General features: G+C 65.1%; 58 protein-coding genes (2 of these 58 only partly in view). 37 read left to right on the plus strand and 21 right to left on the minus strand.

Going from position 1 to position 55,488, the window contains the following annotated elements:
* The 5 genes from rpmI to pheT all read left to right on the plus strand — a co-directional run.
* Positions 1-46: the 3' end of a 50S ribosomal protein L35 gene (gene rpmI / locus sphantq_RS09580; RefSeq protein WP_056690492.1), read on the plus strand. 158 nt of this gene lie to the left of the window's left edge; 46 of the gene's 204 nt are visible here — the last part of the coding sequence; its start codon lies off the left edge, out of view; its stop codon occupies positions 44-46.
* 13 nt (positions 47-59) lie between these two features.
* Complete coding sequence (gene rplT / locus sphantq_RS09585) at positions 60-422, plus strand: 50S ribosomal protein L20 (protein ID WP_066606985.1); 363 nt, start codon at positions 60-62, stop codon at positions 420-422.
* Positions 423-605: 183 nt separating this feature from the next.
* The gene (locus sphantq_RS09590) at positions 606-1,223 is read left to right on the plus strand and encodes a LysE family translocator (RefSeq protein ID WP_129925539.1); all 618 of its coding nucleotides are present in this window, start codon (positions 606-608) and stop codon (positions 1,221-1,223) included.
* 86 nt (positions 1,224-1,309) lie between these two features.
* On the plus strand, positions 1,310-2,416 hold the full coding sequence (gene pheS / locus sphantq_RS09595; protein ID WP_272798367.1) for a phenylalanine--tRNA ligase subunit alpha: 1,107 nt from the start codon (positions 1,310-1,312) through the stop codon (positions 2,414-2,416).
* Positions 2,413-4,830, plus strand: coding sequence for a phenylalanine--tRNA ligase subunit beta (gene pheT / locus sphantq_RS09600; protein ID WP_272798368.1), 2,418 nt, complete (start codon positions 2,413-2,415; stop codon positions 4,828-4,830). The genes pheS and pheT overlap by 4 nt, the downstream gene beginning before the upstream one ends.
* A 112-nt stretch (positions 4,831-4,942) precedes the next feature.
* Here pheT and sphantq_RS09605 read toward each other — a convergent pair whose 3' ends face one another.
* From sphantq_RS09605 to sphantq_RS09640, 8 genes are all read right to left on the minus strand, one after another.
* The gene (locus sphantq_RS09605; protein ID WP_129925536.1) at positions 4,943-5,176 is read right to left on the minus strand and encodes a hypothetical protein; all 234 of its coding nucleotides are present in this window, start codon (positions 5,174-5,176) and stop codon (positions 4,943-4,945) included.
* A 30-nt stretch (positions 5,177-5,206) separates the two neighbouring features.
* Positions 5,207-5,458, minus strand: a complete 252-nt coding sequence (locus sphantq_RS09610; RefSeq protein WP_129925535.1) for a hypothetical protein — start codon at positions 5,456-5,458, stop codon at positions 5,207-5,209.
* A gap of 81 nt (positions 5,459-5,539) precedes the next feature.
* Positions 5,540-5,851: a hypothetical protein gene (locus sphantq_RS09615; protein WP_129925534.1), complete on the minus strand. Its 312-nt coding sequence runs from the start codon at positions 5,849-5,851 to the stop codon at positions 5,540-5,542.
* 27 nt (positions 5,852-5,878) lie between these two features.
* The gene (locus sphantq_RS09620; RefSeq protein WP_272798369.1) at positions 5,879-6,169 is read right to left on the minus strand and encodes a hypothetical protein; all 291 of its coding nucleotides are present in this window, start codon (positions 6,167-6,169) and stop codon (positions 5,879-5,881) included.
* Positions 6,170-6,207: 38 nt separating this feature from the next.
* Positions 6,208-6,588: an envelope stress response membrane protein PspC gene (gene pspC / locus sphantq_RS09625; protein ID WP_272798370.1), complete on the minus strand. Its 381-nt coding sequence runs from the start codon at positions 6,586-6,588 to the stop codon at positions 6,208-6,210.
* 1 nt (position 6,589) lies between these two features.
* Positions 6,590-6,856, minus strand: a complete 267-nt coding sequence (gene pspB / locus sphantq_RS09630; protein ID WP_066607002.1) for an envelope stress response membrane protein PspB — start codon at positions 6,854-6,856, stop codon at positions 6,590-6,592.
* Positions 6,857-6,860: 4 nt separating this feature from the next.
* Positions 6,861-7,529, minus strand: coding sequence for a phage shock protein PspA (pspA, locus tag sphantq_RS09635; protein ID WP_066607003.1), 669 nt, complete (start codon positions 7,527-7,529; stop codon positions 6,861-6,863).
* 85 nt (positions 7,530-7,614) lie between these two features.
* Entirely contained in the window at positions 7,615-7,989 is a 375-nt protein-coding gene (locus sphantq_RS09640) for a hypothetical protein (RefSeq protein ID WP_272798371.1), read from the minus strand.
* On the opposite strand from sphantq_RS09640, the gene pspF reads away from it, so the two are divergent.
* On the plus strand, positions 7,972-8,994 hold the full coding sequence (gene pspF, locus sphantq_RS09645) for a phage shock protein operon transcriptional activator (RefSeq protein ID WP_272798372.1): 1,023 nt from the start codon (positions 7,972-7,974) through the stop codon (positions 8,992-8,994). The two genes, sphantq_RS09640 and pspF, sit on opposite strands and share 18 nt — an antisense overlap.
* Before the next feature lie 22 nt (positions 8,995-9,016).
* Here pspF and sphantq_RS09650 read toward each other — a convergent pair whose 3' ends face one another.
* Entirely contained in the window at positions 9,017-9,895 is an 879-nt protein-coding gene (locus tag sphantq_RS09650; RefSeq protein WP_066607010.1) for a 3-hydroxybutyryl-CoA dehydrogenase, read from the minus strand.
* 178 nt (positions 9,896-10,073) lie between these two features.
* Between sphantq_RS09650 and sphantq_RS09655 the strand changes: the two genes are divergently transcribed.
* The 7 genes from sphantq_RS09655 (at position 10,074) to sphantq_RS09685 (ending at position 16,053) form a co-directional block, all read left to right on the plus strand.
* Positions 10,074-10,544 carry a YbgC/FadM family acyl-CoA thioesterase gene (locus sphantq_RS09655; protein ID WP_066607011.1) on the plus strand — a complete coding sequence of 157 codons (471 nt, stop codon included), beginning with the start codon at positions 10,074-10,076 and terminating at the stop codon, positions 10,542-10,544.
* Complete coding sequence (tolQ, locus tag sphantq_RS09660) at positions 10,541-11,245, plus strand: protein TolQ (RefSeq protein ID WP_272798373.1); 705 nt, start codon at positions 10,541-10,543, stop codon at positions 11,243-11,245. The genes sphantq_RS09655 and tolQ overlap by 4 nt, the downstream gene beginning before the upstream one ends.
* Positions 11,245-11,709 (plus strand): ExbD/TolR family protein, encoded by a 465-nt coding sequence (locus sphantq_RS09665; RefSeq protein WP_272798374.1) that lies wholly within the window; start codon positions 11,245-11,247, stop codon positions 11,707-11,709. Before tolQ ends, sphantq_RS09665 begins: the two co-directional genes overlap by 1 nt.
* Before the next feature lie 18 nt (positions 11,710-11,727).
* Complete coding sequence (locus sphantq_RS09670) at positions 11,728-12,756, plus strand: cell envelope biogenesis protein TolA (protein WP_272798375.1); 1,029 nt, start codon at positions 11,728-11,730, stop codon at positions 12,754-12,756.
* The gene (gene tolB / locus sphantq_RS09675; protein WP_066607019.1) at positions 12,753-14,087 is read left to right on the plus strand and encodes a Tol-Pal system beta propeller repeat protein TolB; all 1,335 of its coding nucleotides are present in this window, start codon (positions 12,753-12,755) and stop codon (positions 14,085-14,087) included. Before sphantq_RS09670 ends, tolB begins: the two co-directional genes overlap by 4 nt.
* A 284-nt stretch (positions 14,088-14,371) precedes the next feature.
* Positions 14,372-14,887 (plus strand): peptidoglycan-associated lipoprotein Pal, encoded by a 516-nt coding sequence (gene pal / locus sphantq_RS09680; protein ID WP_066607025.1) that lies wholly within the window; start codon positions 14,372-14,374, stop codon positions 14,885-14,887.
* A gap of 116 nt (positions 14,888-15,003) precedes the next feature.
* Complete coding sequence (locus sphantq_RS09685) at positions 15,004-16,053, plus strand: LacI family DNA-binding transcriptional regulator (protein WP_129925530.1); 1,050 nt, start codon at positions 15,004-15,006, stop codon at positions 16,051-16,053.
* Between the two features lie 16 nt (positions 16,054-16,069).
* Here the strand turns inward: sphantq_RS09685 and rhaT are convergent, their stop codons facing one another.
* The 5 genes from rhaT to rhmD all read right to left on the minus strand — a co-directional run bounded on the left by rhaT (position 16,070) and on the right by rhmD (position 20,971).
* Positions 16,070-17,134 carry an L-rhamnose/proton symporter RhaT gene (gene rhaT, locus sphantq_RS09690; RefSeq protein WP_066607038.1) on the minus strand — a complete coding sequence of 355 codons (1,065 nt, stop codon included), beginning with the start codon at positions 17,132-17,134 and terminating at the stop codon, positions 16,070-16,072.
* Positions 17,131-18,033, minus strand: coding sequence for an amidohydrolase family protein (locus tag sphantq_RS09695; protein ID WP_272798376.1), 903 nt, complete (start codon positions 18,031-18,033; stop codon positions 17,131-17,133). The genes rhaT and sphantq_RS09695 overlap by 4 nt, the downstream gene beginning before the upstream one ends.
* 124 nt (positions 18,034-18,157) lie before the next feature.
* The gene (locus sphantq_RS09700; protein ID WP_272798377.1) at positions 18,158-18,907 is read right to left on the minus strand and encodes an SDR family NAD(P)-dependent oxidoreductase; all 750 of its coding nucleotides are present in this window, start codon (positions 18,905-18,907) and stop codon (positions 18,158-18,160) included.
* Positions 18,904-19,761, minus strand: a complete 858-nt coding sequence (locus tag sphantq_RS09705; protein WP_272798378.1) for a fumarylacetoacetate hydrolase family protein — start codon at positions 19,759-19,761, stop codon at positions 18,904-18,906. The genes sphantq_RS09700 and sphantq_RS09705 overlap by 4 nt, the downstream gene beginning before the upstream one ends.
* 25 nt (positions 19,762-19,786) lie before the next feature.
* Positions 19,787-20,971 (minus strand): L-rhamnonate dehydratase, encoded by a 1,185-nt coding sequence (rhmD, locus tag sphantq_RS09710; protein ID WP_148648433.1) that lies wholly within the window; start codon positions 20,969-20,971, stop codon positions 19,787-19,789.
* Positions 20,972-21,162: 191 nt separating this feature from the next.
* Here rhmD and sphantq_RS09715 point away from each other — a divergent pair, with 191 nt between their 5' ends.
* From sphantq_RS09715 to sphantq_RS09740, 6 genes are all read left to right on the plus strand, one after another.
* Entirely contained in the window at positions 21,163-22,005 is an 843-nt protein-coding gene (locus sphantq_RS09715; RefSeq protein ID WP_066607054.1) for an IclR family transcriptional regulator, read from the plus strand.
* 21 nt (positions 22,006-22,026) lie between these two features.
* Positions 22,027-22,791: an SDR family NAD(P)-dependent oxidoreductase gene (locus tag sphantq_RS09720; protein ID WP_272798379.1), complete on the plus strand. Its 765-nt coding sequence runs from the start codon at positions 22,027-22,029 to the stop codon at positions 22,789-22,791.
* Entirely contained in the window at positions 22,791-23,546 is a 756-nt protein-coding gene (locus sphantq_RS09725) for a (Fe-S)-binding protein (RefSeq protein ID WP_272798380.1), read from the plus strand. Before sphantq_RS09720 ends, sphantq_RS09725 begins: the two co-directional genes overlap by 1 nt.
* Positions 23,543-24,937 (plus strand): lactate utilization protein B, encoded by a 1,395-nt coding sequence (locus sphantq_RS09730; RefSeq protein ID WP_272798381.1) that lies wholly within the window; start codon positions 23,543-23,545, stop codon positions 24,935-24,937. The genes sphantq_RS09725 and sphantq_RS09730 overlap by 4 nt, the downstream gene beginning before the upstream one ends.
* Positions 24,934-25,542, plus strand: coding sequence for a LutC/YkgG family protein (locus sphantq_RS09735; protein WP_272798382.1), 609 nt, complete (start codon positions 24,934-24,936; stop codon positions 25,540-25,542). The genes sphantq_RS09730 and sphantq_RS09735 overlap by 4 nt, the downstream gene beginning before the upstream one ends.
* Before the next feature lie 191 nt (positions 25,543-25,733).
* The gene (locus sphantq_RS09740; RefSeq protein WP_129925520.1) at positions 25,734-26,699 is read left to right on the plus strand and encodes an acyltransferase family protein; all 966 of its coding nucleotides are present in this window, start codon (positions 25,734-25,736) and stop codon (positions 26,697-26,699) included.
* 35 nt (positions 26,700-26,734) lie between these two features.
* Here sphantq_RS09740 and sphantq_RS09745 read toward each other — a convergent pair whose 3' ends face one another.
* Positions 26,735-27,301, minus strand: coding sequence for a hypothetical protein (locus tag sphantq_RS09745; protein ID WP_129925519.1), 567 nt, complete (start codon positions 27,299-27,301; stop codon positions 26,735-26,737).
* 71 nt (positions 27,302-27,372) lie between these two features.
* Positions 27,373-28,650 carry a phosphoribosylamine--glycine ligase gene (gene purD, locus sphantq_RS09750; RefSeq protein WP_272798383.1) on the minus strand — a complete coding sequence of 426 codons (1,278 nt, stop codon included), beginning with the start codon at positions 28,648-28,650 and terminating at the stop codon, positions 27,373-27,375.
* Between the two features lie 7 nt (positions 28,651-28,657).
* On the opposite strand from purD, the gene xseA reads away from it, so the two are divergent.
* The 3 genes from xseA to sphantq_RS09765 are packed head-to-tail and all read left to right on the plus strand — an operon-like array spanning position 28,658 to position 31,235.
* Positions 28,658-30,151 (plus strand): exodeoxyribonuclease VII large subunit, encoded by a 1,494-nt coding sequence (xseA, locus tag sphantq_RS09755; RefSeq protein WP_272800214.1) that lies wholly within the window; start codon positions 28,658-28,660, stop codon positions 30,149-30,151.
* A gap of 23 nt (positions 30,152-30,174) precedes the next feature.
* Positions 30,175-30,387 (plus strand): DUF2093 domain-containing protein, encoded by a 213-nt coding sequence (locus sphantq_RS09760; RefSeq protein ID WP_129925518.1) that lies wholly within the window; start codon positions 30,175-30,177, stop codon positions 30,385-30,387.
* Complete coding sequence (locus sphantq_RS09765) at positions 30,384-31,235, plus strand: M23 family metallopeptidase (protein ID WP_272798384.1); 852 nt, start codon at positions 30,384-30,386, stop codon at positions 31,233-31,235. The genes sphantq_RS09760 and sphantq_RS09765 overlap by 4 nt, the downstream gene beginning before the upstream one ends.
* Positions 31,236-31,238: 3 nt before the next feature.
* On the opposite strand, the gene sphantq_RS09770 is transcribed toward sphantq_RS09765, so the two are convergent.
* Positions 31,239-31,796, minus strand: coding sequence for a hypothetical protein (locus sphantq_RS09770; protein WP_272798385.1), 558 nt, complete (start codon positions 31,794-31,796; stop codon positions 31,239-31,241).
* 397 nt (positions 31,797-32,193) lie between these two features.
* On the opposite strand from sphantq_RS09770, the gene sphantq_RS09775 reads away from it, so the two are divergent.
* Positions 32,194-35,229 carry a TonB-dependent receptor domain-containing protein gene (locus sphantq_RS09775; RefSeq protein WP_272798386.1) on the plus strand — a complete coding sequence of 1,012 codons (3,036 nt, stop codon included), beginning with the start codon at positions 32,194-32,196 and terminating at the stop codon, positions 35,227-35,229.
* A gap of 98 nt (positions 35,230-35,327) precedes the next feature.
* Here sphantq_RS09775 and sphantq_RS09780 read toward each other — a convergent pair whose 3' ends face one another.
* Positions 35,328-36,362 carry a hypothetical protein gene (locus sphantq_RS09780; RefSeq protein WP_272798387.1) on the minus strand — a complete coding sequence of 345 codons (1,035 nt, stop codon included), beginning with the start codon at positions 36,360-36,362 and terminating at the stop codon, positions 35,328-35,330.
* Positions 36,363-36,474: 112 nt separating this feature from the next.
* Between sphantq_RS09780 and sphantq_RS09785 the strand changes: the two genes are divergently transcribed.
* Together sphantq_RS09785 and sphantq_RS09790 are read left to right on the plus strand one after the other, a co-directional pair.
* A complete protein-coding gene (locus tag sphantq_RS09785) occupies positions 36,475-37,755 on the plus strand; it encodes an aspartyl/asparaginyl beta-hydroxylase domain-containing protein (RefSeq protein ID WP_272798388.1) in 1,281 nt (426 codons plus the stop codon).
* An 87-nt stretch (positions 37,756-37,842) separates the two neighbouring features.
* Complete coding sequence (locus tag sphantq_RS09790) at positions 37,843-38,082, plus strand: hypothetical protein (RefSeq protein ID WP_422917708.1); 240 nt, start codon at positions 37,843-37,845, stop codon at positions 38,080-38,082.
* A 66-nt stretch (positions 38,083-38,148) separates the two neighbouring features.
* On the opposite strand, the gene clpB is transcribed toward sphantq_RS09790, so the two are convergent.
* Complete coding sequence (gene clpB, locus sphantq_RS09795; protein WP_272798389.1) at positions 38,149-40,728, minus strand: ATP-dependent chaperone ClpB; 2,580 nt, start codon at positions 40,726-40,728, stop codon at positions 38,149-38,151.
* 182 nt (positions 40,729-40,910) lie between these two features.
* On the opposite strand from clpB, the gene sphantq_RS09800 reads away from it, so the two are divergent.
* Entirely contained in the window at positions 40,911-42,014 is a 1,104-nt protein-coding gene (locus tag sphantq_RS09800) for a hypothetical protein (RefSeq protein WP_272798390.1), read from the plus strand.
* Between the two features lie 39 nt (positions 42,015-42,053).
* Here the strand turns inward: sphantq_RS09800 and sphantq_RS09805 are convergent, their stop codons facing one another.
* On the minus strand, positions 42,054-43,706 hold the full coding sequence (locus tag sphantq_RS09805; RefSeq protein WP_272798391.1) for a M28 family metallopeptidase: 1,653 nt from the start codon (positions 43,704-43,706) through the stop codon (positions 42,054-42,056).
* Between the two features lie 168 nt (positions 43,707-43,874).
* Here sphantq_RS09805 and sphantq_RS09810 point away from each other — a divergent pair, with 168 nt between their 5' ends.
* From sphantq_RS09810 to sphantq_RS09840, 7 genes are all read left to right on the plus strand, one after another.
* Positions 43,875-46,748: a M16 family metallopeptidase gene (locus sphantq_RS09810; RefSeq protein ID WP_272798392.1), complete on the plus strand. Its 2,874-nt coding sequence runs from the start codon at positions 43,875-43,877 to the stop codon at positions 46,746-46,748.
* A 23-nt stretch (positions 46,749-46,771) separates the two neighbouring features.
* Positions 46,772-47,074: a hypothetical protein gene (locus tag sphantq_RS09815; RefSeq protein ID WP_129925511.1), complete on the plus strand. Its 303-nt coding sequence runs from the start codon at positions 46,772-46,774 to the stop codon at positions 47,072-47,074.
* 179 nt (positions 47,075-47,253) lie between these two features.
* The gene (locus sphantq_RS09820) at positions 47,254-47,703 is read left to right on the plus strand and encodes a MarR family winged helix-turn-helix transcriptional regulator (RefSeq protein WP_066607553.1); all 450 of its coding nucleotides are present in this window, start codon (positions 47,254-47,256) and stop codon (positions 47,701-47,703) included.
* A 10-nt stretch (positions 47,704-47,713) separates the two neighbouring features.
* On the plus strand, positions 47,714-49,780 hold the full coding sequence (locus sphantq_RS09825) for an FUSC family protein (RefSeq protein ID WP_066607120.1): 2,067 nt from the start codon (positions 47,714-47,716) through the stop codon (positions 49,778-49,780).
* Positions 49,777-49,992, plus strand: a complete 216-nt coding sequence (locus tag sphantq_RS09830) for a DUF1656 domain-containing protein (RefSeq protein ID WP_066607122.1) — start codon at positions 49,777-49,779, stop codon at positions 49,990-49,992. The genes sphantq_RS09825 and sphantq_RS09830 overlap by 4 nt, the downstream gene beginning before the upstream one ends.
* A complete protein-coding gene (locus sphantq_RS09835) occupies positions 49,989-50,909 on the plus strand; it encodes an efflux RND transporter periplasmic adaptor subunit (RefSeq protein WP_066607124.1) in 921 nt (306 codons plus the stop codon). The genes sphantq_RS09830 and sphantq_RS09835 overlap by 4 nt, the downstream gene beginning before the upstream one ends.
* Positions 50,910-50,979: 70 nt before the next feature.
* Complete coding sequence (locus sphantq_RS09840; protein ID WP_244884450.1) at positions 50,980-52,353, plus strand: efflux transporter outer membrane subunit; 1,374 nt, start codon at positions 50,980-50,982, stop codon at positions 52,351-52,353.
* A gap of 182 nt (positions 52,354-52,535) precedes the next feature.
* Here sphantq_RS09840 and sphantq_RS09845 read toward each other — a convergent pair whose 3' ends face one another.
* Positions 52,536-53,051, minus strand: coding sequence for an outer membrane protein assembly factor BamE (locus sphantq_RS09845; RefSeq protein ID WP_272798393.1), 516 nt, complete (start codon positions 53,049-53,051; stop codon positions 52,536-52,538).
* Between the two features lie 162 nt (positions 53,052-53,213).
* Here sphantq_RS09845 and sphantq_RS09850 point away from each other — a divergent pair, with 162 nt between their 5' ends.
* The 4 genes from sphantq_RS09850 to dinB form a co-directional block, all read left to right on the plus strand.
* Positions 53,214-53,750, plus strand: a complete 537-nt coding sequence (locus sphantq_RS09850) for a ubiquinol-cytochrome C chaperone family protein (protein WP_066607555.1) — start codon at positions 53,214-53,216, stop codon at positions 53,748-53,750.
* Positions 53,747-54,277, plus strand: a complete 531-nt coding sequence (locus sphantq_RS09855; protein ID WP_066607131.1) for a YceD family protein — start codon at positions 53,747-53,749, stop codon at positions 54,275-54,277. The genes sphantq_RS09850 and sphantq_RS09855 overlap by 4 nt, the downstream gene beginning before the upstream one ends.
* Before the next feature lie 99 nt (positions 54,278-54,376).
* The gene (locus sphantq_RS09860) at positions 54,377-54,967 is read left to right on the plus strand and encodes a hypothetical protein (protein WP_272798394.1); all 591 of its coding nucleotides are present in this window, start codon (positions 54,377-54,379) and stop codon (positions 54,965-54,967) included.
* Positions 54,968-55,018: 51 nt separating this feature from the next.
* On the plus strand, positions 55,019-55,488 hold the 5' portion of the coding sequence (dinB, locus tag sphantq_RS09865) for a DNA polymerase IV (protein ID WP_272798395.1). It continues 622 nt past the right edge of the window; only the first 470 of its 1,092 coding nucleotides appear in the window; its start codon is at positions 55,019-55,021; its stop codon lies off the right edge, out of view.

Raw genomic sequence — 55,488 nt, forward strand, 5'->3', positions numbered from 1 at the left:
GGATGTTGCCCATGTGCGCCTCTGGGCGCCCTACGGCCTGAAGTAAGGAGTAGAGGCACATGGCACGCGTAAAACGTGGTGTAACCACCAAGGCGAAGCATAAGCGGTTGCTGGTTCAGGCGAAGGGCTATTATGGCCGTCGCAAGAACACGATCCGCGTCGCTCGCCAGGCCGTCGAAAAGGCCGGCCAGTACGCTTATCGCGATCGCAAGGTCAAGAAGCGCAGCTTCCGTGGTCTGTGGATCCAGCGCATCAACGCGGGTGTCCGCGCTGAAGGCCTGACCTATTCGCAGTTCATGCATGGCCTGAAGCTGGCTGGCGTCGAACTGGACCGCAAGGTCCTGGCCGACATTGCGATGCACGAAGGCGAGGCGTTTAGCGCCATCATCGCCCAGGCGAAGGCTGCGCTGCCCGCAGCCTGAACCAGTCGATCGCAAGATCGTCAAAGGGGCGCCGGGGCAGATGCTTCCGGCGCCCTTTTTTGTTTTGGCGGATGTGACCAAGACCCGTTCGTTTCGAGCGAAGTCGAGAAACGCCCGCGCAAACGCTTCTCGACTTCGCTCGAAATGAACGGAGAGGGGAAGCTCAGCCAAAAGGCGCATTCCATGTCGCTGCATCTGTGGTGGTTGTACGTTACGGCGGTTTTCCTGATATCGGCCACGCCCGGCCCCAATATGTTGCATGTGATGACGCAGAGCATCGCCCATGGCCCGCGCAAGGCGACCGCCACGATGGCGGGCCTGATGAGCGCAGTGCTGCTGTGCCTGATCGCGTCCGCGCTGGGCCTGGGGGCCCTGCTCAAGGCGTCGCCGCGGCTGTTCGACATATTGCGCTATGCCGGCGTCGCCTATCTGGTGTGGCTCGGCATCAAGGCGTGGCGCGCGCCGGTGGGCGACAGCGAGGCGAGCGCCACCAACGCCCGTTCCGTGCGCGCCCTCTATGGCACCGGGCTGCTGACGGGGCTGGCCAATCCCAAGCTCATCATCTTCGCCGCGGCGCTCTTTCCCCAATTTATCGAGCTGGACCGGCCCTTCTGGCTGCAGCTTGCGATCCTGATCGCCAGTTTCGTGGTTATCGAAAGCTTCTGGTACGCCGTCTACGCGCTGGGTGGCCTGCGCCTGGCGCGCTGGTTGGCGCCGGCGAACCGGCAGACGCTGTTCAACCGCGGCACCGGATTGATGTTCATCGGCTTTGGCGGGGCGTTGCTGGGGGCGCGGGCTTAAGCTTTCCAGGCCCGCCCCTTTCCTTGAGCGCCCGGCGTCGCTAAGGCCGCGGGCATGTTTCCGCCACCACAGGCTCTGGAAGAAAAATGACCGAAATTAGCGCATTGAAAGCCGGCCTGATCGCCGACATCGCCGCCGCCGACACGCTCGACGCGCTGGAGGCGCTGCGGGTCGGCGCGCTGGGCAAGAGCGGGGTGGTTACCGGCCTGCTCAAAACGCTTGGCCCGATGTCGCCGGAAGAGCGGATGGACAAGGGGCCGCCGATCCAGGATTTGCGCGAGAATGTGACGGCGGCGCTGGCGGACAGGAAGGCCGCGCTGGAGCAGGCCGCGCTCGATGCCAGGCTGGCGTCGGAGCGGGTCGACATGACCCTGCCGGCCGATGCCGGTCCTTTTGGGGGTGCGTTTGGATCGGTGCATCCCGTCAGTCAGGTGATGGACGAACTGGCAGAAATCTTCGCCGATCTCGGCTTCTCGGTCGCCACCGGGCCGGAAATAGAAGACGACTGGCATAATTTCACCGCGCTCAATATTCCCGAAACCCATCCGGCGCGCGCGATGCACGACACTTTCTACTTCCCGGACGAGGAAGGCCAGAAGCGGATGCTGCTGCGCACCCATACGTCGCCGGTGCAAATTCGCACGATGATGAACGGCACGCCCCCGCCGATCCGCATCATCGCGCCCGGCCGCGTCTATCGCAGTGACTCAGATGCGACCCATACGCCGATGTTCCACCAGATCGAAGGGCTGGTGATCGACAAGGGGATCACGCTGGGCCACCTGAAATGGACGCTGGAGACGTTCCTGAAGGCGTTTTTCGAGCGCGAGGATATCGTCCTGCGCCTGCGCCCCAGTTACTTCCCCTTCACCGAACCGTCGGTCGAGGTCGATGTCGGCTACACGCTGGCCAACGGCCAGCGGGTCATTGGCGGCGACGGCGATGCGGCCGATGGCGGCTGGCTGGAAGTGCTGGGCAGCGGCATGGTCAATCGCAAGGTGATCGCGGCGTGCGGGCTGGACCCCGACGAGTGGCAGGGCTTCGCCTTCGGCACCGGCGTCGATCGGCTCGCCATGCTCAAATATGGGATGAACGACTTGCGGGCCTTCTTCGATGGCGATCTGCGCTGGCTGAAACATTATGGCTTTTCGGCGCTGGACGTGCCCACGCTGAGCGGAGGAGTGGGCGCATGAAGTTCACCCTGAGCTGGCTCAAGACGCATCTGAAGACCGATGCGGACCTTGCCACCATCCTCAAGAGGCTGAACGCCATCGGGCTGGAGGTCGAGGGTGTCGAGAATCCGGCCGAGAAGCTGGCCGGGTTCAAGATCGCCCAGGTGCTGACCGCCGAGCGTCACCCGCAGGCCGACAAGTTGCAGGTGCTGAGCGTCGATCATGGCGACGGCAATCCGTTGCAGGTGGTGTGCGGTGCGCCCAATGCCCGTGCGGGGTTGGTGGGCGTGTTCGGGGTGGAGGGCGCGGTCGTGCCGTCCAACGGCATGGTGCTCAAGAAGACCGCGATCCGGGGCGTGGAATCCAACGGCATGATGTGTTCCACCCGCGAGCTGGAACTGGGCGACGATCATGACGGCATCATCGAATTGGATGCAGCTGCGCCGGTTGGGCAGGTCTATGCCGACTGGGCGGGGCTGAACGATCCGGTGATCGATGTCAGCGTGACCCCCAACCGGCAGGACTGCATGGGCGTGCGCGGCATCGCGCGCGACCTGGCGGCGGCGGGGCTGGGCACATTGAACGCCATCATCGTGCCGGAGATTGCGGGCGTGGGTCCGGGGCCGGATGTGCGGACGGACGATGTGGACGGCTGCCCGGCCTTCTTCGCGCGCACCGTGCGTGGCGTGACCAACGGCGCGTCGCCCGACTGGATGGCCAAGCGGCTGAAGGCCATCGGCCAGAAGCCGATCAGCGCGCTGGTCGACATCACCAACTATATCATGTTCGATCTTGGCCGGCCGCTGCATGTCTATGACATGGCGAGCCTGAAGGGCGGCCTGGTGGCACGCAAGGGGAAGCCCGGCGAGCAGGTGCTGGCGCTGAACGGCAAGAGCTACACCATCGACGAGACGATGACTGTCATCGCCGACGACGAGGCCGTGCACGACATTGGCGGCATCATGGGCGGCGAACATTCGGGCGCGCAGGATGGTACGACCGACGTGCTGATCGAATGCGCCTATTTCACGCCGGAACGGATCGCGGTGACCGGGCAGAAGCTGACCCTGACCAGCGATGCCCGTGGACGGTTCGAGCGCGGTGTCGATCCGGCGTTTCTGGACGATGGCCTGTTGATCGCGACCAGCCTGGTGGTCAGCCTGTGCGGCGGGACGCCCAGCGAGGCGACCCGCGCCGGGACGCCGCCCGCGACGCCGCGCACCGTAGTTTATGCACCCGACCAGTGCCTGGCGCTGGCCGGCGTGCATGTGCCCGCAGATGAACAAAAGCGTATCTTGGAAAGCCTGGGCTTTGGCGTCGACGGCGAGGCGAGCCGCGTCGAATATGAAGACGGAATGCCGGTGATGGTGCCAGGCAGCTGGACGATCATCGTGCCGACATGGCGCCGCGACGTCGATGGCTGGCCCGACATCGTCGAGGAAGTGGTGCGCATCGTCGGCCTGGACCAAGTGCCGTCCACGCCCTTGCCGCGCGGGCCGGGCGTCGCCCGCCCGACCGCCACGCCAGAGCAATTGGTCGAGCGTCGCGTGCGCCGCACCGCCGCTGCGCGCGGGATGGCCGAAGCGATCAACTGGTCGTTCATTGCCGAAAAAGAAGCCGCCGCCGTAGGCGGGGGCGATTGGACGTTGGCCAACCCGATCTCCGAGGAACTGAAGGTCATGCGGCCATCGCTGCTGCCCGGCCTGCTGTCCGCGACCAAGCGCAATGTCGATCGCAGCGCGACGTCGGTTCGCCTGTTCGAGCTGGGCCGCCGCTATTTCAAGCAGGGCGAGCGGGCGACCGTGGGCTTCGTGCTGGCGGGCGAGAAGGTGGCGCGGGGCTGGCAGACCGGCAAGGCGCAGGGCTTCGACGCCTTTGACGCCAAGGCGGAAGTGGTCGCGCTGCTGGCGGCCGCCGGCGCGCCGGTCGGCAATCTCCAGAATTTCGGGGACGCATCGGCCGCCTATCATCCCGGCCAGTCGGGCACGCTGCGGCTGGGGCCGAAAGCGGTGCTGGCTGAATATGGCGTGCTGCACCCGTCGCTGGCCAAGCAATTCGGCCTGTCGGGCACGGTGGTCGCGGGCGAGATCTTCCTCGATGCGATTCCGGGCAAGCGCAAAAGCGGCTTCATGCGCGCGCCCTACGCGCCGCCCGCGTTGCAGGCAGTGAAGCGCGACTTCGCCTTCCTGGTGCCGGATGCGGTCGAGGCCGATGCGCTGGTGCGCGGCGTAAAGGGCGCGGATAAGAAGAGCATCGTCGACGTCCGCCTGTTCGACGTCTTCGTCGGGCCGGGCGTGGAGGATGGTTTCAAGTCGCTGGCGATCGAAGTTACCCTGCAGCCGGGCGAGAAGAGTTTCAGCCAGGAAGAGCTGGAGGCGATCAGCGCTGCGGTGGTCAAGGCCGCGCAGAAGCTGGGCGGGTCGCTGCGGGGGTAAGGCCTTCGAACTGATGAAAGCGCAGCGTGCTCCCGCGAAGGCGGGAGTCCAGTTCAGAGGTTAGGACTGGGCCCCGCCTCGCGCGAGCACCTTCATCTCATTGAAGCGATGTTTACAGATCCACGCCCGCGGCGATGGCTTCCAGCTTGCGGATGCGCTCCTTGAGGTCGGCGACCTCGATCCGGGCCGACGCGCTTGGCGGCGCGGCTTCCTCGAAGCGGCGGCCCAGTTCGGCGCGCTTGAGCTCCAGCCAACCGTTCCAACCGCGCAACCCCGCAGCCGCGATGATGGCGAGGCCGACCAGGCTGGTCGTCGCCAGGATGATGTAGAGATAGGGGTCTTGCATATAAGCCTCCCTGGCCGGCACGGACCAAATTCAGTCGCGATCCCGGAGTTTTTCAAATTCCCGCTCCAATGCGCTGGAGCCGTCCGTCGCCAGCCGTTCCAGCACGGCGACGCGATCCTTGAGCGCCTTCACTTCCGCGCGCAGCCGTTCGGCTTCCGGGTCCAGGCCGCGCTGGATGAAGTCTTCGCCCTTGTCGCGGCGCACGACGCCATATTTGGCGCGCAGGACGCTGGCGATGGCGGTGATGGCGATGATGGCAACGACCATTTCAAACGGATTCATGTCGATCACTCCCTGATGGCGCTATGCTCTGCGGCTTTGTGTGGCATCATCTACCGGAGCCTTCGGCGCCGAATGATGCCGTTAGTTAGCCGGGCTGCGCAGTTGTTCGATCTCGCGGGCCAGCTGATGGCTGCCGTCGGTGACGATCCGCTCCACCACGGCGAGCCGGTCCTTCATCGAACCGATCTCGGCGCGAAGCTGGGCGTTTTCCTGGCTCAGCAGCTTGATGCGTTCGACCATTTCCTCATTCTTCTGCGGATAGACGGGCTTGCCCCAGCTGTTTTCCAGCGGATAGCCATTCTTCACACGCAGCCAGGTGGTGAAGATCCAACCGCCGACCGCCAGCGATCCGACGATGACCGCCACCGGGGCAAAGGCTTCGAATGGAAACATGATGATACTCCCCTTGGCTCGCCGGTGTCAGCGCAGCGCGTCGATTTCGCGCGCGGTGCGGGCGGCGGGATCGGTGGCGATCCTCTCCAGCACGGCGATGCGGTCTTCGAGGCGGCTGATGCGGCCCACCAGCTTTTCGTTTTCATTTGATAAAAGGTCGATTTTTCGACCGGCGTCGGGATCGCTTCGATGAACGGTGCCCGTCCACTCATTTTCCACCGGATAGCCGTGGCGGGCACGGACCCAGGTGGTGAACATCCAGCCAAGCGTCGACATGGCGATGATGGCGAGGACGAAATAGGGTCCACTAAATTGCATGATGGCGTCTCCCCGTTATGCTGCCCCGACGCGCGCTTTCAGCGCAGGCTGTCGATCTCATCGGCCAGTCGGGTGTTGCGGCTTGTATAATAGATTTCGATGTCGGCCAGGCGGCGATCGATGTCGCGGAACTTGGACCGGACGTCGCGGGTGGAGCGGGTCGGGTTGGTCCGCACCCCCTGCCAGAATTTCTCGTCGTCGCGGTCCGCATAGAGGCCCAGCGGCTTGTTTTCAGCGAAATATGCGATGACGAAATAGGCGATTAGCGTCCAGAGGAAGGCTCCCATCAGGGTGATGAGCACCGCGCCCACGCGGACCCACAGGACATCAATGCCACTATAATCGGCGATGCCGGAACAGACGCCCAGCCATTTGCCATTGGCCTTGTCGAGATAGAATTTAGTGCGGCGGGCGGTCATTTCAGTTCCTCCGGTCGAAATCGAAGCCGTCATCGGTGGACGGGCGTTGCGGGCGGAAATCGGGGTTGTCAGCGGCGACGATCCGTTCGACCGTCTGGAGCCTTTCTTCCAGACGGCGGGCGAGAAGATGGAGTTCGTCCAGCAGCTTCTCATCCTCGTCGGTGATCTTGGGCGCCTGCTTCCATTTGGTGACATAGTGGAAAATCAGCCAAGGCATCCCGATGAACAGCATGGCGCAGATCATGATGGGCAGAAATACGTCCTCCATCGGATCAGCTCCCCTTGTTCATCGAGGCCTTGAGCGCGGCGAGATCGGCATCGACCTTGTCGGCCGACTTCAATTCCGCAATCTCCTCCTCCAGCGTCTTGGGCGCGCCGCCCAGCGTCGCGGCGTCGGCGCGGCCTTCGGCCATGTCCACGCGGCGTTCGAGCATGTCGAAGCGGGCGAAGGCGTCGTTGACCTTCTCGCCAGCATAGGCTTCGCGCACGCGCAGGCGGTTTTCCGCGCTCTGCATCCGGGTGACCAGACTGTTCTGGCGAGCGCGGGCTTCGCGCAGCTTGCCCTGCAGCTTGGCGATATCCTCTTCCGACGCCTTGAGCGCGTCGTCGAGCGTCGCGATTTCATGACTCAGATGATCCGCCATGTCGGTCGCCTTCTGGCGTTCCACCAGCGCGGCCTTGGCCAGATCTTCGCGATCCTTGGACAGTGCGAGCTGCGCCTTTTCGGTCCAGCTGTCCTGCAGAGCGGTCAGCTTGGCGATGTGGCGGCGCATTTCCTTCTGGTCGGCGATGGTGCGGGCGGCGGACGCGCGCACTTCGACAAGGGTTTCCTCCATTTCGAGGATGATCATGCGGATCATCTTCGCGGGGTCTTCCGCCTTGTCAAGCAGGTCGGTCACATTGGCGGCGATGATGTCGCGGGTGCGGGAGAAAATACCCATTTGAACGTCACTCCTGGTCTTATCGTCTTGTTGGGGGCCGGGACGGGCGAGAGGGGGCACTCCCGCCCCGGCCGGGGCTTGCGCCTTATGCGAGGTAGCGCAAGGCCGCGGGGGTATCGTGCGTCGCAAGGATCGGGGCTTCGCTGGCGCGGGCCGGGCCGACCGCCGAAAGGATCATGGTCGATCCGAACAGCAGGGCGGCGATGGCGGCCGACATCAGCTGGCTGATTTCGCGAACGCTGTTGCTCTGGTTGGTCATCGTCATACTCCCTGAAACTTGGCCTTCATAGGTTCCGCGATTGGTTGCGGATTGCCCTGAGCGCTGCAGAGGTCGTGCCAGTTTCGAAAAATACCCGATTTTCTGCCATTTTTTGAGGTCTTCGCAGGGGTGCGCCAACATGCCGCTTGCCAAGGAGTGGGAAATTTCACCATAAGTTGGCATATGGAGAAAAATACGCAATTTATCGGCCAGTCCTCGGTCTTTCTCGACGCGGTGGAGCAGGCCGGCCGGGCGGCCGAGTTGAACCGGCCGGTGCTGGTGATCGGCGAACGCGGCACCGGCAAGGAGTTGATCGCCGAACGGCTGCATCACCTGTCGCCACGCTGGGGCGAGCCGCTGATCACGATGAATTGCGCCGCCCTGCCCGAAACGCTGATCGAGGCGGAATTGTTCGGCCATGAACAGGGCGCCTTCACCGGCGCGACCAAGGCGCGGCCGGGCCGGTTCGAGGATGCCGATGGCGGCACGTTGTTTCTGGACGAATTGGGCACATTGTCGATGGCGGCGCAGGAACGGTTGTTGCGCGTGGTGGAATATGGCGAGGTGACGCGGATTGGCGCGTCGAAGCCGTTGACCGTGGACGTCCGCATCGTCGCGGCGACCAATGAGGATCTGCCCGCCGCAGCCGATGCCGGACGGTTTCGCCCGGACCTGCTCGACCGGCTGAGTTTCGAGGTCATCACCCTGCCCCCGCTGCGCGCGCGCGCAGGCGATATCAGCGTTCTGGCCGATCATTTCGGCCGACGCATGGCGGCGGAGCGCGACTGGCCGCAATGGCCCGGTTTCACGGCGGCCTGCGCGGCGGAACTGGAGGGCCATGGCTGGCCGGGCAATGTGCGCGAGCTGCGCAATGTGGTGGAGCGCGCGGTCTATCGCTGGAACGAGCCGGGGCGGCCGATCAGCCAGATCACCTTCGATCCCTTCGCCTCGCCGTGGAAGCCCAAGTCGATGATGAAGCGGGCGGATGCGGCGCCGTGTGATGCCCCCGCCGCGCCATCAGCACCCACCATGACCTATGAAGAAATCAGCGACCTGCGCGCCGCCGTGGACGGGCACGAGGCGGCGATCATCCGCGCCGCGCTGGAGCGATTTCGGTACAACCAGCGCGCGACCGCCAAGGGGCTGGGCCTGACCTACGACCAGTTGCGCCATTGCATGAAGAAACATGGGTTGAGCGCGGGCTGAACAGCCCACGCTCGATGGGCAATCAGCGCGTCGGCACTGGCTCCGCGCCGCTATAATCGTAAAAGCCCTTGCCGGTCTTGCGGCCATACCAGCCCGCTTCGACATATTTGACCAGCAAAGGCGCCGGACGATATTTGGGGTCGCCGGTGGTGCTGAGGAAGACGTTGAGGATTTCCAGCGCGGTATCCAGGCCGACGAAGTCCAGCAAGGTCAGCGGCCCCATCGGATGATTGAGGCCGAGCTTGCAGCCCTGGTCGATGTCGGTGACGCTGCCCACGCCCTCGCCCAGCACGAACACCGCCTCGTTCAGCATCGGCAGCAGGATGCGGTTGACCACAAAGCCCGGCGCGTCGAAGGCGTGGACCGTAGTCTTGCCGATCTTTGCGGCGAAGCCTTCCACCGCAGCGACGGTTTCGGGCGTGGTGGCAAGGCCCCGAATGACCTCCACGAGCACCATCACCGGTACGGGGTTGAAGAAATGGACGCCCACAAAGCGGCCCGCATCGGGCGCGGCCTGCGCCAGCCGGGTGATCGGAATCGAGGATGTGTTGGTGGCCAGGATCGCGTCGGCGGCCAATATCTTGCCGACATTGGCGAAGATGGCGCGCTTCACCTCTTCGCGCTCGGTCGCGGCCTCGATCACCAGTTGGGCGTCGGCCAGCGGGGCGATGTCGCCGACGGGCGTGATCCGCGCGAGCGCGGCGTCGGCGTCGGCCTGGCGGATCTTTTCCTTGTCCACCGCCTTGGCCAGCAGCTTGGCGATGCCCGCCAGCCCCTTTTCCGCGCGGGGCAGGTCGATGTCCGACAATATGACGTCATAGCCCGCCTGCGCCGCGACCTGCGCGATGCCCGCGCCCATCTGTCCCGCGCCAATCACGCCGACCGTCCGAATATCCGTCATGCCCTGCTCTCCCTCATGAATCGTCGCTTATCCCTTAGCGGGGCGCAGGGCCGACGACCAGTATCGGGCACCCATCCATCGGACAGGCGATGGATCGCGCGCGGCTGTCGGACGGATTGCGGGTTCATCCGCCATTTCCGGCTTTGCGTGGGCGCTGCGCCATGGTTAAAAGCGCGCAATGTCCGTTTCAGACCTGATGCCCGCGCCGGCGACCGGACGCTTCCTTGCCGCCGTGCATCATTTCCCGCTGCGCGTCTATTTCGAGGATACCGACCTGTCGGGGCTGGTCTATCACGCCAATTATCTGCGCTATATGGAGCGCGCCCGGTCCGACATGCTGCGCATCGCCGGGATCGACCAGCGCGCCAATCATGAAGGGGGCGCGGGCGTCTATGCCGTCACCGATCTTGCCATTCGCTATCGCCGCCCGGCGCGGCTGGACGACGACCTGATGGTGGCGAGCCGCGTCACCGATGTGCGCGCGGCGAGCTGCGCCATTCATCAGAGAGTCATGCGGGGTCAAGAAGAGTTGACGGACGCCGCCATCACCGTCGCATGGCTGACGCCCCAGGGCCGGCCGCAGCGCCAACCCAAAGCCTGGACCGCCATTTTCACCCGCCTTTGCCAAGGGGAAGACATTCACCCATGACCCTCAACCTGCCTGCCGGCGCCATCACCGACGCCGCGACCATATCCCCGCTCGCCCTGTTCCTGCAGGCCGACATCGTCGTGAAGGGCGTGATGCTGGGCCTGTTGCTGGCCAGCATCTGGACCTGGGCAATCATCATCAGCTTCAGCGTCAGCCTGCGCAAGGCGAGCAAGGAAAGCCGGAAATTCGAGGCCGATTTCTGGAAGGCGGAGGATATCGACCGCTTTTATGAGGCCCGCGGCAAGGCGGAATTTCCCGCCGCCAAGGTGATGGCGGCTGGCGTCACCGAATGGCGCCGATCGACCGCGCAGAAAGTGATCGACCGCGACGGCACGCGCGACCGGCTGGGCACGTCGATGTCGAGCATCATCGCGTCCGAGGTCGATCGCCTGTCCGATCGGCTCAACATATTGGCGACGGTCGCGTCGGCCGCGCCCTTCATCGGCCTGTTCGGCACGGTGTGGGGCATCATGCGCGCCTTCACGTCGATCGCGGCCGAGCAGAATAGTTCGCTCGCCGTCGTCGCGCCGGGCATCGCCGAGGCGCTGTTCGCCACCGCCATCGGCCTGTTCGCAGCGATCCCGGCGCTGATCGCCTACAACCGGTTCAGCCATGGCATCAACCGGCTGGAAGCGGGCTTGACCCGCTTTGCCGACAGCTTCTATTCCACGCTGAGCCGTGAGTTGGAGGCCCAACGCTGATGGCTATGTCCGGTCCTCCCTCCGCCCGGCGCGGGCGCGGGCGCGCGCCGATGGCGGACATCAATGTGACTCCGCTGGTCGACGTCATGCTGGTGCTGCTCATCATCTTCATGGTGACCGCGCCGCTGCTGGTGACGGGCGTGCCGGTGAACCTGCCGGAAACACGGGCCAAGGGGCTGGACGCGGACGCCAAGCCGACCATCCTGTCGATCGACCGCGACGGCGGCCTGTTCATCGATGACATGCAGATCAGCGATGCCGACCTGCCCGATCGGTTTGCGGAAATAGCGTCCGCCCATGCGGGTCAGCCGGAGCCGCCGCAAATCTTCCTGCGCGCCGACACCGCGCTCGACTATGGCCGGGTGATGCGGGTCATGGGCGAGCTTAATCGCGCGGGCCTGAACAAAGTATCGCTGGTCAGCACCGGGTCGGACGCCGCTGATGTCAGCGACGGTTCAGAATAGGGGCCATAGGTCAGCCATATGGAGCGCGCGGAAAAGATCGGCCTTGGCGTCGCGACGGCGGGACATGTCCTGCTGTTCGGTTTGCTGTCGGCCGGATTCCTGGCCACCCCCAATCCGTTGAAGCTGAAGTCGCCGCCGATGGACGTGAGCCTGGTGGACGAAGTGGCGCTGCAATCGACCGCGCCGCAGGTGTCGACCCAGCCGCCGCCGCCCAGCGTCGCGCCGGAGAAAGGACCGACGGAGGACGCCAAGCCTGCCCCGGCGCCTGCTCCCGCACCGGAGCCGACGCCCGCGCCGACGCCGCCCAAGGCGGAGCCGAAGCCGGTTCCCAAGCCGACGCCGCCAAGGCCGGTCGTGAAGGAAGCCCCGGCCAAGCCCAAGCCGGCACCGCCGAAGAAGGATGTGGCCAAGACGCCGCCCAAGGCCAAGCCTGCGCCTGAAAAGCCAAAGGCCGCGGCGGCCGTGCCGTCCAGGAGCGACGCCAAGGCAAAGAGTGACGCCAAAGCCAAGGCGGATGCGAAAGCCAAGGCCGACGCCAAGGCGAAAAGCGACGCTAAAGCCAAGAGCGATGCGAAGGCCAAGGCCGATGCGGCTGCGCGCGCATCCGGCGCGGGCAAGGCGGACAGGCCCAAGGGGTCGCTGCTGGGCAAGGATTTCCTGAAAGGGATCGACGCCAAGGACGATGCGCCGCGCACACCCGCGCCGCCGCCCGCCGCCGCCATGGGGCCGCAGCAGAAGGCCGCGCTGGACGCCGAAATTCGTCGCCAGCTCAAGCCACATTGGCGGCCGCCATCGGGCGCGGATGCGGACCAACTCGTGACCTTGCTGGAAGTGCGGCTCGACAAGAGCGGCGCGCTGATCGGCGCGCCCGAAGTGATCGACCAGACCGGCGTCACCGCCAGCAACCGGCCACAGGCGAAGCTCCATGCGGAGCGCGCGATCCAGGCGGTGAAACTCGCCGCCCCCTTCCGGAATTTACCGCCTGAATATTATGACCAATGGAAATGGCTCCGGCCACTCCGCTTTGACGCGAGGCTGAACCGATGAAGACCACCTTCCTTCGCCGCATCTCTCTGGCGACCGTCGCGCTTGCCGCCATCCTGTCCGCGCCCGCGATGGCGCAATTGTCGGTTGATGTGACCGGCGAAGTCGACAGCAACGTCAAGGTCGCCGTCCCCTCCATGCCCGCGCAGCAGGATGTGGCGACGCCGGCCGGCACCGCCAGCGAACTGGGCCGCAAGGTGGCCGAAGTGATCGCGTCCGACCTGAAAGGCTCCGGCCTGTTCGATCCGTCCGGGCCTGGCGGGATGCCGGCGGTCGCCTTCCCTGAAGTCACCAACCCGGTCTATGAAAAATGGAACGCCTATCAGGCGCTGGTCCAGGGGTTCGTGCGCACGACCGGGGGCGAGGCCGACATCACCGTGGGCTGCTACCTCTACGACGTGGCGCTGAAGCAGGAACTGACGCGGCAGGGCTATGTCGTCGCGCCGCGCGACTGGCGGCGGGCCGCACATAAATGCGCCGACGCCATCTATGCCCGCCTGTCGGGCGAAAGCCCCTTCTTCGACAGCCGCATCGCCTATATCGCCGAGAGCGGTCCCAAGGGGGCGCGAGTCAAGCGGCTGGCGATCATGGATTCGGACGGGGCGAACCACCGTTTCATCACCAACGGCCAGTCGATGGCGCTGACGCCGCGCTTTTCGCCCGATTATAAATCGATCCTCTATGTCAGCTATCTGGGCAGCCGGGTGCGCCTCTATATCTACGACATCGGCGCGGGGCAGCAGAAGCTGGTGACCGAAAGCAGCAACGCGACCTTCGCGCCGCGCTGGTCGCCCGATGGCCGCAACATCCTTTTCTCGATGGCGGTAGCAGGCAATACCGACATTTATCGCGTGTCGGCCAATGGCGGCACGCCGGTGCGCCTGACCAATTCGCCCGGCATCGACGTGGGCGGCAGCTATTCGCCCGACGGCAGCCAGATCGTGTTCGAAAGCGACCGGTCGGGCGGCCAGCAAATCTATGTCATGAACGCCGACGGGTCCAACCAGCGGCGGATCAGCCATGGCGGCGGCCGCTATGCGACGCCCGAATGGTCGCCGCGCGGCGACCTGATCGCCTTTACCAAGCTGTCGGGCGACTTCAAGGTCGCGGTGATGACGCCCAGTGGCGACAATGAGCGCATCCTGACCAATGGCTGGCAGGACGAGCAGCCGACCTGGTCGCCCAATGGCCGCGTGCTGCAATTTTTCCGCACGACGCCGGGCAAGCAGGGCAGCAGCCAGGTGTGGCAGGTCGACCTGACCGGGGTGAACGAACGGCGGATTCCGACGCCGCTGAGCGGATCCGACCCGGCCTGGGGACCGTTGCTGCCCTAAGTTTAGGTTCAGGCGCTTTCGCCCATTGCGGAACCTAGTCGTCTTGACAGCGTAACGAACATCACGGACCCTGATGACTGTCTTAACGGATTGATTTTGACATTTGCATCCCCTGACGGTTGGGATGGGTCTGCAAATGTCAAAATCGTAAAATCCGTTAAAATCAAAAGATTGCTAGTGGTCCGAAAAGATTCTGACATTTGAGCACGCCTTATCGGATAGGGTAGCAAATGTCAGAATCGGACCACTAGCGGGCGGCATAGAGAATATCGAAGGAGACCCCCATGAAACTGTCCCGGACCTTGGTTGTGGCGACCGCCATCATCGCGCTGGCCGCCTGTTCGAAAAAGCCGCCGGCCCAATTGCCCCCCGCCCCTGGCGGCACCGGTGGCACGACCGCGCCCAGCGGCCCGATCGGCGCCAGCGGTCCGGTCAAGGGCAGCCAGGAGGATTTCGTCGCGTCGGTGTCTTCGGACCGCATCTTCTTTGGCCTGGACCAATATGATGTCGATATGGAGGACCAGGCGACCTTGCAGAGCCAGGCCGCCTGGTTGCAGCAGAATCCGTCGGTGCGCGTGACGATCGAGGGCCATGCCGACGAACGCGGCACCCGCGATTATAATATCGCGCTGGGCGAACGCCGCGCCAATGCGGCGAAAAACTATCTCGCCTCACTGGGCATCGCGCCCGGCCGCATCACCACTGTCAGCTATGGCAAGGAGCGGCCGGCGGCGCTGGGATCGGACGAGGCAAGCTGGGCACAGAATCGCCGCGCGGTGACCGTCACCATCCAATATTGATCCGCCTGGCCTTCGCATGACTGAAAAGCCCGCCGGTCGACAGGACCGGCGGGCTTTTACACGCCCTTAGATCCCCGCGATTTTCCTTGGCCGTAAAAACGGCTAGAGAAGAGGGAATGCAGAAAAGCGACCTCAAGAAAAAGCCCCCCACGATCAAGGAAGTCGCCGCCAGCGCGGGCGTTTCGGTTATGACCGCGTCGCGCGCGGTCAACGGCAAGGCGCTCGTCAGCGCCAAGGCGCGGCGGGCGGTAGAACTGGCGGTCAAGGAGCTGGGCTATATCCCCAATGCGTCGGCGCGCGCGCTGGCCGGGAGCGCCGACCGGCGCGTCGCGCTGTTGCACAGCAACTCCACCACATCGGCCTATCTGGGCGAACTGCTGCTCGGCGCGCTGGGCGAAGCGCCGCAACGGCACCTGCATCTGGTGGTCGAGCAATGCGCGCCCGGCGCCTTTGCCGAGGAAATCGTCGAGCAGGTCGCCCATGCCAATGTCGCCGGCGTGATCCTGCCGCCACCGCTGTGCGACTGGCCGGAACTGGTCGCCGGGCTGAGCGCGCGCGACATCGCCATCGTCGCGATCGCGCCGGACCAGGATGGGCCGGACATGCTGGTGGTGGGCACCGACGACCGCCATGCCGCCTATGACCTGACCCGCCACCTGATCGAACTGGGGCATCGGCGGATCGGCTTCATCGAAGGCAATGTGCGCCACCGGTCGAGCGCGCGGCGGTTGCAGGGCTTTCGCGATGCGCTGCTCCATCATGGGCTGGCGCATGACGACCAGCTGATCGTGCCGGGCGACTATAGCTATCGATCAGGTCTGGACGCGGCCGAGCGACTGATGAGCCTGGAGGCGCGGCCGACCGCGATCTTCGCCTGCAATGACGATATGGCCGCCGCCGCGATCACGGTCGCGCACCAGCGACGCATCAACGTGCCGGCCGAGATCAGCATCTGCGGCTTTGACGATACGCCGCTGGCGAGTGCGATCTGGCCTGCGCTGACCACCATCCGTCAGCCGATCCGCGACATGAGCCGCGAAGCGATCGGCCTGCTGGCGATGCGATTCCGCAGTCAGGACGAGGGCGCCGACGGGATCATCGGCAAGGTGAAGCTCGACTATCAGCTGATCCGCCGCCAGTCGGACGCGGTGCCCGCGCGGCATTGATGCCGGACCGGGGCCGTCACACGGCCAGGCGGTTGCCATAGCCTATGATGAGGGTGGCGAAGACCAGCAGGCCGACCCCGCTCCACACCATGCCGCGGACGGCGGGGGCGGCGTCCTTCCACTCGCGAAACGCGAAGCCCCAGCAGGTCCCGAAGATGATGATGGACGCCATGTGCAGCGTCCAGCTGGAGAAGCCGAAGCGGCCCATCTGGCTTTCGCCCATGGTGTAGAAGAAGAATTGGAAATACCAGGCGGTGCCCGCCAGCGCGCAGAGCAGGAAATTAGGCAGCAGCGCGGGGCGCTGGCCCGATGCGTCCGCCGCCCCGACCCATTGGCCCGCCGACTTGTTTTTCACGATCAGCCAGCCGCACCAGAGCGCATTGGTGACGAGGCCGCCGAGCATGACGAGGCACAGGGTCGGCAGCCCCACCCAGAGCGGGCCGGTTCCTGCCGCGCGGCTGAGTGCGTTCACCGGCTGTCCCGCCGCCAGGCCGAAGGCGAAGCAGGAGGACATGATGCCGGAAAAGATGGCGACGGCGATGCCCTTTCTGAAATCAAATTCGGCGACGGCGGCGGCCTTTTGTTCGGTGGACAACCCCGCATCCTTGCGTGAGCCGGCCATGGCCACGACGATGATGCCCAGCACCGTGACGGCCAGGCCCAGCAACACGATCCGGCCGTGCAGGGTGCCTGCAATCTCCGTCATGAAGCTGCCATCGACGATCGGCGGGATCAGCGTGCCAAAGACGGTGCACAGCCCCAGCACCACCGCCATGCCGAGCGAGAGGCCCAGATAGCGCATGGTGAGGCCATAGGTCAGGCCGCCAAAGCCCCAGAGGAAGCCGAAAAAGACGCACCAGCCGACGACCGAGGACGGCACTTGCCGCATCACGCCCATCAGGTCGTTGGTCTGCATCGATGCGAAGAACCAGGGTGCGATCACCCAGGAGAAGATACCGCCGGTGAGCCAGAATATCTCCCAGTTCCAGCGCCGCACGCCGCGATAGGGGACATAGAAGCTGGCCGAGGCCAGGCCGCCCAGCCAATGAAACAGCACGCCGAGCAGTGGATTTCCGGTCATAGGTCAAGTCCCAGGCGATAAAGGCGGTCGGCGTTGCCCGCAAAGAGCGCGCGGCGGTCGGCTTCGGGGAAATCGGCGACGATGGCGTGATAGGCGTCCATATATTGGTCGATCGGCGCGAACAGCTTGTCGGTCGGCGTGTCGCTGGCGAAGGCGCAGCGGTCGACGCCGAACAGGTCGATCGTTTCGCGCACCAGCGGTTCGACATTTTCGCGGGTCCAGTCGCGGCGGATGAAGCCCATGCCCGACAGCTTGACCGCGACATGGGGCAGCGCGGCCAGCGCCTTCATGCCCCTGCGCCAGTGCGCCAAGCCATCGGGATCGGTCAGGACGGGCATCCCCATATGATTGATGATGACGGGAATGTCGGGATGGCGCTCGATCAGCGGGACAAGGCCGGGCATTTGGCCCGGATAGCATTGCAGGTCGAAGGACAGGTCGTGCTTGGCGAGCAGAGCATAGCCCGCCTGCCATTGGGGATCGACGGTCAGGTCGACCGGACCATAGGTGCGCAGGGGATCGCGGTGCCAGTTGACGATATGGCGGATGCCCTTGACGCGGCGGTGGGCGGCCTGCGCGGCGAGCAGGGCATCGACATCGGGATCATGCAAAGCGGCAAAGGCGACGAGGCCGGTGGGCAGGCCTTCGACTTGCGCCAGACCGTCGAGCCATTGGGTTTCGCGCAGGGCGCTCTCCGCCGCCGCGCCGGCATCGACATGCACCGCGCCAACGACATTCCAGCGGGCAAGGTCGGCGCGATAGTGGGCGACGCCATAATCGTGGGCGATGGGTTCGACGCTGCCATTCGGCCCTTCGTCAGAGAAAGGCGCGCTCAGCCAATCGTAGCGGATATGCTGCAGGTCCCATAGATGGATATGGGCATCGACAAAGGGGATCATGGCTATCCTCTCCAGAAACATACAGTCCGTTCGCCCTGAGCCCGTCGACGGGTTGGCTGAGCGGAGTAAGAGATTTTGCGGCGCGCTGGTTCTTGGGACCAGTCGCGCCGCGCAACTTCGCATATTAGAAGGTGGTGCGGCCGCCCGATGTGTCGAAGGTGGACGCGGTGGTGAAGCTGCATTCCTCGCTGGCCATGAAACAGACCATCGCGGCGGACTCCTCGATCAGGCCCAGACGGCCCATCGGGATTTTCGAGCGCATATAATCGACCTGGCTCTGGGGCAGTTGGGCCAGGATCGGGCTTTCGAAGGTGGCGGGCGTCAGTGCGTTGGCGATGACGCCCTTGCCCGCCAGTTCCTTGCCAAGGCTCTTGGTGAAGCCGATCACGCCCGCCTTGCTCGCCGAATAGGCGCTGGCGTTGGGATTGCCTTCCTTGCCCGCGACGGACGCCAGGTTGACGATCCGGCCATAGCCATTTTCCAGCAGGAAGGGCGCGACTTCCCGGTTGCAGTAGAAAAGGCCGTTGAGGTTGATGTCGATCACCCGCTGGAAGCTGTCGACCGGATAGTCCCACACCGTCGCTGTGGCGCCAGTGATGCCCGCCGAGCAGATGAGGATATCGACCTTGCCCAGCGCGACGGCCGTGTCCTTTGCGGCGGCGGTGACGGCGGCGTAATCGGATACGTCCAGCGCCACCACATGGGCCGCGCCGATCTCAGCGCTGGTGGCCGCGAGCGCTTCGGGATTGAGATCCCATAGCGCCACTTGGCCGCCTTCGGCGACGATGCGGGCGGCGACCTGCCTGCCCAGGCCCGACGCGCCGCCGGTGATGATCGCATTGCGGCCCGCGAAACGGCCGGCATAAATGCTCATCCGAGCACCACGTCGCCGAGGTGACGCCATTCCGAAACCTGCTGCGTCTGGGCGCCGAGCTTTTCGATGCCCAGTTCCATGACGTCGCCGGCCTTGAGATAGATGGCGTCTGGCTTCTTGCCCTCACCCACGCCCGGCGGGGTGCCGGTGATCATCAGGTCGCCGGGATAGAGGGTGATATATTCGCTGACATAGGAGATGAGTTGCGCGACGTTGAAGATCATCGTCCGGGTGTTGCCGGTTTGCATCCGCTGGCCATTGAGATCGAGATACATGTCCAGATCCTGCGGGTCGCCGACCTCGTCCGGGGTCACCAGCCAGGGGCCGACCGGGCAGAAAGTGTCATGGCCCTTGCCCTTGCTCCACTGGCTGCCGCGCTGCTTCTGGTTGAAGCGTTCCGACACGTCGTTGACCAGGGTATAGCCTGCGACCTTGGACAGGGCGTCTTCTTCGGACACGAAGCGGCAGGTTTCGCCGATCACCACGCCCAGTTCGACTTCCCAGTCGCCATGGGTCGCATTTTTCGGCAGCACCACTTCGTCGTTGGGGCCGTTGAGCGAGGACAGCGCCTTCATGAACATCATCGGTTCGGTCGGGATCGGCAGGTTGGATTCGATCGCGTGATCTTCATAATTGAGGCCGATTGCGACGATTTTACCGATGCCCTTGACCGGGACGCCATAGCGCGGCGCGCCGTCCACGATCGGCAGCGAGGCGATGTCGGCGGCCCTGGCGGCGGCCAGCGTTGCGACGGTCAGTTCGGGGACGACGCCCGACAGGTCGCGGATGTTGCCCTCGCTGTCGATGACACCGGGCTTTTCCTGGCCAACCTGGCCGAAACGGACGAATTTCATGGGATCAGTCTCTCTTCTGCGGCAATCAATGGGTGTAGGGGCGGTGCATCGCGATGTCGGGGTTGAGGTCTACCCCGAAGCCGGGCTTGTCGAGCGCAGTCACCTTCATCCGGCCATTTTCCGGCACCGGCTCGCCCAGCAATTGGGGATGGAACATCGGCACCACTTCGGTCGGCCCTGGATGCATCATCAGAAATTCGGCGAAGGGCGAATTGTGGCGGGTGATGACGAAATGATAGCTGTAAACTGACGATCCGTGCGGCACGACCATCTTGCCATGGGCGTCGGCCAGCGCGCTGATCTTGAGCAGTTCGGTGACACCCCCGCACCAGCCGACATCGGGCTGGATGATGTCGCAGCAATCCATTTCCAGCAACATGCGGAAACCCCAGCGGGTCGCTTCATGTTCGCCGGTGGTGACCAACATGCCCTTGGGCACGTTGCGCTTGAGCGCTGCATAGCCCCAATAATCGTCGGGGCTAATCGCTTCCTCGATCCATTTTAGGCCAAGGTCATGCGCGGCAATGGCGAGACGGGTCGCATAGTCGACGTCAAGCGCCATCCAACAATCCCACATCAGCCAGAAATCCTCGCCGACCTTTGACCGCATGTCGGCCAGTTCGGCGATATTCTTGCTTAGGCCCTCGACGCCTTCGGCCGGGCCGTGATGTAACGCCATCTTGCCGCCGATAAAGCCGAATTCCTTCGCCTTGTCGGGCCGCGCGCCGGTGGCGTAGAATATCAGTTCGTCGCGCACCGCGCCGCCCAGCAGATGATAGACCGGCTCCTGCCGCAACTTGCCCAGCAAGTCCCACAGCGCCAGATCGACGCCAGAAATGGCGTTGATGACCAGCCCCTTTCGCCCATAATATTGGGTCGAAAAATACATCTGGTCCCAGATTTTCTCATAATCGGTCGGTGCGCGCCCTTCGAGGAAGCGGGCGAGATGCTTTTCGACAATATAGGCGGCCGGTTCGCCCCCGGTGGTCACCGCAAAACCAACAGTGCCGTCCTCCGCCTCTATCTCCACGACCAGCGTACCCAGCACGTTGATCCCGAAGCTCTGGCGCGACTGGCGATATTCGGGATATTTCGACATCGGCGTCGCGATGTGATTGTCGATCCAGTGGCCTTCGCCCTGGTCATGATAATCCGCCCCGCCCCCACGCACGGTGAAGGCGCGGACATGCTTGATCTTCGGCAAGGTCACGATCGGCACATATACACTCCCTGAACCATGCCGATGCCCAATATGTGGGAGCGATCGGCAAAAACTTTCAATATATGGTCAAAACACCAATAAGGGCTGGGTTAACGGAGGAAGTACCGCGATCGGAAGAATCATGCTCAGCCTCCAGTTCACCCTTGTTTTTCTCATTTTGTGGGATAGAGTGTTATTAGATGAGACAGAAAACGTCAAACACAGAATCGGATGCGCCGGAAAATTTGGGCCGAGAGGAAAAGGCGAAGGCGGGCGGGTCGCAGACTCTGCAGCGCGGGCTGGATCTGCTCGACCAGGTGATCGACGGTCCGATCAAGCTGGCCGACCTGTCGGAACGGATGGGGCTTACGCGCTCGACCACCCATCGTCTCGCCAACGCCATGGTGGAGCGCGGTTTCCTGACTTTCCTGCCGCGCGAAGGGTATCAACTAGGGCCGAAGCTGCTCCAGTTGGGGTTTCTGGCGCAATCGCAGGCCGACTTGGTGCAGATCGCCCGGCCGCATCTGGAGGCGCTGGCGGCCGCCAGCGAAGATGTGGTGCATCTGGGGCGGCTCGACGGCGACCAGGCGCTGTATCTGGACAAGATTCCCGGCCGCCGTCGGGTGGAGATCAGCAGCCGTATCGGCGATCGGCATCCCTTGACCTCGACAGGGCTTGGCAAGGCGCTGCTGATGGACGACCCGGAGGGCAATTGGCGTCGGCTGTTCGACGCGGACCAGGCGGCGGGCACCCATCCGGTCGCCTATGATGGCTGGCTCGAACGGATGCGCGGCTATGTGGTCGCCGGTCGCGCGTTCGACCTGGAAGAGAATGAAGACCAGATACGCTGCGTCGCCGCGCCGATCCGCGATGCGTCGGGCGCGATCGTCGCCGCCATCAGCCTGTCGAGCGCCGCCCAATATATGGACGACGACCGCATGGCGGCGCTGAGCGAGGATGTCCGCGCCGCCGCGCACAAGGTCAGCGCCGACCTGGGCTGGACCCCCGGCGTCAAATCCCCCCGCCGCCCGGCGCGGCGATAATCATCGAAGGAAAATCGCCCCATGAAGCTGCTTGAAGGCAAGACCGTCCTTATCACCGGCGCATCGACCGGCATCGGCCGCGCCGCCGCGATCGGCGCGGCGCAGCATGGCGCGGATGTCGCGATCAACTATGCGAACAGCGACGGGCCGGCCGCAAGCTGCGTGGCGGAGATCGAGGCGCTGGGCCAGCGCGCCATCGCGGTGAAGGGAGACGTCGCCGATCCGCAGACCGCGCAGGATTTCGTGGCCAAAACGGTCAAGGCCTTCGGCAAGGTCGACGTCATGGTGAGCAATGCGGGCATCTGCCCCTTTCACGCCTTTCTCGACATGCCGGTCGATGTGGTGGAGCGAACCTTCAAGGTGAACCTGCATGGCGCTTATTTCATGGTGCAGGCCGCCGCGCAGCAGATGGTGAAACAGGGGCATGGCGGATCGATCGTCGCGGTGTCCTCCATTTCGGCGCTGGTCGGCGGCGAGTTTCAGACGCACTACACCCCCACGAAAGCGGGGGTCCATTCACTGATGCAATCCACCGCTATCGCGCTGGGCAAGCATGGCATCCGTTGCAACAGCGTGCTGCCCGGCACGATCCTGACCGAAATCAACAAGGATGATCTGGCCGATGTAGAAAAGCGCGAATATATGGAAAAGCGCGTGCCGCTGGGGCGTCTTGGCGCGCCGGACGATCTGGCCGGGCCGATTGTCTTCCTGGCGTCGGACATGGCCGCCTATGTCACCGGCGCGGCGCTGCTGGTCGATGGCGGCATGTATGTAAATCTGCAATAATGACACGAACCGTCGCCCTGTTCGTCACCTGCCTGGTCGATCTGATGCGCCCCCGCATCGGCTTTGCCGCGATCCGCGCGCTGGAAGCGGCCGGGTGCGACGTGGTCGTGCCGGAAAGGCAGACCTGCTGCGGCCAGCCTGCGCTCAACAGCGGCGACCGGGACCATGCCGCCGCGCTGGCGAAGCAGACGATCGTGGCGCTGGAACCCTATGAGGCGATCATCGTCCCGTCAGGCTCCTGCGCGGGGACGATCCGCTGCCATTATCCCGAAATATTCGAACATGACGCGCATTGGCTGTCGCGCGCGCAGGCGGTGGCGGGCAAGACGTGGGAGGTCATGGCCTATCTGGATCAGGTCTGCGGGTGGAAACCGAAAGGCGTGACGCTGGACGCCAAGGCGACCTATCATGACAGTTGTTCGGGCCTGCGCGAACTGGGGATCAAGGCGCAGCCGCGCCGGTTGCTCAAGGCCATCGACGGCCTGACCTTCGCGCCCTTGGCCGGCGAGGAGACATGTTGTGGCTTTGGCGGCGCATTCTGCGTCAAATATCCTGCCATTTCCAACGCCATCGTTGGTGAGAAGGCGGATGCGATCGATGCTACGGGCGCTGACCTTTTGCTGGCGGGCGACTTGGGCTGCCTGATGAACATGGCGGGGAAGCTGCACCGCCGGGGCAGCAAGGTGCGCGCCTATCATGCGATCGAACTGATCGCCGGCATGGGCGACGGCCCGGCGATCGGGGAAGAGGCATGAGCGGCTTCACGGACCGCGCCGAGGCGGCGCTGGCCGACCCGATCCTGAAGATTGCGGTCGAACGCACCGCCGGCACGGCCGAGGCCAAGCGGGGCATCGCCATCGACGCCTTCCCCGATTTCGAGGCTGCCCGCAGCCGCGCCGCCGCCATCAAGGATCATGTGATTGCGCATCTGGGCGCCTATCTGGAACAGTTCGAGGCCAATGCCATCGCGGCAGGGGCCAAGGTCCATTGGGCGAGGACGGCCGACGAGGCCTGCGCAATCGTCATCGCTATCTGCAAGGCGGAGGGCGCGAAGAGCGTCGCGCGGTCCAAGTCGATGCTGGGGGAGGAGATCGGCCTGCCCCATGCGCTGGCCGAGGCCGGGATCGGCCGGGTCGAAACAGACCTGGCCGAACATATCATCCAACTGGCCGACGAGCGCCCGTCGCACATCATCTGGCCCGCCATGCACAAGACGCGCGATCAGGTGTCGGCGCTGTTCAAGGCGAAGCATCGCTCACCCCATCAGGAAGAGACGATCGCCGCCATGGCCGAAAGCGCGCGGCGCGAATTGCGCACGCAGATGCTGAGCGCGGATGTCGGCATGTCGGGCGCGAATTTCCTGATCGCGGATAGCGGCGCGGTCTGCACCGTCACCAATGAAGGTAATGCCGAATTGTCGCTCGTGCCGCCGCGCGTCCATATCGTGACCGCGGGGATCGAGAAGATCGTGCCGTCCATGCCGCACGCCATCCATATGCTGCGGATGCTGGCGCGATCGGCCACCGGCGCGGCGCTGACCCAATATACGACCTTCTATACAGGGCCGAAACGCGCGGGCGACCGCGACGGGCCGGACGCGATGCATATCGTGCTGGTCGATAATGGGCGCACGAAAATGCGCGAGGAAGGGCTGGCGGAGATGCTGCGCTGCATTCGTTGCGGCGCGTGCATGAATCATTGCGTCGTCTTCCGCCAGATTGGCGGCCATGCTTATGGCGGCACCTATCCGGGACCGATGGGCGCGGTGTTGACGCCGGTGCTGGATGGGCTTGCACCCAATCGCGACCTTATCCATGCCTGCACCCTCAACGGCAAATGCCAGGAAGTATGCCCGGTGCGCATCCCGCTACCGACCCTGCTCAAGGGCTGGCGCGACAAGAGTTGGCGCGAGGGACTTGAGCCGACCTCCATGCGCGCGGGGCTGGGCCTGTGGGCCTGGATCGCGACGCGGCCGAGTCTTTATCGGCCGGTCACCACTATCGCCGTGCGGGTGATGCGGCTTTTGGGGAAGAAGGGTTGGATCGCAAGCCTGCCACTCGCGGGCGGCTGGACCCGTCATCGCGACATGCCCAGACCCGCCGCGCAGACCTTCATGACGCAATATAAGAAGGCGCGCCGTCCATGAGCGCCCGTGACGCCATCCTCGCCCGGCTGAAAGGACCGTCGCCCGACCAGGCGGAGGCCGACGCGCTGCTGGTCGCGCCAGAGCGTCCGGCGGTGAACGAAGCGACGCTGGAGGCGGAATTTCTCGCCCGGCTCGCCCTGCCCAGCGTCAATGCAAGCCAAGACGTCGTCGGGTCCATGGCGGACCTGCCCACCGCCATCGCCCGCTATCTGGCGGGACAGGGTGAAGCGCTCACGCTCTGCTTGCCCCCCGATCCGCGCCTGACGGCCTGCGACTGGGGCGGCTTCACCCTGCACGACAGCGCCGCGCCCGACGAAGCGGCCGTCCTCGCCATTGCGCGCAGGGGGATCGCGGAAACCGGGTCGCTAATCTTCGAAACCGGCCCGACCGCACCGATGCTGCCCAATTTCCTGGCGCTGCATCATATCGTGTTGCTGGCCGTACGCGACATCGCACCCCATCTGGAGAATGCCCCGCTGACCGGCCCGCAACCGCGCGCCCATTATTGGGTCACCGGCGTATCTGGCACCACTGATATCGAAGGCGCCTATGTCCGCGGCGCGCACGGCCCGCGCTTTCTGCATGTCATCCTCCTGCGGAATTGACCGCAAATCGGACCTTCATTCCACATTCAGGGAGGAGAGCATCGTACAAAAAGTGGGAACCGATTCTGCCTGGAGCGACGCAAAACCAAAAGGCATCGACAGCCGTTCCGCACATCATCCGTTCACCATTTTTTTTTAGGCGTCTGCAAGAACGGCGGATGCAGAATAGGGAGGGGCCGGGATTTATCAGCATGGGCAAAAATCCGTCGATTGACCTTCTCAAGGGGGTCTTGATCCTTTTGGTGATGGCCGGCCATGCCATGGAGCTTGCCCATCAGCAGCATCCGGCGCTGTGGATCGGCGCAGGTTTCCGGATGCCGTTGATGATCGGCATATCGGGCTATCTACTGAACGTCACCCGCACCCGCACCGAACAGACTGGCGTTCTGCTGGGCCGCTATGGCGAACGTATGTTGCTGCCCTGGCTGGTCGCGTCGATCATCTATCTGCTGGTGAGCGGCGGGTCCGTGTCGTGGACCGCCCCGCTGGACCTGCTGCTGCGTCCGCCCTTCCACCTCTGGTATGTGCCGGTCCTCTTCTTCCTGATCCTGATGACGCGCCTCCTTCCCTTGCCGCCGCTGCTGCTGCTGGCGATCGGTGCGCCGATCAGCCTGGCGACCATGTATGGCTTCGGCCTGGATCATGGGCCGGTCGGGGTCAGCCTGCTGTCGCCTGACAGCCGTTTCCTGCGCTTTCCGGTCTATTTCTTCTTTGGCATGTTGATGGCGGAAAGGGGGTTGCCGACCCGCTATCTGGGCGTCGCGTTGCTGGTCATGGCATTGGGCTTGGTCTGGTGGGCGGGCCAGCAGGGCAGCGGCAACGGGCTGGCCTATGTTCCGGCGCGGCTGATGATGTGCCTGGGCCTGATTGCGCTCCTGCCCAGATTGTCGGCGCTGCGCCTGTCCTTCGCCCCGCTCAATCGCGTCGGCCGGGACAGCCTGTTCTTCTATCTCTGGCACCCGCTGGTGATGGGGGTGGCGCTGGCAAGCGGCGCGCGCGCGACGGTGACGCTGGCGCTGTCGATCCTGATCCTGCTGTTCGCCAGCCGCCTGCTCGCGCCGAGCGCGCTGATCCGCCGCCTGGTCGGCAGCGCACCGCCGTCGCGGGCCGTCATCGTGGCGCAGCCGGCGCCGGACGCGGCGCCGCAGCCAGCCTGACGGAACAGGCTGGCCTTTGCTCATCTCAAATGAGGTCAGAGCTTGCCATATTTGGCTTCGAAGCCGGCAATGTCGCCAGCGGCGAGATATTTGGCTTGATCGACCCATTGATCGCGCACCGGGCGGCCCTTGAAATTGCCGAGCTTCGCGTCGATCGCAGCGATGTCGGCATCGCCCCATGCGGCGATCTGGGCGTAGCGGGTGACGCCCAGTTCGATCAGCAAGGTCTTGAGTTTGGGACCGACCCCCTTGAGGCGCAGCAGGTCGTCATGCTCATCCCCGACCGCCGCGATGGCGGGCGAGACGGGAATAGGCGACGGCGCAACTGGTTCCGGCGCGGGCATCGGTTCAGCGACAGGTTCGACCGGCGCGATCGGCTCCACAGGCGCGACAGGCTCCACCACGACCGGCGCGGGAGCGACCGGCGCGGCAATGATCGGATCGACAAATGGGGTGGGCGCCGGGGGGGACGCGGCGCCGGGGACGGACGGTTCGACCGGTTCTTCCGCCTTGCGCTTGCCCGACAGCAGGAAGACCAGCGCGATGACGACCAGCAATGCGACCAGCAGCCACAGTCCATAGTCCATGAAGAATTCCTGCATCGCGCTCCGTCTCCCCTGCCAAATCCTGACGCTATTTAAGGACGCTTTGCCACCCGCTGCAAGAGCATGGCCTATTGCGCTTCGCGCGCGACCTCTCGCCAGCCGATGTCACGGCGGCAGAAGCCGGTCGGGAAATCGAGTGCGTCCACCGCGGCATAGGCCGCCGCCTGCGCCGCGCCGACCGTGTCTGCGGTTGCCGTGACATTGAGGACGCGCCCGCCATTGGCGACCAGCGCGCCGTTTTTCTCTGCGGTGCCGGCGTGGAAAATCTTCGCGCCGCCCTGCTCCGCCACATCGATGCCGCCGATCGCGCCGCCCTTGTCAGGCGTGCCGGGATAGCCGTTGGCCGCCATGACGATGGTCAGCGCGGTGCGATCCGCCAACTGGACCGGCCCCTGATCGGCCAGCGTCCCTTGCGCCACGGCGAGCAGCAGGTCGATCAGATCGCCGTCAAAGCGGGTCATCAAGACCTGGCATTCAGGGTCGCCGAAGCGCGCATTATATTCGATCAGCTTGGGGCCGTCCGTCGTCAGCATCAGGCCGGCATAGAGGACGCCCGAATAAGGCATCCCTTCCGCCGCCATCGTCTCGACGGTCGGCCGGATGATCGTGTCGATCACATCGGCTTCCAGTTCCGGCGTCAGCACGCGGGCGGGGCTGTAGGCTCCCATGCCGCCGGTATTGGGGCCGGTGTCGCCGTCGCCGACGCGCTTATGGTCCTGGGCCGATCCGAAGGGCAGGATCGCGACGCCATCGGTCAGCGCGAAGAAGCTGGCTTCCTCTCCGGTCATGAACTCTTCGAGCACCACTTCCTCCCCCGCTGCGCCGAATGCGCCTGAGAACATGGTGTCGAGCGCTTCGATCGCTTCGTCACGGGTTTGCGCGATGATGACGCCCTTGCCCGCGGCCAGCCCGTCGGCCTTGATGACGACTGGCAGGGTGAAATCGTCGAGCGCGGCGACCGCGCCATCCTTGCTGGAGACGCGGACATAGGCGGCGGTGGGGATGTTGGCGCGCTGGCACAGATCCTTGGTGAAGCCCTTCGATCCTTCCAATTGCGCCGCTTTCTTGTTGGGGCCGAACACCGGCACGCCCATGGTGCGCAGATTGTCGGCGAGGCCATCAACCAGCGGCGCTTCCGGCCCGATCACCACCAGGCCGATCGAATGGCGGATGCAAAAATCCATCGTCGCGCGATGATCCGTCGCGTCGAGGTCGACCAAAGTGGCGTGCTCGGCTATGCCCGGATTGCCCGGCGCGGCGTAGAGCGTATCGAGCCGGGGCGATTGCGCCAGCTTCCACGCCAGCGCATGTTCGCGGCCGCCGCCGCCAAGCAAAAGGATGTTCATGTCGCCCATGTCCCCGGAATTTGATGTCTATGACAGTTCGGGCCGCCTGTTAGCGGAGGAACGCGCAGGGGACAACGCGGCGGCGCTCAGCGTCAGCGAATTGTCGGGCCTGCTCAAGCGCACGGTCGAGGACCGGTTCGGCCATGTGCGGCTGCGCGGCGAGATTTCGGGCTTCAAGCGGGCGGCGTCCGGGCATCTCTATCTGGCGCTGAAGGACGAAAATGCGGTGCTGGACGGCGTGATGTGGAAGGGGGGGGCGCAGCGGTTGGCCTTTTCGCCGCAGGACGGGGTCGAGGTGATCGCGACCGGCAAGCTGACCACCTATCCGGGGCGATCCAAATATCAGATCGTGATCGAGCGGATGGAACTGGCGGGCGAAGGCGCGCTGATGGCGTTGCTGGAGAAACTCAAAGCCAGACTCGCGGGCGAAGGGTTGTTCGCGGTCGAACGCAAGAAGGCGCTGCCTTTCCTGCCGCGCACGATCGGCGTCGTGACGTCGCCGACCGGCGCGGTGATCCGCGACATATTGCATCGGCTGGCCGATCGTTGCCCGACCAATGTGCTGGTCTGGCCAGTGCTGGTGCAGGGCCAGGGCGCGGCCGAGCAGGTGGCGCGGGCGGTGCGGGGATTCAGCGCGATGGACGGCGGCGGCCCCCTACCCCGCCCGGACCTGGTGATCGTGGCGCGCGGCGGCGGGTCGATCGAGGATCTGTGGAGCTTCAACGAGGAGATCGTCGTGCGCGCGGTCGCCGATTGCACCATCCCGATCATATCGGCGGTGGGTCATGAGACGGACACCACCCTGTGCGACTATGCCGCCGACCGGCGCGCGCCCACGCCCACCGCTGCGGCGGAAATGGCGGTGCCGGTGCGGGCGGAGTTGCTGGCGGGATTGACCGAGATGGGCCTGCGCGCCGGACGGGCAGTGCGGCGGGGCGCAGCGCAGGCCAGAGAGCGCCTGGAAATGCAGGCGCGACTGATGCCCACGCCCGACATGCTGCTCAGCCCCCAGCGGCAGCGGCTGGACGACGCCAGTGCGCGGCTCAATCGCGGCCTGAGCCATCGGCTGGTGGTGGCGCGCGCGCATCTCAATGAAGCAGGCGGCGCGCTGCGACCGGCCCTGCTGCGCCAGCATGTGCAGCGCGCGGGCGAACGGCTCGACCGGCTGAAGCTGCGTCCCGACTATCTGCAACGCGCTTTGTCCGATCGGGCCATCGTCTTGGACCGGGTATCGCGCCATTTCGCCTCGCTCGATCCCGATCGGCCGCTGCAAAAAGGCTATGCGCGTGTGATGGCGCAGGGGCGGCTGGTCCAGTCGGTGGCGGCGGCGCAGGCGGCGGGCCAGGTGACGCTGCATTTCAAGGATGGCGCCGTGGACGCCGCCATTGGCGATGCGCCGCCGCTTGAGAAGCGCCCGCCGGTCGCTATATCCCCTTCATCGCGGCCCGTGCGCAAGACGCGCGAGGCGGACGAAACGCCGCAGCAGGATCTATTTTCCTGATGCGGCGAAGAAAGGCCTGACCCATGTTGATGTCGAACAGCGACCGGATCGCCCGGCTCCATTATATGCCCTATAGTTTCCGCGTGTTGCAGGCGGGCGACCATGTCCTGTGCGCCGTGACCGGGCAAAGAATCGCGCTGGAGGATTTGCGCTATTGGAGCATCGCGCGGCAGGAACCCTATGCCAGCGCCGATGCGTCGGTGCAGGCGGAATTGCGGGCGCGCGGGCCGCGATGAGGCGGATCGGCCTGGCGCTGCTGCTGGCGTGCGCCGGCGCGGCCGTCGCGCAGCCCGGCGCTCGTCCCATGGCGACACGGACCGATTTTCAGCTGACCGGCGCGGCGACGCAGGGCGGCCTGCTGGTCGGCACCGCGCCGGCCGGGACGGTCGCACTCAAGCTGGACGCGCAATTGGTGCCGGTGGACGCCGACGGGCGTTTCCTGATCGCGTTCGACCGCGATGCCGCGCCGACCGCGCGCCTGGTCGCCCGGCTGCCTGACGGACGAACGGTCGAGCGCGCGTTGACCGTTGCCCCCCGCGCCTGGCGGATCGAGCGGATCGACGCGCCGATGCGGCCGACCAAGAGCACCGAGGCCTTTCTGGCGATGCGCAAGCCGGAACTGGAGGCGATCGCCGCCGCGCGGGAGACGGTGACGGACGCGCAAGGGTGGCGACAGCGCTTCATCTGGCCGCGCATCGGGCGGATATCGGGGCTGTTCGGATCGCAGCGCGTCTATCAGGGGACGCCCGGCGCCTATCATGGCGGCGTCGATGTGGCGGGCGCGACGGGCGCGCCAGTGGTCGCGCCGGCCGACGGCGTGGTGATCCTGGCGGCGGCGGACAAGCCTTTCTCGCTGGAGGGGCATTTGCTGATGATCGACCATGGCCACGGCCTCAACAGCGCCTTCCTGCACCTGTCGCGGATCGACGTGAAGGTCGGCGAGTCTGTGGCGCAAGGGCAACGCATCGGCGCAGTCGGCGCGACGGGGCGCGCGACCGGGCCGCATCTCCATTGGGGGATGAAATGGAGCGAAGCGCGGATCGACCCGATGCTGGTCGCCGGGCCGATGCCGAACGGCCTGTAAGGGTCAGCTCACCCGCTTCATGCGCACGGCCCGGCCGCCCTCGACCTTGCCCATGAAGCTGCCCATGGCGGCGCGCTTCAACTCGATCTTCTGGCCCGGCTTGGGGTCGCGCGCGGTCATCGCCTCGGTCGTCATCCACTGGGCGCCGTCCTCCAGACCGATCTGCCACTTGCCATAGCCCAGGCTGCGGACCGACGCGATCACGGCGTCGATATGGGTGACCCCTTCCGCCTGCGGCTTGTCGCCATCTTCCTCGTCGCCCCCGTCCAGGAAGGGCAGTTTGGGGAAGGCAAAGCCGAACAGCGTCTTGCGCGTCCTGTTGAGCTCGCTCTTGTCGAGCACCACCACTTCGTCGCGCTGGGCGGCGACGTCCATCGCGCCGACCTGCTGGTCGAAACAGGCGAGGCGCGCGCTATTGTCCGTTATGGTGCGACACTGGAGCAGGTTTGTGAAGATTTCCGGCCGGGGCTGTTGCTTGGGCGCGGCCTGCGCCTGTCCGATGCCGACCACAAGGCAAAGAGATAGAGATAGCGCCAATATCCTGCCGCGCTTGCCGTTCATATCCGCTTTTCCTTCGCCGAACCACCTGATGCGCTTTAACATGCACCCGTAAACGATGACGTCAATATGACAGCCCCGGCCGATCCAGGCAGACGGTAGCGCCACATTCGGTGGGTTGCTCCGCAGCCTGATGCATGATTGCTACATCCTATTGTAACTTCGTGTAATTATCTTGCAATACAGGCGTAAAACAGCCGGCGTTGCCGCTTGTTGCATTTATGATACAGCCACATCCAAAAGCGGCCGTCGCCCTTTTCCACCGCTTTACAGCGCCCTGAACCCCGCGCAGTTTCGGGGTCATCCATATGGGGGGATCGCTGTCGGGCACCATATCCCTCTGTACGGGCCACATCTGTGGCAGGCTATCTGCCAAACTCCAGAGCAAGGGACTGGAACCGTGAAAACATTTTCGAAGAGGGCACTATTGCGTGCCAGCGCCGCACCGGCGATTCTGGGCGCGTCGCTGATCGCGACGGCTGCGTTCGCACAGGACGCACCGCAGGCGGCGGAAGCCGAAGCGGGCGACACCATCATCGTCACCGGATCGCTGATCAAGAATCCGAACCTGGCGCGTTCGACCCCGGTCACCGCCACCACGGCTGACCAGATCGAACTGAAGCAGAACAACACCGCCGAAGAAATCCTGCGTGAAATTCCGGGCATCGTTCCCAGCATCGGCACGGCCGTCAACAACGGCAACGGCGGCGCATCCTACGTCAACCTCCGTGGCCTGGGCGAGAATCGCAACATCGTCCTGCTGAATGGCGATCGTCTGGCGCCTGCCGGGCTGGCCGGCATCTTCGACCTTAACAACGTGCCTCTGGCGCTGGTCGAGCGCGTCGACGTCTTGACCGGTGGCGCATCGACCACCTATGGCGCGGACGCCATTTCGGGCGTCGTCAACTTCGTGACGAAGAATGATTTCGCGGGCCTGGAAGCAAACGTCTCCAACCAGCTGACCGAGCAGGGCGACGGCAATTATGTCCGCGCCGATCTTACGCTGGGCGCCAACTTCGACGATGGTCGCGGCAATGTCGTGTTCAGCGTTGGCTATCAGCAGTCGGACCCGGTCTATCAGGGCGACCGTTCCTTTTCTGCTCTGAATATCGATTCCTACACCGGCGTCGTCGGCGGCGGTTCGGGCACGTCCACCCCTTCGCGCTTCTCCAACACCAACCCGTCGGGCACTGCCGGCGGCAACGGCAACCGTCAGGTGACCGCCGATGGTACGGCTTTCCGTCCTACCACCGCGTTCGACGCTTATAACTTCAACCCCTTCAACGTGTTCCAGACGCCGTTCGAGCGTTTCAACATGTATGGCGCGGGCCGTTACGAAGTCAGCGACGCTGTCGAAGTCTATAGCCGTGGCATCTTCTCGAAGAACACCGTCAGCACGATCATCGCCCCGTCGGGCGCGTTCGGCATCGGCGTTCAGGTTCCGCTGAGCAACCCCTATCTGACTGCTGCGCAGCGCAATGCCTTCTGCGGCCGTAATATCGCGTCGCCGGCCGACATCGCCGCCGGCGTATACACGCCGCTGTTCACGCAGGCAGAATGCACCGCGGCCGCCACGGCGACCGACCCCAACGACCCGAATTATCGCGAAGTGACCACGGCCTTCTCGCGCCGCGCCACTGAATTGGGTCCGCGTATCTCGGACTTCACCACCACCTTCTTCGATTACAAGATCGGCGCGCGTGGCGGCATCACCGACACGATCGACTGGGATGTTTCGGGCGCCTATGGCGAAAGCGAGCAGATCCAGACCCAGAAGGGCTATTGGCTCAACAGCCGCGTCCGTCAGGCGCTGCTGGCGACCAACACCGAAACCTGCCTGACCGACACCAACGGGTGCGTGCCGCTCAACGCCTTTGGCCCCGACGGTTCGATCAACTCGGCGATGAATGGCTTCCTGAACGCCAACAGCCAAGTGACGACCAAGACCTCGCTCGCGCAGGTGCATGGCACGATCAACGGCGACTTTGGCGTGGCTTCGCCTTTTGCCAGCGATTCGATCGCTTTCGCGGTCGGTGGCGAATATCGTAAGTATCAGGCGAGCCAGGAATCCGATCTTCTGTCGCAGTCCGGAGATCTGGGCGGCGCAGGCGGTGCGGCACCGAACATCGACGGCGGCTATGACGTGTACGAAGCCTTCGGTGAACTCGTTCTGCCGCTGGTTCAGGACAAGCCCTTCTTCCAGGATCTGACGCTGGAAGCTGGTATTCGTTACTCAAAGTACAGCGTCGATGCTGCGACAAATCCGAGCTACAAGACGACGACCTGGAAAGCAGGCGGTAGCTGGACCCCTGTCGATGGCTTCAAGATCCGCGGCAACTATGCCCGTGCGGTTCGTGCGCCTAACATCGATGAGCTCTTCTCGCCGCAGAACACGCTTCTGACCAACTTGGGCACCGATCCTTGCTCGGGTTCGGCTCCGCTCGGAAATGCCAATCTGGCGGCAATCTGCCTTGCCCAAGGCGCCCCTGCCAACACGATCGGTGCGATCACCAACGATCCGGCTGGCCAGGTTAACTACACCGGCGGCGGCAATCTCGCCCTCGGCCCGGAAAAGTCCAACAGCTGGACCCTGGGTGCAGTATGGCAGCCTGACTTCGTGCCCGGTTTTTCGGCGACGGTTGACTACTACAACATCAAGATCACCGGCGCGATCACCGAGCCCACTCCGGGCGACGCGATTTCGGCATGCTTCGATAACATCTCGGCTTCCGGTGCAACCAGCGCGGCCTGTACCTCGATCCGTCGCAACCCGCTGACCGGCGAGTTGTTCGGTGAAGCGGCTACGACGCCGGGTCTGCTGCTGGCCAAGTCGAACCTGGGCAAGCTGTCCACCGATGGTATCGATTTCTCGCTGAACTACAGCAAAGATGTCGGCTTCGCCAACCTGTCGCTCAGCCTGACCGGCAACTGGACCAACAGCTCGAAGTTCCAGGCGACATCGACGTCGATCAACCGCGAGTGTGTTGGCTATTATTCGGTCAACTGCGCGTCGATCCAGCCTGAATGGCAGTTCTCGCAGCGCACCACGCTGGCCTTCAAGTCGTTCGACCTCTCGCTGCTGTGGCGCTATATCGACAAGGTGAACTTCGAGCCTCAGCAGCTTGCTGATGACCTCGCCGCTGCCTTGACCGATCCGGCTGGTTGCCCCAATCCGACGGGTGCCGACGAAGGTGGTTGCATGATCGATCCTGCGTTCCGCGAAATCAAGGCGGAGCATTATTTCGACCTGACTGGCCGTTTCCATGTCAGCGACGAAGTGACGATCACCATGACCGTCCAGAACCTGCTGGACAACAAGCCCAAGATCGTGGGTGCCGGCATCGGTTCCACGGCATATAACAGCGGCAACGTCTATCCGTCGACCTACGACGCGCTGGGCCGCCGCTATGCCATCGCGGCCAAGCTGCGCTTCTGATCCTTCGATAAAGCCAGGAAAAAGAAAGGGCCGGTGGAAACACCGGCCCTTTTCTTATGCGTTTGCGGTCAGTCGGACGGTGGCCGACCCTGCCGCGATCAAGCCAGCAGCGGATTGGGCAAGGCCATCGCGATGCCGCCATTGTCCGCCAGCACCCGCGCCCAATGCGCGACCTTCTCCACCTCCTCGCCATGGAGTTCCAGGCCGCGCCGGGCGTCCTGCGCGCGTTGGCCCGGTCCGAAATCGGCGCCATCCTTGGCATTGCGCGTGAACACCGGCCCGTTGACAATGGTCGCGATCGCGCGCTCGTCCAGCGCCAGGCCGAACAGCCGGGCGAGCGCCGCAAGACTTTCCCCCGGACGCGCCACCAGCGTTTCACTGTCGAGCGTCGCCACCCGATCGCCCAGCTTCACGGCGATATCCTGAAACTGCCGTTGCTGCGCCAGCCAGCCGGCGGCCGCGACCTGGATGTCGGTGAGGCCCAGATAATCGTCGGGCGCGATGCCCAGCGGCGCCAGCATCCCTTCGCGCAGCAACTTGCCGAAAAGGTCGCGCACCCACAGGCGGCCCCACATGCCCTTGCGCGCGATCGAGGCGAGATAGGCGTCGAGCGGGGCGTGCAGCAGCAGCGCACGTGCCTGCGGCCGCAATCCCAATAGGGCGGGGATCAGCGGGTTGACGATGTTGGAGGGCTTGACCACCACCGCCTCGCCGGGCGCGAAGGGCCGCGCGAGCAGGCGCAGCCCCTCATCAAGCACCCGCGCGACGTCCGGCCCTTTTGCGCCGCGATGTCGCCAGCCGATCAGGTCGTTGAGCAGCACCGGCTCCTTCAGGCCCATTGCGACGCCGGGATAGTCGAAGGCGGCGGCGAGCAGGGTCGAGCAGCAATAGGCCGAATGGAAGAGGAAATGGATCGGCGCGGGGGCCGGCGCATCCAGCATGGCGTCGACGCGGCGCAGCACCAATGGCGCATCGTCCTCGCCCAGATGCTGGTCGGTCAGGAACGGGGTTTCTGCGTGCCTGGCGCGCCGCACATGTCGCAAATGCACCGCGTCATGACCGGGATCATAGCGGTGTGCGAGCCATTCGGCATTGGCCATGATGTCGCGGGTCGATGGTAAGGAGGCCGTCATGCCTCCCGCCTTCGCATGGGTTTTTCGCATGTACAAGTCATGCGGGATTACGGCCCCTTGCCAGCGCATGGGCTTCTGGTAGCGATGGACGGGCAAGAGGCTGGGGAGCTTTATGGACGTAACGGTCGGGCGGTTGCTGCAACAGGCGATCGAGGCACGGCGGCAGGGCCGGGACGCAGAGGCGGATCGCATAGTGGGCAAGGCGCTAACGCGCCGGCCGGGCGAACCGCAACTGCTGAACCTGCGGGGGCTTATCGCGCTGGACCGTCAGGATTTCGCGGCGGCGCGCGTCCATTTCGTCGCAGCGGCACAGGTCGATCCAGGCGAGGCCGCTTTATGGATGAACGTCGCCTCGGCCGAACGTGGCCTGGGCGCGGCGGAAGCGGAACGGGCTGCGTTGAGCCGGGCGATCGCGATCGACCAGCGCAACCTGATGGCGCAGATTCGCATGGCGCAATTGCAGCAACGGCTGGACGAGGCGCAAGGCGCAGCCGACAGCTGGAACAAGGTGCTGGCGCTGACCACTGGCATGGCCGACATTCCGCCTCAACTGGTGGAGATACTGGCGCAGGCCCGCCGCTTCGTCGGCGACCATCATGCGCGCTTCGCCGCTTTCGTGGAAGCGGGATTGGCCGACCGGCTGCGCAGCGCCGACGCGCTGACGCAGCGTCGGTTCCAGGCGTGCCTGGACCGGGAGTTCGGCCGCCGCACCCTCTATCAAAACCAATGTTCCGGCCTGCATTACCCCTTCTTGCCCGCCGACGAATTTTTCGATCGAGCGCATTTCCCGTGGATGGCGCAGTTGGAGGCGCAAACCGATGCGATCCGCGCCGAATTTCTGGCGTTGATCGCGAAAGATGGCGGCGCGGTCCGCCCCTATGTGCGACAGGAGGCGGGGACGCCGGACAATAAATGGACCGCGCTCGACGGATCGCTTGATTGGGGCGCGTCCTTCCTGTGGGAATATGGCGTGCGCAACGAAGCGATCTGCGCCGCCTGTCCGCAAACGGTCGCCGCGCTGGAGGCGCTGCCCCGCGCCGACATTCCCGGCCGTGCGCCGTCCGCCTTCTTTTCGCTGCTCAAGCCCAAAAGCCGGATTCCCGCGCATACCGGCGTCACCAACAGCCGCGCCATCGTCCATTTGCCGCTGGTCGTGCCCCCGGGCTGCTTATTTCGGGTCGGTGGCGAAACGCGGGCCTGGGAAGAAGGCGTCGCCTTCGCCTTCGACGACACGATAGAGCATGAAGCGTGGAACGAGAGCGAGCATGTACGCGCCGTGTTGATATTCGACGTGTGGAACCCGCATTTGTCGCTTGAAGAGCAGCAATTATTGAAGCAATTCTATGCCACAGCCGATGCGAGCAAGACGAGTGACGTCCGCGCGACCATCTGATCAACGGCAGGCAGCGGGGTTCACGCGAAGAGGCAGGACCAGCCAGGCCGCCTTTCTGGGAGATTATAGGTGCGTATTTTGAAAACCATGATGGCCGCCAGCTTGTTCGCCATGGCGATGCCAGCGCTGGCGCAGGACAAGCCAGCGCTGGATCGCAACGATCCGAATGCCACCCGTTGCAAGCGAATCGCCGTCACCGGATCGCTGGTGCGCAAGGAGCGCATCTGCAAGACCAATGCGGAATGGCGGGCGATGAGCGAGCAGCAGAATCGTGACGCCGACGATTTGATTACCCGCAGCCGAGCGGGCATGAACCCAAGCGGCTGATCGCTTCCGCTTTTTCTGCGCCATAAGGGAGAAAGGCCCGCCGATCGATTCGGCGGGCCTTTTGCCTTATACCACCGTCAGCTTCAGCGCGCCGTCGCCATCCTCCACGCGGACCGTCGATCCGTCCGGCGCTTCGCCGCGCAGGATAAGATCGGCCAGCGGGTCTTGCAGGTAACGCTGCACCGCGCGCTTCAAAGGCCGCGCGCCATAGACCGGATCATAGCCGACCCGGCCGAGCCAGGCACGCGCCTCGTCAGTCAGATCGAGCACGATCTTGCGATCCTTGAGCAGCTTGCCGATACGCGCCACCTGGATATCCACGATCGGGGCCATATGGGCCGCGCCCAGACGGTGGAACAGGATTACTTCGTCCAGCCGGTTCAGGAACTCCGGGCGGAAATGGGCGCGGACGATGTCCATTACCTGATCCTCGACCTTTTCCACCGGCTCGTCATCGGCCAGGCCGGTGAGATATTGGCTGCCCAGGTTCGACGTCAGCACGATGATCGTGTTGGTGAAGTCCACCGTGCGTCCCTGCCCGTCGGTCAGGCGGCCATCATCCAGCACCTGGAGCAGGATGTTGAACACATCGCCATGCGCTTTCTCCACTTCATCGAACAGCACGACCTGATAGGGGCGACGGCGGACGGCTTCGGTCAGGACGCCGCCTTCCTCATAGCCGACATAGCCCGGCGGCGCGCCGATCAGGCGGGCGACGCTGTGCTTCTCCATGAACTCGCTCATGTCGATGCGCACCATCGCGCTGTCGTCGTCGAACAGGAATCCTGCCAGCGCCTTGGTCAGCTCGGTCTTGCCGACGCCGGTGGGGCCAAGGAAGAGGAAGGAGCCGAGCGGGCGGTTGGGGTCTTGCAGGCCGGCGCGGCTGCGGCGCACCGCGGTCGACACGGCCTTGACCGCATCGGCCTGCCCGATGACGCGCTTGCCCAGCGTTTCTTCCATCGCCAGCAGCTTTTCGCGCTCGCCGGTCATCATCCGTTCGACCGGGATGCCGGTCCAGCGGGCGACGACGCCGGCAATATCCTCCGCCGTCACTTCCTCGCGCAGCATAGCGCCTTCCGACGCGGTTTCCGCTTCGGCGAGCCGCTTTTCGAGCGCGGGGATGCTGCCATAGGACAGCTCGCTCATCTTCGCGAGGTCACCCGCGCGCTGGGCCTGCTCCAGTTCTAGCCGGGCGGCGTCGAGCTGTTCCTTGACCCTGGCTTCGCCGGCGATCTTGTCCTTTTCCGACTGCCAGCGCGTGGTCAACGCGGCGGATTGCTCCTCCAGATTGGCGAGATCTTCCTCCAGCGTGGTCAGGCGGTCAGCGGACGCCTTGTCCGTCTCCTTCTTCAGCGCCTCTCGCTCGATCTTGAGCTGGATGATGCGGCGGTCGAGATTTTCGATCTCCTCCGGCTTGGATTCGACCTCCATGCGCAGGCGGCTGGCGGCCTCGTCCATCAGGTCGATCGCCTTGTCGGGCAGGAAACGGTCGGTGATGTAGCGGTTGGAGAGCGTCGCCGCGCTGACGAGCGCGCCGTCGGTGATCCGCACGCCATGGTGCAGCTCATATTTCTCCTTCAGGCCGCGCAGGATGCTGATCGTGTCCTCGACCGTTGGTTCGCCGACGAAGACCGGTTGGAAACGACGCTGGAGTGCGGGGTCTTTTTCGACATATTTGCGATATTCGTCGAGCGTGGTCGCACCGATGCAGTGGAGTTCGCCGCGGGCGAGCGCGGGCTTGAGCAGATTGCCCGCGTCCATCGCGCCTTCGCTTTTACCCGCGCCGATCAGCGTGTGCATTTCGTCGATGAACAGGACGATCTGACCGTCCGCGCCCTTCACTTCGTCCAGCACGCCCTTGAGGCGCTCCTCAAACTCGCCGCGATATTTGGCGCCCGCGATCAGCGACCCCATGTCGAGCGCCATCAGGGTGCGGTCCTTGAGCGTGTCGGGCACGTCGCCATTGGCGATGCGCAGCGCGAGGCCTTCGGCGATCGCGGTCTTGCCGACGCCGGGGTCGCCGATCAGGACGGGGTTGTTCTTGGTCCGGCGGGCAAGAATCTGGATGGTGCGACGGATTTCCTCGTCGCGGCCGATGACGGGATCGAGCTTGCCCGCGCGCGCCGCTTCGGTGAGGTCGCGGGCGAATTTCTTGAGCGCGTCGTAACGATCCTCCGCGCCCGCCGTGTCGGCGGTGCGTCCACCGCGCAAGGCATTGATCGCAGCGTTGAGCGCTTCGGCCTTCACCCCGGCGGCGGCCAGCGCCTTGCCCGCGGTCGTGGTGGTGGCGAGGGTGAGCGCGAGCAGCAGCCGTTCGACGGTGACGAAGCTGTCGCCCGCCTTCGCCGCGACCTGCTCGGCGCTGTCGAGGACGCGCACGGCGTCATTGTCGAGGCCTGGCGTCTGCTGCGCGCCGGAGCCGGACACGGCCGGCACCTTGGCCAGCGCCGCGTCGATGTCGCGCAACGCGACTTGCGCCGAGCCGCCCGCCGCCTTGATGAGGCCGGATGCCATGCCCTCGCTGTCTTCCAGCAGCGCCTTCAAAAGATGGTCCGGGCCGATCCGCTGATGGCTCATGCGGATCGCGACGGTTTGCGCCGATTGCAGGAAACCCTTGGCGCGGTCGGTGAATTTTTCGAGGTTCATGATAGCCCCTTGGAGTGAATTGCCCCTGATGTAGTGTTGCCCAATAGCAACACAAGAGCGGAAACAGACTTTGTCGCCCACCGCGGGTAAGGCCGGAACCTTCGCACCATCTAGGCAGATCCGATTTCTTCTTCTAATCGATTCCACCGGGTCGCACCGCATTATTCCGGGGGGAAAATTTCGTGAAGCGACTTGTCATTCTAGCGGCCATGCTGGCTTCCACGCCGGCAGCCTATGCCAACACCCATTGCGACGCCGTCGGAGGCTACACGATCGGCGCATCGCCGATCGGCCTGGTTCCGGGCACCTATATTCCCTATATCGATGCGGCTGGCGTAGAACGGATCAACGTACCCACTGTGACGGGCGGCATCGTGCCGTTGCGCACCAGCCAGTTGACGACTCTCGGCATTCCCTTTTCCTTTGCAAACAGCACACCGCTGCAACTGAGCTGCGGTAGCCCCGACAGCGCCAATTTCCGGGCGGTCGCCGATGCGCTGGACATGGATTTCGATTTCGACTTGGACGGCGATTCAGACACGATCGGCGGCGCGGCGACGGCGTGGAGCGTCGCCAATGAGGATGGCCAGCGTTTCGACCTTAAATATGCCAAGGGCATCCGCCTGTCGGAACGTAACCGCACCCGCTTGCTGATCACGGTCCCGGCGCGATATCTGAACGTCAACAGCACGGCCGGCGGCCTTGCCAGCGCGCATGGCGGCCTGAAGGCCTTTTCGATCGGGCTGGGCGTGGGCGTGCAGATTCCGGTCAGCACCAATTGGTGGCTGACCCCGCGCGTGTCCTATACCGCCACCGACGCCAGCAAGGGGCTGGGCGGCGATGGTGAACTGGCGTCGGCGACCCTGTCCAGCAACTATCGCTTTGCCGGCATCGGGCGTGGCGAACTGACCATGGGCAATCTGGTCGGCTATACCCAGACGGTCCGCACCGGCATCACCAGCCAGGACAGCGCCGACTATTTCAAGCAGCGCAACTGGTGGTTCCGTAACGGGCTGGCCTATCAGTTGCCATTGGGCGGCCGGATGTTCGGGCGCCAGACGTCGCTGCGCACCAGCTATGTCTTCACCCTGGGCGCCAAGGACACGATGGCGTTCGAGCAGGTGCATGAAGCCGCGATCAATTTCGGTTTCCGCATGCGCGAGACGGAGCAGCGCGCGGGCAGCGACCTGCTGCGCGTTGGTTTGCTCTACACCCATGCGAAGAACGAATATTTCAAGAATGCAGATTATGACTCGCTGACTCTGACGGTCGGCTACCGCTTCTGATTCTAGGGTGGGGGGAGCCAGGCTCCCCCTATTTTGCCGTCAGGGCTTGGCCGCCTTGGACACAGTCGGCGCGAAGGTGTCGCCGAAGAAATCCGCCTGATACCAGAGGGGCGCGGCATCGCCATCCGCCATGGCGCGGGTGATGCGGTAATTGGCCTCGGCAAAGCGGGCGCCGGCGGTCCAGTCGATCTTCTGGCTCATGTCATCGCCGGGGTGGTGATAGGCGCCGCCCAGGAACGCTTCCCAAGCCTTTTCGCCGCCATTGGCATAGCCGGTGGCGAGGAAGACGGCGGGGACGCCCTGTTTCACGAACATATAATGGTCCGAGCGCACGAAGATCGTCTCCTGCGGCATTGGATCGGGCGAGAGCTTCACGCCCATGGGCGCGACCGCCTTGGCCACGATCGGTCCCAGCGTGGAATGATCCGCGCCGAAGGCGATGAGGTCGGTAAAGGGATAGAGCAGCAAGGGCATGTCGAGATCGACATTGCCGACGATCTGCCTGACCGGGACGCTGGGATGACGGGCATAATAGTCGGCGCCGAGCAGGCCCTTTTCCTCCGCCGTGGAGGCCAGGAAGATGATCGAGCGGCGCGGTTTGTCCGGCGCCTCAGCCATGGCGCGGGCGACTTCCAGCATGGTGGCGATGCCCGCGCCATTGTCCAGCGCGCCATTGTTGATCCGGTCCTTGTCCGGCGCGTCGCCAGGCTTGGCGGCACTGACACCGATATGGTCGAGATGGGCGGAGAGGACGACATATTCGTCTTTAAGTTTCGGGTCGCTGCCGGGCAGGATGGCGACGACATTGGGGCTGGTGACGCGCTGGCTGACCGTGTCGGCCTTGATCGTCACGCCGGTCTTGAGCGCGAAGCCCTTCGGCTTGCCGCCCGGCTTGTCGGCGGTCTTGCGGATCGCGGCGATGGTCGTGGGCGCGCCGGCGAACACAGCCTGTGCCGCCGGATCGTTCAGCATCGCGGACGCGCGCAGGCCCGGTGCCGCGTTGAACGGCACGCCTTCGGGCGAAACCCAGGTGAAATCGGGTTCGTCGGCGAACTGCACCATCCGCGCCCAGGGACGGGCCTTGGCCGACTGGAGCGTGTTGAACGCGATCATGCCGATCGCGCCATGGGATTCGGCGATCTTCCCCTTGGTGGCGGAAAGATGTGCGCCCTCCTCGCTCGGCAGCCCCTTGGGATAGCCGCGCAGGGTGACGACGATCTTTCCCTTCACGTCGAGGCCGGCATAGTCGTTGAGGCCAAGCCGCGCATTTTCAAGGCCATAGCCGACGAAGACGAGCGGCGCCGTGACGTCAAGATGCGGCTGGTCGGCGTTTATGCCGACGATCACGTCGCCGGCGTGGGTGAAGCTTTTCGCCCCGGCCGGGCCGGTGACGGTCAGCGTGGCGGGCGTTTTGTCAAATTCGGTTTTCTGGAAGGTGATGCGCTGGAGCCAGCTACCATTGTCGCCGGCAGGCTTGAGGCCGAGACCGTCGAACTGGCTGGCGACGTAGCGGGCGGCGATCTCATGCCCTTCGCTGCCGGTGTCGCGACCTTTCAACAGGTCGTCGGCGAGAAATTCGACATGGGCGCGCATGGCCGCGGGGGTGAAGACCGGATCGGCGGCGTTCTGAGCCGAGAGGGCGGCGGGCAACAACAGCGCCGTCATGGCGGCGAAGGCAATGGCGGTTTTCATGAAAGGATATGTCCACTGGATTACGGTATCGATGGAGGATTGCCGCCCTCCCCCGGCCATGTCCAGCAATAAGCGTATTGCACGTCTAAAACGGCCCGCTATGCTGCGCCCATTGTCGTTTCAGCCGCGTTCTGCACTCGCTAAAGCTCCCCTTTTCATGAGGTTCTCATGGCCCTTTCCCCGATGTCGCGCCGCCTGTCCCTGATGCTGGGCCTGTCGGTCCTGGCGCTGTCTCCCATGGCGCAGGCCGCCAAGCCCGTAGCGGCCGCAGCGCCCGCCCCGGTCGCCAGCCTCGTGTCCCAGGTCGATATTCCTTATGAGGAATTCACGCTGAAGAACGGGCTGCGCGTCATCGTCCATACCGACCGCAAGGCGCCGGTGGTGGCGGTGTCGATCTGGTATCATGTCGGGTCGCGTTATGAACCTGTCGGCAAGACCGGCTTTGCCCATCTGTTCGAGCATCTGATGTTCTATGGCTCGGAAAATGCCGATGGTCCCTTCTTCGGACGGCTGGAAGATATCGGCGCGACCGACTGGAACGGGACGACCTGGTTCGACCGCACCAATTATTTCGAGACGGTGCCGACCGGCGCGCTCGACCGGGCCTTGTTCCTGGAATCGGATCGCATGGGGCATCTGCTGGGCGCGGTGACGCAGGCCAAGCTGGATACGCAGCGCGGCGTCGTGCAGAATGAAAAGCGGATGGGCGAGAATGAGCCTTATGGCCTGGTCGAATATGCGCAGCTCGACGCGATGCTGCCCGCGGGCCATCCCTATCGCCACTCCACCATCGGGTCGATGGCGGACCTGAATGCGGCGAGCCTGGCCGACGTCCAGAGCTGGTTCAAAACCCATTATGGGCCGAACAACGCCGTGCTGGTGCTGGCGGGCGACATTGATGCCGCAACCGCCAAGACGAAGGTCGAGAAGTGGTTCGGCAATATCGCCGCCGGCCCGGCCCCCAAGGATGTGGACGCGACCGTGCCGAGCCTCGACAAGGATGTCGAAAAGGTGATGCACGACAATGTCGCGGCGACGCGGCTGTATCGCAACTGGATCGTGCCGGGGGTCAATTCGGCCGATTTGCAACAGCTGGACCTGGCGATGACAGTGTTTGGGGGGCTTAAATCCTCGCGGCTCGACAATGTGCTGGTGCGCGACGAGAAGGTCGCGGTCAGCGTGAAGGCCAGCATCCAGCCGTTCGAGAAGCTGAGCATCGCCGAGATCACCGTGGACGTGAAGCCGGGCGCGGACCCGGTGGCGGTGGGCAAGCGGCTGGACGCGCTGCTGGCCGATTATCTGGCCAAGGGGCCGAGCGCGGACGAAGTGCTGCGCGCGGCGACGACGCAGGCGGCCGGCACGATTTCGGGGCTGGAGAAGGTCGGCGGCTTTAGCGGCAAAGCGGTGACGCTGGCCGAGGGCGCGGTCTATTCCAACGATCCGGCCAAATATAAGAAAGACCTGGCCGTTTATGCCGGGGCGACGCCCGAAACGGTGAGCGCGGCGGCGCGCAAATGGCTGGGCCGGCCCGTGTTGCGCCTGACCGTGGCGCCGGGCGAGCGTAGCGCCGCGGACAATGCGTTGGCGGGGAATGCGACGCACAGGCCCGCCTTCTTCCGCAATCCCGATGCCGCCGCGCCCGTCATCACGACGCAGGCAGGGGCTTTGGCCGCGCCGACCAAGATCGCCGAGCCGCCGATCGAGCCGGTCAAGGATCTGGACTTTCCCGATGTCGAACATGCCACATTGAAGAACGGCATCCCGGTGGTTCTGGCCCATCGCGCGACGGTGCCGACGGTGCGGATATCGGTCGCTTTCGACGCAGGGAATGCCGCCGACGACCGGGCCAAGCTGGGCACGGCGGGGCTGACCGCCGCGTTGCTGGACGAAGGCACCACAACCCGGTCGTCGGTGCAGATCGCCGAGGAGCAGGAAAGGCTGGGCGCGTCGATCAGCGCGGCCAACAGCATGGACCGGACCAATGTCGGCCTGTTCGCACTGAAGCCCAATCTGGATGCGTCGTTGGGCCTGCTGGCCGATGTGATCCGCAACCCCGCCTTCGCGCCGGCCGAGGTCGAGCGACTGCGCGGGCAGGTGCTGACCCGGATCGCGTCGGAAAAGACCGAGCCGATGGCGATCGCGCAGCGGATGCTGCCGCCCCTGCTCTATGGTCAGGCGCATCCCTATGGCATTCCCTTCACCGGGTCTGGCACGGAAAGCGGCGTCAAGGCGGTGACGCGAGCGGACCTGACCGCCTTCCACGACGCCTGGCTGCGGCCCGACAATGCGACCATCTTCGTCGCGGGCGATACGACGCTGGCCGAATTGATGCCGCTGCTGGAAAAGCGCTTCGGCGACTGGAAGGCGCCCAAGACGGCGAAGGGGACCAAGACGTTCCGCATGGACAAGATGATGCGTCCGTCACGGATCATCCTGATCGACAAGCCGCAAAGCCCGCAATCGCTGATCCTGGGCGGGTTGTTGACCAACAAGGCGGGGACCGACAATCCGGTGACGTTGCAGACCGCCAATGAAGTGCTGGGCGGCAGCACGACGTCGCGCCTGACGATGGACCTGCGCGAGACGAAGGGTTGGGCCTATGGCGCAGGTACGGCGCTGCCGGGCGTCAAGGAGACGATCCCGCTGCTGGTCTATGCGCCGGTGCAGACCGACAAGACCGGCGAGTCGATCATCGCCGCGCGGCAGGACATCAAGGACTATCTGACGACCAAGGGCACGACGGAGGCGGAGCGCAACCAGACGATCAACAGCCAGATCCTGTCGCTGCCGGGCAGTTTCGAGACGTCGTCGGACCTGCTGTCCGCGATGATGCGCAACAGCCTGGTCGGCCGGCCGGACGATTATTACGAGACATTGCCCAAAGTCTATCGCGCCATGACCGCCGCGGACTTCGACAAGGCCGCGCGCGAGGCGATCAACCCCGACCGGCTGATCTGGGTCGTGGTCGGCGACGCCAAGCTGGTGCGACCGCAGCTTGACGCGGTGGGGCTGCCGGTGGAAATGGGCACACTCGCGGATTGACGCGAACGTAAAGGAGACTGGATATGGCAACCGTAGATGGCGCTTATGATTGCGTGGCCAAGACGCCGATGGGCGACCAGAAGGGCGTGTTCACCGTCGTCAGCAGCGGCGACCGTTTCAACGGGACCTTCGCCGGGATGATGGGGTCGCTGGATGTGGTCGATGGCAAGGTCGATGGCGACGCGCTGACATGGAAGATGGAGATGACCATGCCCATGCCGATGACGCTGGAATGCGAGGCCGCGGTGGCGGGCGACGCCATCACCGGCACGATGCAACTGGGCGCGTTCGGGGCGTCGGCCTTTAACGGGACGCGCCGGGCGTAAGGCGCTTTGACTGGGCTCCCGCGCAGGCAGGAGCCCAGTCAGACGGCAGGACTGGACTCCCGCCTGCGCGGGAGCACGGCATATGGCGGATCGATCGCACGGCCCATTTCCATCGTGCGACAACGAGTGCGACAGCAACACGCCATTGACAATTTTCATTAGTTAGCTATCTAATGAAAATGCCCCTGTCAGAACCCAAGCGCGCGCTCGCGCACAAGATGGCCCCGGTCGCCCGCGCCTGGCGGCAGTTGGCGGATACCGTATTGGCGGAATTCGGCGTGTCCAACAGCGCCGCCTGGTGCCTGATCCATATCGACCGGCTGGGCGGCGAGGTGGGCCAGAGCGCGCTGGCCGAGTCGCTGGACATCAGCCAACCCTCTTTGGTTCGCACATTGGACCAGGTGCAGGCGGCGGGGCTGGTGACGCGGGCGCAGCATCCCGACGACAAAAGATCCAACATCATCGCCCTGACCCCGGCCGGGCAGGAACTGGTCGGCCGGATCGAAGCGAAGCTCGACGCGCTGCGGGGCGAATTGCTGAAGGACGTGCCGGACGGCGCGATCGAGGTGACCGTGTGGTTGCTCGACCTGCTGAGCCTGCGCATCGCCGAGCATAAGAGCCCGGCGTGAGCATCCGGCCATGAGCGGCAAAATCATCGGCGAGCGCTTCGGCGCGCCAGCCGCGCTCTTTTCCCTCAAATGCCTCGCGGCGAGCATGTTGGCGCTTTATGTCGCGTTCAGCATCGGGCTGGAGCGGCCCTATTGGGCGTTCCTGACCAGCTATATCGTCGCCCAGCCCATGGCCGGCGCGGTGATTTCCAAGGCGGTGTTCCGCGCCGTGGGCACATTGGTCGGCGCGATGTTCGCGGTCGCCATCGTGCCGCCGCTGGTCAATGCGCCCGAATTGCTGGCGCTGGCCATGGCGTCATGGCTGGCGCTGTGCGTGTTCGTCTCGCTGATGGACCGGACGCCGCGATCCTATATGTTCGTGCTGGCGGGCTATACCGCCTGCCTGATCGTCTTCCCCGACGTCGATACGCCGCAAACGATCTTCACGGTGGCGTCGCTGCGCGTGCAGGAGATTTTGATCGGCATCGCCTGCGGCAGCCTGGTCCATAGCGTGATACTGCCCGGATCAATCACCACCACGCTGTTGGCGCGGGTGGAGGGGATGCTGCGCGACGCCGAACGCTGGTCGCGCGACGCGATCGCGACGGAACCAGTGGCAGGTTTGGATGCCGAACGCCGTCGGCTGGCGCAGGACGTCACGGAATTGCACCAGATGTCGGTCCACCTGCCCTTCGACATCAGCCGCCTGGCGCCGCGCGTGCGCACCGTGCGCGCATTGCAGGACCAATTGTCGATGCTGCTGCCGCTGGGCGCGGCGGCGGAAGACCGGCTGGCGCAATTGAAGGCCGCCCATGGCGGGACCGTGCCGCCGCAGGTCGAGACGTTGATCGCCGATATACGCGCCTGGCTGGATTCGCCGGTGGTGGACAATGACAGCCGGGCGCTGCTGGCCCAGGCGCTGATCGACCGCTGTGCGGCGATGGAGCCGGCGGCGACGCCCGACATGGGATGGGCCGACATGATGCGGTTGAGCCTTTATGCCCGGCTGGCCACGCTGATCGCGGCGCATCGCGACTGCCGCGACCTGCACGACCAGATGGCGACGCACAGTCGCGCCGCGGTGACGCCGAGGGTCGCGCAGCTGCTGGAGGGTCGCCGCAATCGCGAGTTGCACCGCGATTACGCCAGCGCGGCGCGCGGCGCGTTCAGCGCCTTCGTCACCGTGACGCTGGGCTGCGCGATCTGGATATTGAGCGGGTGGAAGGATGGCGGGACGGCGGTGATGCTGGCCGGCGTGTTCCTGGCCTTGTTCGCGGCGCTCGACAATCCCCTGGCCCCGCTCAAGGGATTCATGGTCGGCACGATCGCCGCGTCGGCGCTGGGCGCGCTGTACGGCTATGCCATCATGCCGCGGCTGGACGGTTTTGCGATGCTGGCGCTGGCCTATGCGCCCGCCTTGCTGATGCTCGGCGCGATGATGGCCTCGCCGCGCTGGGCGGGGATTGCGCTGCCCACCCTGCTGGGGCTGGGCAGCCCGGTGCTTTTGTCGAGCAACTATGTCAGCGCCTTTGGCAGCTATATCAACGGCGCGGTGGCGCAGATCGTCGGCATCTGGTTCGCGATCATCATGGCCGGGCTGTTGCAATCGGCCGGGGTCGAAGACGCGATCCGCCGCACGTTGCGCGCGGGCTGGGCCGACATCGCCAATCGCGCGACGCTGATGAGCCCCCCCGACGTGCGTGGCTGGATCAACCGGATGCTCGACCGGATCGCCCTGCTCGCCCCGCGTCTGGCGGCGACCCGCGCCGATAGCGGCAAACCGCTCTACGATGCGCTGCGCGACCTGCGCACCGGGGTCGCGATCGGCGAGTTGCGCCAGTTGCGGCTGGACCTGCCGATCCAGGAAGGCGCGCCGCTGGCCGCCGTGCTGGGCGGGGTCAGCCGCCATTATCGCGGGTTGGACCCGGACGGGCCGGCGCAAGCCGACCCTGCGCTGCTGCACGATATCGACAGCGCCATCAGCGACATCAGCGCCCATCCGCGCTTGCCGGTACGGCGGGAGGGCGTGCTGGGGCTGGTGAGCCTGCGCCGCAACCTGTTCCCCGACGCCCATGCCTATCGGAGGGCCATGGCATGACCGGCGAAATCGCCCTGGGGGGCATCTATATCCCCACCCTGTTGCTGCTGGCGCTGGTCGCGCTGGTGCTGAGCTGGGCGCTGACCCGGCTGATCGGCGCTTTCGGCCTGTACCGTTTCCTGGCCTATCGTGCGGCGGTGGACCTCAGCCTCTTCATCCTCCTGCTCGGCGCCCTCGCGCTGCTCGTCCCCACCTTTGGAATCCGTCTATGAACCGCCTCTCGTCCACGCTGGTCCGCAGCGCCGCCACCATCCTGCTCGTCATCGCCGCGGCGCTGGTCGCGATCTGGATGTGGAATCATTATGAGCGCAGCCCCTGGACCCGCGACGGGCGGGTGCGCGCCGATGTGGTGCGGGTGACGCCCGACATCAGCGGGCTGGTGACGTCGGTCGCGGTGCATGACAACCAGCGGGTGAAGCCCGGCGACCTGCTGTTCGTGATCGATACGCCGCGTTACGCACTGGCGCTGGATCAGGCCCGGTCGCAGATCGCCAGCGCGCAGGCGACATTGGCGCAGGCACGGCGGGAGGCGCGGCGCGACCTGGCGCTGGGCGACCTGGTGGCGGCGGAGACGCATGAGCAGAATGTCGCGCGGGTCGAGACGGCGCAGGCCGCGCTGACAGAGGCGATGAGCGCGCGCGAGGGCGCGGCGCTGAACCTGCAACGGACGCGGGTGCTGGCGTCGGTCAATGGCGTGGTCACCAACCTGGACCTGCATCCGGGCGACTATGTCGGCGCGGGCAGCCAGGCGCTGGCGCTGATCGACAGCGATTCGATGCGGGTCGAGGGCTATTTCGAGGAAACCAAGCTGGGTTTGATCTGCATCGGCGCGCCGGTGACGGTGCGACTGATGGGCGAGGCGCAGGATCTGCACGGCCGGGTCGAGAGCATCGCCTTCGGCATCGACGACGACAGCCGGACCAACAGCGGCAACCTCCTCCCCTCCGTCGAGCCGACCTTCAGTTGGGTACGGCTGGCGCAGCGCATTCCGGTGCGGGTGAAGCTGGACAAGGCGCCGGCGGGGTTGCGGCTGATTTCGGGCCGGACCGCAACGGTGACGGTGCAGCCCGCGGCGCCTGAGAAAAATGGGGACAAGGATGGCAAGGCGGGGGTTTGCCGTCATGGCTAAGGCTAACCGGGCCAAAAGGCAGCCTGTTCCCGCCTGCGCGGGACCGCATAAGGGTTTGGGGGGCGCGCTGTTGGTGTTGGCCCTGTCCGCCTGTGCGACCGCCGGGCCGGATTATCGCCCCCCCGAACGGTCCGCCGCCACCGCGCCGGCCGCGACCGGGGCGTTTCATTCGGCCCAGGGCGGACCCTATAGCCAGGCCGACCTGCCCGACCATTGGTGGCGCCTCTATGCCGATCCGCAGCTCGACGCGCTGATCGAACAGGCGCTGGCCGCCAATACCGACCTCGCCCAAGCCGACGCCAATCTGGCCCAGGCGCAGGCCGTGCTGCGCGAGGCGGAGGGCGGGCGCACGATCGCGACCGGGGTCAGCGGCGGGACGACGTTGTCGCGTCCGTCCAGCACCGGATACAGCCTGCCCGGCGTGGTCGGCTATGATCTGGGCCTGTCGGCCAGCTATCCGCTGGACCTCAATGGCCGGATCAAGCGCGCGATCGAAGCGAGCGGCGCCGATGTCGAGGCGAGCGCGGCGGCGCGCGACTATGTGCGGGTCAGCGTCGCGGCGGCGACCGCGCGCGCCTATGCGCAGGTGTGCGCGGCCAATTACAGCCTGGGCGTAAACCGGCAGGTGGTGGCGTTGCAGCGCGACACGCTGAACGCGACGCGGCGGCTGGCCAAGGGCGGGCGCGGCACCGCGTTCGACGTCAGCCGGGCGCAGGCGGCGGTGGAGACGAGCGCGGCGGCGCTGCCCGCGTTCGAGGCGCAGCGGCAGAACGGCCTTTATCTGCTGGCGACATTGCTGGGGCGGCCGCCGGCCGATTATCCGCGCGATGTAGAGAGTTGCGCCGCGCTACCGGCGTTGCGCATGGCCCTGCCGGTGGGGGACGGCGCGGCGCTGATCCGGCGGCGGCCCGACATCCGGCAGGCCGAGCGGGCGATCGCAGCCGATACCGCGCGGCTGGGGGTGGCGACCGCCGACCTCTATCCGCAGGTCAGCATCGGCGGGTCGGTCGGCCTGTCAGGACCGCTCAAGGATCTGGGGTCTGGCACGGCCTTCGGCTTCAGCCTGGGGCCGCTGATCAGTTGGAGCTTCCCCAACCGGCCGGTGGTGCGGGCGCGAATCGCGCAAGCCGATGCGGCGGTGCGGGGCGACCTGGCCGGGTTCGACGGCGCCGTGCTGGAGGCGTTGCGCCAGACCGAGACGGCGCTGGAAAGCTATCGCCGCGATGCAGAGCGCGCCGCGGCGCTGGACCGGGCGCGGGACAGCGCAGCGCTCTCCGCCAATCAGGCGGGCAAGCTGTTCCGCTTTGGCCGGGGCGATTTCCTGTCGCTGCTGGACGCGCAGCGCAGCCTGGCCAGTGCGGAGGTCATAGCGGCGGCGGCGCGGACGCAACTGGTGCAGGACCAGATTGCTATCTTCCTGGCGCTGGGCGGCGGCTGGGAATGAGGGTGACTTGTCGTGAAGGCCGCGAGCGTGATTACATTGATCCCATCCGTTCGTCCTGAGTAGCCATTGAGCGAAGTCGAAATGGCGTATCGAAGATACATGCGCTGCGCTTGATGCTTCGATACGGGTCTTCGACTGCGCTCAGCCCCTACTCAGCACGAACGGGGTCAGGTCATCCAACCTTAGCTGCCGTTCGGGCCGCCGCCGGTGTTGCTGCCGCCGCCAGCGCCGCCCATGCCGCCAGCGCCGACCGCACCGATATTACCGAAAATCTCGTCGAACAGGCTGCGGTTGCGGCCCAGTGTCGGGGTCTTGTCGCCCATGGGCGAGATGTGGGCAACCTGATCCAGACCCATGCGATCGACTGCCGCGACATTGCCTGCGGGGTCGAAGCGGACGCGCAGCACGGTCTGTTCCACCGGCTTGGGATTGGAAAAGGCGAGTGCGCGCATTTCACGCGACACATAATACCAGTCCTGCTCGCCGAACTGCGACACGAAGCTGGGGCGACCCAGCGTCCCTTCCACCGAGGCGCGGTTGTCGATGCCGGGCTGGACCGAATCGACCAGCAGCTTGTCGATCGAATAGCCCTGATGCGTGCGGATGCGGGTGCAGCCCGATGCGCCCAGCACCAGCGCGCTGAGGCCGATCGCGAGCAGGATACGCCCGCGTGGCGAATGACGGCTGAACTGACGCATGAACTTCTCCTGCGGGGGGCCGTCCCGCGAACCCAAGAAACTGATGTCGCCATTGCATTGGGCGACGCAGCGATCAATATGGAAATGCGCAAGCCCCGGCAAGGGGCGCAAAACATCGGACGGCGCGTCGCCGTCCGATCCGTCACGAAAAGCTGTTGCCCGATGTCCGCTTCCCCCTCCTTCCTCCAGCGCCTCTTTGGCCGCACCGATCCCAAAGAGGGGCTGCGCCCGCTCTATAACGCCGTGATCCGGGAGGGACGGCAGCCGCACTGGTATGTCGAGGGCGCGGTGCCGGACACTCTGGACGGGCGATTCGACATGATCGTCGCGATTTTGGCGCAGGTGCTGATCCGGCTGGAGCAGCAGAATGGCGCGCAGGACAGCGTGTGGCTGACCGAATTGTTCGTCGACGACATGGACGGGCAGTTGCGGCAGGAAGGCATTGGCGATGTGGTGGTCGGCAAGCATATCGGGCGGATGATGAGCGCGCTGGGCGGGCGGATCAGCGCCTATCGCGCGGCGCTGACCGGGGAGGCCGGCCTGGCCCCCGATCTTGCCGACGCGCTGCGGCGCAACCTCTATCGTGGCGCGGCGGTGGACGACGGCGCGATCAACCATGTCGAAGGCGCGCTGCGGGCGCGCTGGACGCGGCTGGGCTGCGTGTCGCGCGACGCGATGCTGACGGGAGATATCGGATGACCATCAACCCCAACCCCGAATTTGCGCGCACCCACAAGGTCGATCAGATCGCGCGGCTGGCGGGCAAGCTGCATATCGCAGCCAAGCAGCCGGAGCGGGACGCGCTGGCGCTGCGATTCGGGCTGTCGGCGCTCGATCGGCTGGAGGCCGATTATAATGTCGCCATGGAGGATGGCGCGATCGTCGCGCGCGGACGAGTGCGCGCGGAGCTGGCCCAGCCCTGCGTCGCGACCGGCGTGCCGGTGCCCGAAACGATCGACAGCGATTTCGTGTTGCGCTTCGTGGTCGAGAGCGAGGAAGCGCAGGCGGCCGACGAACTGGAGCTGGATGCGGAGGATTGCGATACGATCGGCTATGACGGCCATGTGATCGACATGGGCGAAGCGGTGGCCGAAACGATGGCGCTGGCGATGACCCCCTTCCCCCGCGCGCCGGACGCGGACGCCTATCTGAAGGAGGCCGGCGTGCTGAGCGAGGAGCAGGCCAGCCCTTTCGCCGTGTTGCTGGGCCTGAAGGACAAGGATTAGGGAAACGGGATTAGGGAAACGGGATTAGGGAAACGGGATTAGGGAAACGGGAATAGGGAACCGCGCATAGACTGGTGCGTCCCTCTTGCCATGAGACGCATGATTCTGATGGCCGCGATGATGGCGGGTGGGTGCGCCCCGCCGCCGGTGACGCCCCCGGCGTCCCCCAAACCACTATCGTCCGATGGACCGGCGCCACCCGCCGCGCCTGCGTCTTCGCCACTGATCGGCGCGGATGTCGCGCGGGTCCAGTGGGATGTGGCAGAAAATCGGACGCAATGCGCGCCGCTGGCGCTGCGGTCCGACGGCGGCGCGGCGGGCAAGGCGCGCGCCGCGCAGTTTAGCGGCGGCTGGGCGGTCGCATTCGACCTGCCGGGAGTGCGCAGCGCCTATGGCTTCGCCGGGCCGGGGACAATCGCGATCGATGCCGAGCCGGATGCGGCGCAGCGGGCGCGGCTGACGCGGCAATGGCCCTATATGCGCGATCTGCCCACGCTGCCCCATCCTGCCTTTGCCGGTTATGGCGTGGTCGGCGCGGAGCCCTATCCAGCGGACAATCCGGACGGCAAGGGGTTGCATTCGCTCGCCTATCTGCGGATCGGCGGGCAGCATTGCACCTATAATGTGTGGAGCCGGATCAGCCGCGCCCATCTGGAGACGTTGCTCGACAATCTGCGCGTGCAGGATTGAGGCGGCCGAGTCTGTTTCCCTTTCGTTCCTGACTATGGCATAGACGATGGCATGGACGCCTCGCCGCCGCCGCTGCGCAAGATCATCCATGTCGACATGGACGCCTTTTATGCGTCGGTGGAGCAGCGCGACGATCCGTCATTGCGCGGATTGCCAATCGCGGTGGGTGGGGGCGGCCCGCGCGGCGTGGTGGCGACATGCAGCTATGAAGCCCGCACATTTGGCGTGCGATCCGCCATGCCGGGCGCGCGGGCGCGGCGGCTCTGCCCCGACCTGATCTTCGTACCGCCCCGTTTCGACGTCTATCGCACGGTATCGGGCCAGGTGCGGGAGATTTTCAGCCGCTTCACCGACATCGTCCAGCCGCTCTCGCTCGACGAAGCCTATCTGGACGTGACAGTGAACAAGCCGGGCATCGCGTCGGCGACGCAGGTGGCGGAAGAGATCAGGCGGATGATCCGGGAAGAGACGGGGCTGACCGCGTCGGCCGGCGTGTCCTACAACAAGCTGATCGCGAAGCT

It is taken from the genome of Sphingobium sp. AntQ-1, from assembly GCF_028538045.1.
Lineage (GTDB): Bacteria > Pseudomonadota > Alphaproteobacteria > Sphingomonadales > Sphingomonadaceae > Sphingobium > Sphingobium cupriresistens.

Coding starts and splice junctions, on each gene's coding strand:
- rplT (WP_066606985.1), top strand. CDS start 60: ATGGCACGCGTAAAACGTGGTGTAACCACCAAGGCGAAGCATAAGCGG.
- sphantq_RS09590 (WP_129925539.1), top strand. CDS start 606: ATGTCGCTGCATCTGTGGTGGTTGTACGTTACGGCGGTTTTCCTGATA.
- pheS (WP_272798367.1), top strand. CDS start 1,310: ATGACCGAAATTAGCGCATTGAAAGCCGGCCTGATCGCCGACATCGCC.
- pheT (WP_272798368.1), top strand. CDS start 2,413: ATGAAGTTCACCCTGAGCTGGCTCAAGACGCATCTGAAGACCGATGCG.
- sphantq_RS09605 (WP_129925536.1), bottom strand. CDS start 5,176: ATGCAAGACCCCTATCTCTACATCATCCTGGCGACGACCAGCCTGGTC.
- sphantq_RS09610 (WP_129925535.1), bottom strand. CDS start 5,458: ATGAATCCGTTTGAAATGGTCGTTGCCATCATCGCCATCACCGCCATC.
- sphantq_RS09615 (WP_129925534.1), bottom strand. CDS start 5,851: ATGTTTCCATTCGAAGCCTTTGCCCCGGTGGCGGTCATCGTCGGATCG.
- sphantq_RS09620 (WP_272798369.1), bottom strand. CDS start 6,169: ATGCAATTTAGTGGACCCTATTTCGTCCTCGCCATCATCGCCATGTCG.
- pspC (WP_272798370.1), bottom strand. CDS start 6,588: ATGACCGCCCGCCGCACTAAATTCTATCTCGACAAGGCCAATGGCAAA.
- pspB (WP_066607002.1), bottom strand. CDS start 6,856: ATGGAGGACGTATTTCTGCCCATCATGATCTGCGCCATGCTGTTCATC.
- pspA (WP_066607003.1), bottom strand. CDS start 7,529: ATGGGTATTTTCTCCCGCACCCGCGACATCATCGCCGCCAATGTGACC.
- pspF (WP_272798372.1), top strand. CDS start 7,972: ATGGAGAAAAATACGCAATTTATCGGCCAGTCCTCGGTCTTTCTCGAC.
- sphantq_RS09650 (WP_066607010.1), bottom strand. CDS start 9,895: ATGACGGATATTCGGACGGTCGGCGTGATTGGCGCGGGACAGATGGGC.
- sphantq_RS09655 (WP_066607011.1), top strand. CDS start 10,074: ATGTCCGTTTCAGACCTGATGCCCGCGCCGGCGACCGGACGCTTCCTT.
- tolQ (WP_272798373.1), top strand. CDS start 10,541: ATGACCCTCAACCTGCCTGCCGGCGCCATCACCGACGCCGCGACCATA.
- sphantq_RS09665 (WP_272798374.1), top strand. CDS start 11,245: ATGGCTATGTCCGGTCCTCCCTCCGCCCGGCGCGGGCGCGGGCGCGCG.
- sphantq_RS09670 (WP_272798375.1), top strand. CDS start 11,728: ATGGAGCGCGCGGAAAAGATCGGCCTTGGCGTCGCGACGGCGGGACAT.
- tolB (WP_066607019.1), top strand. CDS start 12,753: ATGAAGACCACCTTCCTTCGCCGCATCTCTCTGGCGACCGTCGCGCTT.
- pal (WP_066607025.1), top strand. CDS start 14,372: ATGAAACTGTCCCGGACCTTGGTTGTGGCGACCGCCATCATCGCGCTG.
- sphantq_RS09685 (WP_129925530.1), top strand. CDS start 15,004: ATGCAGAAAAGCGACCTCAAGAAAAAGCCCCCCACGATCAAGGAAGTC.
- rhaT (WP_066607038.1), bottom strand. CDS start 17,134: ATGACCGGAAATCCACTGCTCGGCGTGCTGTTTCATTGGCTGGGCGGC.
- sphantq_RS09695 (WP_272798376.1), bottom strand. CDS start 18,033: ATGATCCCCTTTGTCGATGCCCATATCCATCTATGGGACCTGCAGCAT.
- sphantq_RS09700 (WP_272798377.1), bottom strand. CDS start 18,907: ATGAGCATTTATGCCGGCCGTTTCGCGGGCCGCAATGCGATCATCACC.
- sphantq_RS09705 (WP_272798378.1), bottom strand. CDS start 19,761: ATGAAATTCGTCCGTTTCGGCCAGGTTGGCCAGGAAAAGCCCGGTGTC.
- sphantq_RS09715 (WP_066607054.1), top strand. CDS start 21,163: ATGAGACAGAAAACGTCAAACACAGAATCGGATGCGCCGGAAAATTTG.
- sphantq_RS09720 (WP_272798379.1), top strand. CDS start 22,027: ATGAAGCTGCTTGAAGGCAAGACCGTCCTTATCACCGGCGCATCGACC.
- sphantq_RS09725 (WP_272798380.1), top strand. CDS start 22,791: ATGACACGAACCGTCGCCCTGTTCGTCACCTGCCTGGTCGATCTGATG.
- sphantq_RS09730 (WP_272798381.1), top strand. CDS start 23,543: ATGAGCGGCTTCACGGACCGCGCCGAGGCGGCGCTGGCCGACCCGATC.
- sphantq_RS09735 (WP_272798382.1), top strand. CDS start 24,934: ATGAGCGCCCGTGACGCCATCCTCGCCCGGCTGAAAGGACCGTCGCCC.
- sphantq_RS09740 (WP_129925520.1), top strand. CDS start 25,734: ATGGGCAAAAATCCGTCGATTGACCTTCTCAAGGGGGTCTTGATCCTT.
- sphantq_RS09745 (WP_129925519.1), bottom strand. CDS start 27,301: ATGCAGGAATTCTTCATGGACTATGGACTGTGGCTGCTGGTCGCATTG.
- purD (WP_272798383.1), bottom strand. CDS start 28,650: ATGAACATCCTTTTGCTTGGCGGCGGCGGCCGCGAACATGCGCTGGCG.
- xseA (WP_272800214.1), top strand. CDS start 28,658: ATGTCCCCGGAATTTGATGTCTATGACAGTTCGGGCCGCCTGTTAGCG.
- sphantq_RS09760 (WP_129925518.1), top strand. CDS start 30,175: ATGTTGATGTCGAACAGCGACCGGATCGCCCGGCTCCATTATATGCCC.
- sphantq_RS09765 (WP_272798384.1), top strand. CDS start 30,384: ATGAGGCGGATCGGCCTGGCGCTGCTGCTGGCGTGCGCCGGCGCGGCC.
- sphantq_RS09770 (WP_272798385.1), bottom strand. CDS start 31,796: ATGAACGGCAAGCGCGGCAGGATATTGGCGCTATCTCTATCTCTTTGC.
- sphantq_RS09780 (WP_272798387.1), bottom strand. CDS start 36,362: ATGACGGCCTCCTTACCATCGACCCGCGACATCATGGCCAATGCCGAA.
- sphantq_RS09785 (WP_272798388.1), top strand. CDS start 36,475: ATGGACGTAACGGTCGGGCGGTTGCTGCAACAGGCGATCGAGGCACGG.
- sphantq_RS09790 (WP_422917708.1), top strand. CDS start 37,843: ATGATGGCCGCCAGCTTGTTCGCCATGGCGATGCCAGCGCTGGCGCAG.
- clpB (WP_272798389.1), bottom strand. CDS start 40,728: ATGAACCTCGAAAAATTCACCGACCGCGCCAAGGGTTTCCTGCAATCG.
- sphantq_RS09805 (WP_272798391.1), bottom strand. CDS start 43,706: ATGAAAACCGCCATTGCCTTCGCCGCCATGACGGCGCTGTTGTTGCCC.
- sphantq_RS09810 (WP_272798392.1), top strand. CDS start 43,875: ATGGCCCTTTCCCCGATGTCGCGCCGCCTGTCCCTGATGCTGGGCCTG.
- sphantq_RS09815 (WP_129925511.1), top strand. CDS start 46,772: ATGGCAACCGTAGATGGCGCTTATGATTGCGTGGCCAAGACGCCGATG.
- sphantq_RS09820 (WP_066607553.1), top strand. CDS start 47,254: ATGCCCCTGTCAGAACCCAAGCGCGCGCTCGCGCACAAGATGGCCCCG.
- sphantq_RS09825 (WP_066607120.1), top strand. CDS start 47,714: ATGAGCGGCAAAATCATCGGCGAGCGCTTCGGCGCGCCAGCCGCGCTC.
- sphantq_RS09830 (WP_066607122.1), top strand. CDS start 49,777: ATGACCGGCGAAATCGCCCTGGGGGGCATCTATATCCCCACCCTGTTG.
- sphantq_RS09835 (WP_066607124.1), top strand. CDS start 49,989: ATGAACCGCCTCTCGTCCACGCTGGTCCGCAGCGCCGCCACCATCCTG.
- sphantq_RS09845 (WP_272798393.1), bottom strand. CDS start 53,051: ATGCGTCAGTTCAGCCGTCATTCGCCACGCGGGCGTATCCTGCTCGCG.
- sphantq_RS09850 (WP_066607555.1), top strand. CDS start 53,214: ATGTCCGCTTCCCCCTCCTTCCTCCAGCGCCTCTTTGGCCGCACCGAT.
- sphantq_RS09855 (WP_066607131.1), top strand. CDS start 53,747: ATGACCATCAACCCCAACCCCGAATTTGCGCGCACCCACAAGGTCGAT.
- sphantq_RS09860 (WP_272798394.1), top strand. CDS start 54,377: ATGATTCTGATGGCCGCGATGATGGCGGGTGGGTGCGCCCCGCCGCCG.